The following is a 55,416-nucleotide window of genomic DNA, read 5'->3' on the forward strand; positions in this document are numbered from 1 at the left end:
TGATGATGGTGGTGCCGTCCGCCAGCAAATAAGCCGCGCCACGCAGGGCGGTATAGGTACCCAGCGTAACGATAAACGGCGGCAAACCGGCGTAGGCCACCAGAAATCCATTGAACAGCCCCATCCCCAACCCGGCCAGCAGCGCCAGCGGGATCGACAGCCCGGCCATACCCGGCATCAGCGAAACCGCCATCGCCACCACCGCCGTGGTGCCCAGCATCGAACCGACCGAAAGATCGATGCCGCCGGTAAGAATGATGAAGGTCATACCCGCGGCCAGCACGATGTTGATCGACGCCTGACGGGCGATATTCAGCAGGTTGGCATCGGTAAAGAAATTCGGCGCGACAAAGCCGAAAACCGCGACGATCAGGATCAGGATCGGCAGAATGCCGACGGTTTGCATCATATCGCCCAAGATCGCCCGTTTCAGCGTGGGATTTTTTGCGCCAGGCGGCAGCGGATTCGAAGTCATGGCAGGCTCCTTGAGCGTACGGATTGAATTATTCATGGTCGGCGATTTCCACGGCGGTTTCGACGCCGGTAGCCAGCGTCATGATGTTTTCCTGAGTAATGTCGCTGCCGCTCAGTTCACCGGCAATACTGCCTTCGTGCATGACGTAAACCCGATCGCTCATGCCGACCACCTCAGGCAGTTCGCTGGAGATCATCAGGATCGCCACCCCCTGCTGCGCCATCTGGCTCATGATGCGGTAAATTTCGCTCTTGGCGCCGACGTCGACGCCGCGCGTGGGTTCATCGAGGATCAAAATGCGCGGGCCGATCGCTACCCAACGTGAAATCAGCAGCTTTTGCTGGTTGCCGCCGGACAGGCCGCCGGCGCGGACCTGAGCATGCGGCACACGGATATTCAGCAGGCCGATAGCGTCGCTGGAAATGCTCTGCGCCTTGCGGCGATTCAGCAGGCCGTAGCGGCCATCGCGCTCCAGCGTTGCCATAACGATATTTTCATGCGCCGCCAGATCGAGAAACAGACCCTGCTCCTTGCGGTTTTCGGTGAGAAAACCGATGCCCAGAGCGATGGCGTCGCGCGGTGAATGGATATTGGCCGTTTTGCCGTCAATCTCCACAGTGCCGCCGCTCGCCTTGCGCACGCCGAAAATCAGCTGCGCCAGTTCAGAGCGCCCGGCGCCCACCAGCCCGGAAAGGCCGACAATCTCGCCGGCGCGCACCTGCAGACTGACCGGCTTCACTTTTTTGCCGTCGGTCAGCCCCTGCAACGTCAGACGCGGTTCGCCCACCGCAATCCCCTGTTCCTTATTGAACAGATCGCTCAGCGGGCGACCCACCATCATGCGCACCAGCTCGCTGGCGGACAGCTTGTCGCGCGTCAGGCTACCGACGTACTGGCCGTCACGCAGCACGCTGACGCGATCCGACAGTTCGTACACTTCCGCCATGCGGTGGCTGATGTAAATGATCGCCATCCCCTCATCGCGCAGGCGCTTGATCAGCTCGAACAGCCGATGCGTTTCACGCGAAGAGAGCGCCGCCGTAGGCTCGTCCATCACCAGAATGCGGCTGTTGCGATGCAACGCGCGGGCGATTTCCACCTGCTGCTGCTCGGCGATGGTTAATTTCATGACCCGATCGCCAGCGCTGAACTGCGCGCCCAGCCTGTCGATCACCTTCTGCGCTTCCAGCAACATCTGCTGGCGTTTCACCAGGCCACCGCGCTGGATCTCGCTGCCCAGAAAAATGTTCTCCGCCACCGTCAGATTCGGTGCCAGATTCATTTCCTGGTAAATCAGCGTGATACCTGCCGCCAGGGCGTCTTTTGGCCCTTTGATGGCGAACGGCTGCCCATCGATAAAAATTTCCCCGCTGCTGGCGATATACGCGCCGGCCAATATTTTCATTAACGTGCTTTTACCCGCGCCGTTTTCACCCATCAGCGCGTGGATCTCACCGCGATATACCGTCAGGTCGACGCCTTTCAGCGCATAAAACTGACCAAAACTCTTGGCGATGTTGTGCATTTCCAAAATCGGGGTCACGCTCATCGTCATACCTCAGGCTGCGGTTCGGATTACATGCAGTTAACCACGCATAAATAAATGCAAAATGTCAGCGCCCGTTCATGTTTGTCATATTGTTAATGGAACGGGGATTTATACTGCGAACAGTCAGTTACGGGAGATACGATGCGCAGACTGCCTTTCCTTGCCGGTGCGCGTGGGCGCCTGCTGATGTTCAACCTGCTGGTGGTGGCGGTGACGCTGATGGTCAGCGGCGTGGCGATCGTCGGCTTTAAACATGCGGGCAAGCTGCAGGAACAGGTGCAGGCGCAAACGCTGAAAGAGATGAACGGCAGTATGGCGCTGAGCCGGGATACGTCGAACGTCGCCACCGCCGCCATTCGGCTTTCGCAGGTGGTTGGCGCGCTGGAGTACCAGAGCGAATCCGCCCGGTTGAAACAGACCCAGTTGGCGCTGCAGGCGTCCCTCAACCGGTTGGCGGACGCCCCGCTGGCCCACAGCGAGCCGGCGCTGGTCAACCGCATCATCAGCCGCAGCAACGCCCTGGAAACCAGCGTCACCCGCATGCTGGAACTCGGCCACGCGCGGCACCTGCAACGCAACATTCTGCTCAGCGGGCTGTACCAGGCGCAGAGCACGCTGCGGCATATCGCCAGCCTGAGCCAACGCGATAATCTGGACCAGCCTTCGCAGCCGCTGCTCGGCCAGATCGACCGGCTGCTGGCCATCGCCATTCAGACCCCAACGCCCAAGGCGGCCGCCCAGCAACTCGACAGCGTAATGGTCTACTGGCCGCAGCGCAGCCCGGATGCGCTGGTGGACGAGAAAATGCGGCAGTTTCGCGCCAGCGAACAACGCCTGTTGCCCGAAACGCTGGAACTGGAGCAAAGCGACCTCGCCCTGGCCTATTATACCTATCATATCAAAGCGTTAGTCGCGATGCTCAACGACGACATCAATCTGTACGTGCAAAAAGTGGCGAAAGAGTCGGAGCTGCGCACCCACCAAACGCACCACGAGCTTAGCTCCATCAGCGTATTTATCGGCCTGTTCGCTCTGCTGGCGTTGGTGATTACCGGCTTCGCCGGGCTGTATATCTACCGCAACCTCGGTTCTAACCTGACGGCGATCGCCAATGCCATGACGCGGCTGGCGCGCGGTGAGCGTGACGTCAGCGTGCCGGCGCTGCAACGCCGCGATGAACTGGGCGAACTGGCGCGGGCTTTCAACGTGTTTGCTCGCAATACCGCCTCACTGGAACAAACCTCTCGCCTGTTGAAAGAAAAAAGCACCCAGTTGGAAACCACCTTTCTGGCGATGCGCGACGGTTTTGCCCTGTTTGATAACGACGGACAACTGGTGGTGTGGAACCCGCAATACCCGCTGCTGCTGGGGCTGGACGAACACCAGTTGCACCGCGGCCAGCACTACCGCGAGTTACTGCTGCACGTAACGCCGCCACGGGGCCAGCGCTGGGAGGCGGTGCTGGCCAATCTGTCCAGCGAACTGCCGCAGCCGCAGGAACTGCGTCTGGATGACGGCCGCACCGTCGAACTGCGTTTCAGCCCGGTGCCCAACCGCGGGGTGGTGAACGTGGTGCTCGAACGCACCGAGCGCAAGGCGCTGGAAGAGGCGCTGCTGCACAGCCAGAAAATGAAGGCGGTCGGCCAACTGACCGGCGGCCTGGCGCACGATTTTAACAACCTGCTGGCGGTGATTATCGGCAGCCTGGAACTGACTACCGGGCAAACGCAGGATGCGCAAACCGCACAACGCATCGCCCGCGCATTGAAAGCCGCCGAACGCGGCGCGCAACTCACTCAGCGCCTGCTGGCATTCTCACGCAAACAGGCGCTGCACCCGCAGGCCATCGCGCTGCGCACGCTGGTGGAAAACCTGCAAGAACTGCTGCGCCATTCGCTGCCCGCCACGCTGTCGCTGACCATCGAGGCGCAACAGCCCGGCTGGCCGGCGTGGATCGATGCCAATCAGTTGGAAAATGCGCTGATCAACCTGGTGGTCAACGCGCGGGATGCGATGGAAGGCCGCAGCGGGGTGGTGAAGATCCGCATTTATAACCAGCGGGTGGTGCGCAGCAGCGGCAAAAAACAGGACATGGTGGCGCTGGAAGTGATCGACACCGGCTGCGGGATGTCGGAGGAGGTCAAGGCGCAGGTGTTCGAGCCCTTCTTCACCACCAAGGCGGTCGGTAGCGGCAGCGGGCTTGGCCTGTCGATGGTTTACGGTTTTGTCCGCCAGTCCGGCGGGCGAGTACAGATTGAAACCGCGCCGGGCAAAGGCACGCTGGTGCGCCTGCAATTGCCCCGAGCCCCCATGCAGGCGGTAACGGAAACGCCGCTGTTGCCGCTCGACGACAGTGACGGCACCGACAATCTGGTGCTGGTACTGGAAGATGAGAACGACGTGCGCCACACGCTGTGCGAACACCTGCACCAGCTCGGCTACCTGACGCTGGACAGCGCAGACAGCCAGGAAGCGCTGGCGCTGCTGCGCCAGACGCCGGATATCGCGCTGCTGATAAGCGATCTGATGCTGCCGGGCGAACTGAACGGCGCGCAGGTGATTGAGCAGGCGCGGGAGATCAATCCCCACCTCTGCGCTCTGCTGATCAGCGGCCAGGACATGCGCCGCCACTCTCAGGGAGATCTGCCTGAGCTTGAGCTGCTGCGCAAGCCTTTCAGCCAGCGGCAACTGGCGCTGGCGCTGCAACGGGCGCGGAGAAGAAACGCGGTCGGCGACGCAATTCAGAGGGAATGAGGCGATTTTTCGCCTCTGATTCGTTATCATGCCGCCCTGCTTTTGATGAACAAGCGTGCCGACTGCACGCCCAGCCAGGGACAACATTATGCTGTGGTTTAAGAATTTGATGGTTTACCGTTTGAGCCGCGAAGTTGCGCTAAACGCGGATGAAATGGAAAAACAGCTCAGCGCTTTTGCTTTCACCCCTTGCGGCAGCCAGGACATGGCGAAAACCGGCTGGGTCTCCCCAATGGGTTCCCACAGCGACGCCTTGACGCACGCGGTTAACGGCCAGATCGTCATCTGTGCGCGCAAAGAAGAAAAAATCCTGCCTTCGCCGGTCATCAAGCAAGAGTTGCAGGCCAAGATTGAACGCCTGGAAGGCGAACAGCACCGCAAACTGAAAAAAACCGAGAAGGACGCGCTGAAAGATGAGGTGCTGCACAGCCTGCTGCCGCGCGCCTTCAGCCGTTTCAACCAGACCTTTATGTGGATCGACACCGTCAATGACCTGATCATGGTTGACGCCGCCAGCGCCAAACGCGCGGAAGATACCCTGGCGCTGCTGCGTAAAAGTCTGGGTTCGCTGCCGGTAGTGCCGCTGACCATGGAAAGCCCGATCGAGCTGACGCTGACCGAGTGGGTGCGCTCCGGCGAGTTGCCGGCCGGTTTTATCATTCAGGACGAAGCGGAACTGAAGGCGATTCTGGAAGACGGTGGCGTGATCCGCTGCAAGAAGCAGAACCTGATCAGCGACGAAATTGCGGTGCATATCGAAGCCGGCAAGCTGGTGACCAAACTGGCGGTGGACTGGCAGGAACGCATTCAACTGGTGCTGGCGGATGACGGCTCGCTCAAGCGCCTGAAGTTTGCCGACGCGCTGCGTGAGCAGAATGACGATATCGATCGCGACGACTTCGCCCAACGTTTTGACGCCGATTTTATCCTGATGACCAGCGAACTGGCAGCGTTAATCAAGAACACCATCGAAGCCCTTGGCGGCGAAGCCCAGCGTTAACTCAGCCTGAAAATACCAAGGGCTCTGCATGCAGAGCCCTTGGACTGCTGCAACGTCCTTTACCAAGAACACATCCGAATACTCCAGTAGCCGATAAAAATTAAGCTAACTCTCTCATTTTTATAACTGCCAATTTGTTGCGTATACAATCACCGAACAAATATGTGACCATATACCAATCAGTGCCCCCATTCACCTTCCCACGTTATTTTTAGGCGAATCAATAGCTACCTTTTATTATGCTTTTACCTCTCTGCATTGATCTTGTCGAAAAAATAATCTATTTATAAATGGCTTCACACACTAATATATATTCACATCAATTACATAATGAAAGGGAATTATTTATGAAAATTATTGATTCATCGATGCTCGATCATATTTCTGGTGGTCGCGGTAATAATGGCGGTGACCGGATTGACAATGGTGGCCGGGCTAATAGCGCAGGCAAAACTGCAGCTGCAGGGGCGGGAGCTATAGCGGGAGGGTATATCGGAGCTCTCGTTACCGGGCCAGGAGCACCTCTGGGGGCAGCTATTGGGGGCTGGATCGGTGGTGTTATCGGCGAAGCTGGTTATAATGCAGCGGTAGATGCAGTAAATGACCCTCGAAATAATGGCGGTAACGGACGTGGCGCTTTTGGCGGAGACAGCAATAAGAATAGTGTAAACGGTCAATGTCATTGGTAAGTCGTTACATGAGGAGAGATTACAACCTCTCCTTTTTAAGTAAAAGGAGTGTGTCGTGAAAAAAGAAAGAATAAGAAGATTGGTATTCATATCAGGAATTTCTTTTTCTACTTATTTGATCGTAAACATCAGAGCACTTGCTTTCCCGGCTTCATTAATCAAAGCGTTTTTTGCGTCTATTATCTTCACATTAATTTATGCATTTCTTTCCAGCCGTCTCTGGAAAAAATATGTTTTAAAAATAAAAGATGATGAATAACCGCACCTTCTACCGCCACACTCTCACTAATATCTCACTTTGCATGGCGCCTTAGGGCTCTGCATGCAGAGCCCTGATTTCCCGCCAAAAGAGGAAACTACTAACTTAAATAACGGCACAGATAGGCGGTTGCATCAGCAACCTGCAGGTTGAACTCACTGTGAGCCGGTACGAAGAACTTCTCACCCGGCATAAACACCTGCCAATCCGGCGAGCCCGGCAGCAACACTTTCAACGCGCCGGTAATCACGGTCATCTCTTCCGGCTGGGCGGTGCTGAAGGTGTACTCACCCTCTTCCATCACACCGACGCTGGCAAGGCCGATGCTGCTACTATCGAAACCGATAGACTTCACTTTTCCGGCAAAATACTCGTTCACTTTCAGCATAGACTGGCACCCGCATAATCAACTTTATGAGAAATCCATATTGGGGGATTGCGCTTGATCTGTCACTGGTTTTTCACGCGAAATGCGATCGTGGCGCAGAGTAAAATTCTGCCCGGCGATCGGTCGTCGGCCTTCCGTTCCGAATCCGCAACAAAAATAGCGCCAGGCCACCGCCGAACAGCCAGCGTCATGGCATTTTATTCGTATTCGAATCAGATAATTAACTCAGCGGCCGGCAAGATCAATGCGCACGAAGTGGCCTTCAGCAAAAGGCAAAAAAGAAACCGGCATCTCGCCGGCTTCCGTAGGGTACAGGTTAATCTTCCAGCGCCGGATCCTCGTAGCGATGCTTGGCGTCGAGCGCTTCCTGCTCGGTCGAATGCTCACTGAGCAGCGTATTCGGCTCAATGTCGTCGGTGCGCACCTCAAAACGATGGATATGCAAGCTGGGGTCGCCCCGGTCAACTTCGACCACCCAAGCGGTTCTCGGATAGCCTGGTCGGTTATTTTCGCGCATGCTGTTCTCCCGTGTGAATCACACAGAGTTAAGTATAGCAGCCGAGTTTATGCCGACACGCGCGATCCCAGATCGCGATCGCCATGTTCGCCTTCCAGCAGTTGCGTCAGCTCATCGCAGGCACAGATCTTGCCGTCGCGTACGGTGAAATGCGCCAGCACCTTGACCAGGCTGCGGCCACCGTCGCGCTTTTCCACCCGCACCTGATGGTGCGTCAGTACCGCCTCCCCCTGTCCGGCGACGGCGATAATTTCCAACGCCATGCTGCGGGTGAGCTGCTTCAACAGGGCCATATGCTGCATAAATTGCGCATAATCGAGTACTTTGCCGTCCACCTGCTGGCGGTAATCTTCGCTGAACAGTTCAGCTATCAGCGCCGGCTGGTGTTGCGAGCAGGCAACCACCCGCTGCAAGGCGTCGAGTACCACGGCTATTGAGGGATTTTCGTTCATAGAGGATCTCCAAAAATGGAATGAGACGGGGATCATAGCGAAGGCAGAGGGTGGCATAATAACCGTACCTGGACTTTTTATACCGGTAATCGGCCAACATGATGATCCTGCGCAGCGAACGGCTTTTGCATGAGAAAAAACACCTCACGCCCTGGCACCACCATGCCGACGGGCAGATCTATCTGTTAACGCACGGCATGATGGCGCTGGAAACCGTAGGGAGGCAATGGGCAATGACCGCAGGCAGTATCGGCTGGTTGCCGCCACACTGCGCACACCAGGCGTTGGCCTGCGGTAACGTGGCGGGCTGGATCCTGTATCTGGGAGAACAACGCGGTGCGGCACTGCCGGAGCACCCCCGGCTGAGCGTCGCCTCAACGCTGATTCAGGCGCTGGTCGAGCGTATCGCGCAGTTTGCCGGGCAGCCGCTGAGTGCATCGCAACAGCGGATGTTGCAGGTATTGCTGGATGAAATGCACGTTCAGGAAAGCCCCCCGCTGCAACTGCCGCTGCCGCAAGATGCGCGGCTGCTGAAAATCGCCCGCGCACTGCTGAACGAACCTGCCGGCGAGCGCACTCAGCGTGAATGGGCCGACTGGGCCGGGTTGAGCGTCCGTACCCTGAGCCGCCGTTTTATCGGCGAAACGGGCGTGACTTTTTCGCGCTGGCGCCAGCAAGCCAGGGTGCTCCGCTCGCTGGAACCGCTGTCACGGGGGGAACCCGTCGGCCAGATTGCCGCTGGCTGCGGTTACGACAATGTCAGTGCCTATATCGCCGCCTTCCGCGAGCGTTTCGGCACCACGCCGGGGCGGTATTTTACTCAGCGTCCGCCGGCAACAGCGCCTGACGCGCCGCGTTGAGAAACTGTTCCGACAACTCGTCGCCGCGAGTCGCCCGCGCCAGCGTCAGTGCCCCCACCAGCATCGCCATCTGCGCCAAAGCCTGCTGGTGCCGCTGCTGTTCATCTGCCGATGGCGACAGCGACTCCAGCCGCACCAGCATCGATTTTGCGCCGCTCAGGTAGGCCTGGTGTACGGGTTTATCGGCCCCTTCCCGCGCCACGTCGGCGGCCAGCGCGGTGACCACGCAACCCTCGGCGGGACAGTCACGGTGTTTCACGCTCAGATAGCCGTCAATCAGGGTTTGCAAAGTGTGTTTGCCGGGCTGGCTGCTCAACGCTTCCCAACGCTGGTCCGACTCCTCCGCCGCTCTGCGGCTGGCTACCGCCACCAGTTCATCCTTGGAGGCAAAATGACCATAGAAACCGCCGTGGGTCAGCCCCACCGCCGCCATCAGATCGTTAACGCTGACGCCGTTCAGGCCACGTTCACGAAACAGTTGTGAAGACACCTGTTCAATCGCCTCGCGATTGCGTTCCATTTGTTGCTTTGATACCCGCGCCATGGTGTTTTCTCCTTATCAATCCGGCATCATCTTAGGCCATCCGCTGACCGTACTCAATGATGATGCCTCTCATGAAAAGACTCAGGCACGCGGGGGGCGCGGTGCGGCAAAACGGCCGCTGTCACCGCCCTGCGCTCGCGCCAGCGTGTCGGCAATCTGCCGGTGAGGCGTACCGGGCTCGATAGCGCTTACCCGATCAAGACGCGCCACTTGCTCTTCGCTCAGCGTCAGACTGAGCGCCGACAACGTATCGTCCAGTTGCGCTAAGGTGCGCGGCCCCAGAATGGGGATCAGGCTGGTGCTGGAGTGCGCGGCCCGGTTGCGCAGCCAGGCGATGGCGACGTGGGTCGGCTGGGCACCGTGCTCCTGCGCTATTGCCAGCACTTCATCCAGCAGCGCGGTATCTTTCTCGCGATGCACCAGGCGCCCCAGCTCGGTCAGACGCCCGGCATTGCTGTGGCGATATTTCCCGGTCAACAGACCGCCGCCCAGCGGCGACCACAGCGTAGCGGCCATCCCCAAGGCTTCGGCCATCGGCAGCAGTTCGCGCTCGGCGGTGCGTTCCACCAGGCTGTATTCCACCTGAATACCGGCAATGCGCGCCCAGCCGCGTAGCTCGGCCAGAGTATCCGCCCGGGCAATGCGCCAGGCCGGAAAGTTGGACAGCCCGGCATACTGGATCTTGCCGGCGCGAATCAGATCGTCAAACGCGCGTACGATCTCCTCAAGCGGGGTCAGATTGTCGGAGAAATGCGCCCACAGCAGGTCGATACGATCGGTTTTCAGGCGTTTCAGGCTAGCCTCCACCGAAGCAATCATGTTTTTACGGCTGTTGCCGGTGTTCGCAACACTTGCCTCCGGCGCGGCGCCCAGCGTGTACTTGGTGGCGACGACGAAGCGATCGCGCTCGGCGGCGATAAATTCCCCCACCAGCTGTTCTGACTGACCAAACTGATAGGCGTCAGCCGTGTCGATGAAGTTGCCGCCGGCGTCGACGTAGCGATCGAATACCCGTCTGGCCTCTTCCTTCTCCGAGCCGTAGCCCCAGCCCGTGCCAAAGTTGCCGGTGCCCAGAGCCAATTCGGCAACGCGCAGGCCGGTGTTGCGACCAAAGGGAGTGTATTTCATACAGATGCCTCGCAATAAGCTTGAGTTAAACATCATAAATGATGATTGTCATTTATTTATATATGTCACTCGTCATTTATAAAGGCAAGCGCGATTTGTCGTCAGACCGGCAAAATCAGGGGAGAAAAACAGAGTATTGGGCACAACGCACTGTGCCCAAAGGAAAATTCGCGGTGGATTATTTTACCGTTTCGCGCTGCAGCGCCGAGAGGATTTGCTCGACCACCTGCTGCGGGCTGCCGGTACCATCCATGACGAAATGCGCGGCCTCCTGATACAGCGCTTCGCGCGCCGCCAGCACTTCAAGCATCTCTTCGGCAATTGGGCGGCCGGTGAGCGTTGGGCGCTGCGCGTCCTGCGGATACTCTTCCAACCGCTGCGCCAACACGTCCGCAGGCGAACGCAGGTAAATCACGGTGCCGTGCTGGCGCATGAAGCGACGATTCTCTTCCGCCAGGATCATGCCACCGCCGGTGGCAACTACAGTTGACGGCTGCGTCACGGTTTGCAGGGCAATGCTTTCACGGCGGCGAAAGCCCAGCCAGCCTTCATGGGCGACCATTTCCGCCACGCTCATTTGCGTGGTCTGCTGCATAAACAGATCGGTATCGGTGAAGTGATAGCCCATTGTCTGCGCCAGTGCGCTGCCCACCGTGGTTTTACCGGCTCCGCGAGCGCCTACCATGAAAATGGTTTGTGTCATTACGGGTTGTCCCTTATACGGTGACTTGATTGCATTTGTACGCCTGAAGATCGGCGCGCAGATCCTGCGATGGCGTGGTTGCTTGCATCATACCGCCATCAGCCTGTATTTCAATATTTACGATAGTGTAAATTCCATTGCACAGCGGCTACCGACAACAAATCCCTGCGCCGCCTCTTCAGCAAGCCGTTGCCGCAGCGGCAAGTTGAGCCGAACGGCTGCGATCGGCTGGAACCCTAACCGCCGGTAGTAAGGCGCATTCCAGGGCACATCGATAAAGGTGGTCAGCGTCAGGCGCTGCGCGCCCTGCGATTTTGCCTGCATGGCAACCTCAGCGATCAAACGCCGGCCAATACCGCGCCGCTGCCAGTCGGCGGCTACCGACAGCTCGGCGATGTGCCAATCCTGCTGCTGCGGCAATACGGCGATAAACCCGGCCACCTCACCCGACGCGCTTTCAGCCACCCACTCCTGCTGTTGCTGAATAAAATCAGCATGCTGCTGACGGCTCATCACCGGGCCATCAGCCAGAAAACGCCACGCCGGTTGCTGAAGAAACAGCTGCGCCGCCGAGCGTTCAATGGCGATCAGTTGGGGGATATCCTGCAGTTGCGCTAAACGAACAAGCGGGCTCATCGGGTTCTCCTTAACGACCGGGCGGCTCTGTAACCCAAACGCAAGCCGCCAGGGGCTGTGCTCCCAGCAGCCACGTTTGGCGTTATTGGTTATTCAATTGGCTCCAGTAGGTGCCTGAAAAAGGTAACGGCAAAAATTGCTGGTATAGCTGCTTAAAGGTCTGCTGCGGATTGATGTCTGCAAACAAATCCGGATAGAAAGCTTTGGCGAGCATCTCGACCGCCACGACGTGATACGGGCTGAGATAGAAATTGTGCCAAATGCTCCAGGCCTGGCGGTTCTTGATCGCTTTCAGGTTGGCGAGCATCGGCTGTTTTTGCATGATCATGCGGAAGCTTTCATCGGCCTCCTGCTGGGTAACCCGTGGTCCAAGGCGCAGATCGGAAAAACGCTTGCCCTCCGACCCGGCCATGCCGGTAGCGATGTAGATGTCAGGGTTGGCGGTCAGGATGGTTTCCGGGTTTAGATCGCCGAAGACGCCCTTGATGCTGGCGTTGGCGATATTGTCGCCGCCGGCAAAGGCCACCAGATCGCCAAGATTGCCGTGCGCCGCGGTGGTACAACAAGTTTCGCGCCGTCCGAGGTGCAGATGCAGCATCACCTTGGGTTTTGGCCCCCGGTAGCCGGCCAGCCGCTGCTGAATCACCGCCATATGCTGCTGATAGAAACTGATGAACTGCTCCGCCCGCTGCTGACGATTGAGCACTTCGCCCAGCAGACGCACGCTCGGCACGGTATTGTTCAGCAGATCAACCCGTAAATCGACGTAGATTACCGCAATACCGGCCTTGTTCAGCGCCGTTAGCAGAAAATCGCTGTCGCCCTCTTCACGCGCGTACCGGGCGAGAATCACCAGATCCGGCTTCAATTGGATCAGGTTTTCGACGTTAACCTGGCGGAAATTACCCTTGCTGATGGAAGGGATCGCTTTGATCTGCGGGAATTTTTGCGTATAGAGCTGCCAGCTTTGCGCATCATAACGCGCCATATCTTCCGGCCAGCCGACGACGCGCTGAGCAGGATTGCCCGGCTCCAGCAGCGCCAGGGTATACAGCATGCGGCTTTCGCCCACCACGATGCGCTGCGGGTTATCCGGCACGTCGACCTGTCGGCCGGTAATGTCGGTGACCATTTTCGCCTGAGCGCTAAAAACGCCGAACAACAGGGAAAGCAGCAGTAAAACGAAAGGATTGCGCATGAGTAGGCCGGGGGCAGCTAAAAGATGGGTGCATGATAATTACTCTCATTAACAGTTTCAATTGATAACGCGCGCAGGACAAGACAAATCCGCTGAATCACGGTGTTTCGGCACCGATAAATGCAAAACCGCCGTAAATGTGATTGTCTACAGTAAAAATCAGCCGATAAATCGATAAAAATGGCGAGATGGGAAAAACCAAAGGAGCACAGATGAACCAACGTATTGTTTCGCTAACGGAATGCCCGCAGTACAGCGATGTTTGCGCCGCATGGGCCTTTGGCCAGTGGGGGTCACAGCGCGGCGGCTCGCTGGAGCGCACGCGCCAGCGTTTTGCCCTGTGCACTCAACCGAGTGAAGACTATGTCACCCTGTTGATACTCGATGGCGAACGCCCGCTGGGCATGGCCAGCCTGTGGCCGAGCGACGATCATCAGCGAAAGGATCTGTCTCCCTGGCTGGCGGGGGTTTTTGTTCATCCCGATCACCGGCGCCAGGGGATTGCGCAGCGTCTGGAAGACGCTATCGTGCAGTTGGCTCGCCAACGTAACCACCCCGTATTGCACCTGATCACCGACAAATCAGAGGCTTTGTATGCGGGCTGGGGTTGGCACACTATCGAACGCCGCCGGCAATATGATGGCGAAGTGGTGGTGATGGAGAAAAAACTGTAGCTAACGCGGCGTGCAGATATACACCAATGCCGGCGGGAAGTTACGCACCACCCGCACCCGCTTCCAATGAAAGTAGCGAGACAGCAGCTTTTCCGACAGGTGGCTGTACTGGAACAAGACCAGAGTGCCGCCCCGTGCCCGCAACCGCTGCTGGGCTTGCTGCAGAATACGGATGCTGACTTTAACCGGGATAGACAACAACGGCAGGCAGGAGAACACCACGTCATAGTCGCGGGCCATCTCTTCTGCGGAACGGTCCATAACCTGCAGGCGGCGATCGTCAATCTTGCGCAGCTGATGCACAAAATTAGGCTGGATCTCAAACGCTTCGAGCGAAGCATCGGCGCGCATGCGTCCCAATATGCGTTTGGTCAGCACACCATCCGCGGCCCCCAACTCGGCAATCGACAAGGCGCCAGTCCATTCGATCTGATTCAACATCGCCTGACACAGCCAGGGGGAAGAAGGCGCCAGGGTGCCAATGGTGCGCGGTGAAGCCATAAACTGCTGGAGATAGGAAAAGTGGTTCTTCAGTTGCAGCCGTGTCGCATTTAACATTGGGGCCTCCGTTGGGTTGAGTAGCCACCAATCTGCCCTCAATTTCTTAAGTATTCATTAACATGAATCCGAAAGCCATCGAAACAGTTGTAATAAAATGCGACCGGCGGGCGCCAAAAACGCGAAACGGTTGCGGTAATAATCTTAGGGTAATCAAACGACAGCATTACCGGTCAGATTATCTTCCGCAACCGCTTATTTTACCGGCCACCTGTCGGCGGCCAGGCAATTATTTTCAGCCCGTGTCTAACGGTAGATTTCTGCATTACCGCGCCAGTTGCTGGAATCTCCTGGGGTGTCCAGAGCAATAATACGGTAATGGCTTGCGCCATCCGCCGCGGCTTTTTCTTTCAGCGCATGAACCGCGTCGCCCGGTGAACCGCTGATGCCGGAAACCGACACCACGCCGATGCTCTGCAGGTTGCTTGCCTGCTCGCTGTCAATTTGTTTTACCGCTGACAGTGGCGCTGCGAGAGAGGAAAAAGAAGCGGTTGCGATCAGGACTGCTGCGATGCCAGGTAATAGTTTCATGATTAACTCCAGATGTTTTTGTTTATTTTCTCTATCAGTGGAATTAATTATCCGCCTGGCAGTGCAAAGCGACGTCATTCAATGTAAAGAACATCAATCATTGTGAGATAAATAAGGAGGAAGTGCGTACATCGATGTCATGACAGGATAATTCTGCAGCTGCTGAGAAAACTTTACCCCTGTCCGAAGCCAATTAAAAGCCCGGTGCTCCCTGTAATATAAAAACTTTCGTTTTTAAGAAATTTCCACCCTCTGTTACCCCCTGAACTACGCTGTTTTCTGAAGGTTATCACTTTAGAAGGACTCTCTATGTCGCAAACCTTACTGCGCGTGCGCGATGGTCGAGGCGCTTCGGTTTCGTTCTCGGAACTGTTATTCGATCTGATCTACGTTTTCGCCGTTACTCAACTTTCCCACTACCTGCTGCACCATCTGACGCTGACCGGCGCGCTGGAAACCCTGTTGCTGTGGTTTGCCGTCTGGCTGGCGTGGCAATACACCGCCTGGGTGACCAACTGGTTCAATCCGGATACCCGCCCCATTCGTATCCTGCTGTTCGCCATCATGCTGCTGGGGCTGTTCGCCGCCTCCGCGCTGCCGCAGGCGTTTGGCGAACGCGGGTTAATTTTCGCGCTGTTCTATGTGGCGATCCAGGTGGGTCGCTCCTGGGTGGTCCTGAACCTGCTGGAAGCCAATCACCCCCTGAAGCAAAACTTCCGCCGTATCCTGGGCTGGTTGTGCATTTCGGCGATATTTTGGATCCTGGGCGGACTGGCGCAAGGCAATAGTCGGCTGCTGCTGTGGGCGCTGGCGGTGTTGTGCGAATACGTTTCACCGATGTTCGGTTTCCGCCTGCCGGTGCTGGGCCGCTCCGACAGCAGCAGTGAATGGACCATAGAAGGCCATCACCTGGCAGAGCGCTGCCAGCTGTTCGTGATCGTGGCGTTGGGTGAAACCATTCTGATTACCGGCTCGACCCTCAGCGAAATGGAAACCTGGACAGCGCCGGTGCTGATCGCCTCGCTGGTGGCCTTTATCGGGAGTCTGGCGATGTGGTGGGTCTATTTCGATACCAGCAGCAAAGCCGGAAGCCACGCCATCAGCCAGGCGGAAAACCCCGGCCAGTTGGGTGCCAACTTCCACTATGTGCACGTGGTGCTGGTCGGGGCAATTATCGTCTGCGCCGTCGCCAACGAACTGGTGATCGCCCATCCCGACGGCCCTATCGGCAACGTGACGGCGGCGGTGTTGCTCCTCGGTCCGGCCATTTACCTGCTCGCCAACGCCTTGTACAAACGGCTGGTGTATCGCCGCTTCCCATTATCGCACCTGGTGGGCCTGATCGCGCTGGCCGTGCTGACGCCGATAGCTTACCTGACCGATTTGCTGATGGTAAACGGACTGACCACGCTGATTATGGTGGTGGTTGCGGTGTGGGAAAGCATCTCGCGGGGCAGAACGCCGCAGCAACAGAACGGCGCGGCAACATAAGAAGGTGGACAGGGGGCACGCTATGCCCCCTGTCACGGCAGTTATTTCAGCGGTTGCGGCAGTTTCAGCACCCACAGTTCGCTCAGTGATTCCGGCTTATCCAGCGGCCGCAGTTCGATGCTCGTCGGCACGGCTTTACCGTCAAGGGTCAAGCTGCCCTGCTTATCCAACTGGTAATCGCCGATTTTCTTGCCCTTAGGCTCGGCGTTCACCAGCTTGGCCTGCAGACCAAAATCGTTATCGTTAATCACCGCAAGCGTGCGATCGTCGATCAGCGTCAGGCCTTCCACTTTTTCCTGCTGCCAGCCCAATTTGCGCAGATCCACCACTTCGCGCTTTTGCGCCAGCTTCACGCCGCGCTTGGCGAGATCCTTGGCATCGTCAAACTCCAGCGCTTTGTCCTTGCCGTCGAAGGTCGTCAGATCGGTCGCCTGGCTGAGATCGACCAGGTAGATTTTGTTAATCATCTGCTTGTCTTTATCGCTGCCCTGTTCAATCAGCAAGATATGCTGGTTGTCCACCGCCACGATGTCGCCGACTTTGGCATCCTTGGCCTTGTTATAGCTGTCGATATCAATCGGGTAGCCGTACATCGCCGTTTTGCCGCTGGCCGGATCAAAACTGACCAGGCGAGTGAATTGCGCCTTGTTCTTGCTCTTGCCGTCAACGTCCAGCGTGCTCTGCACCGCCGCCAAAATGCGGCCATCCGGCAGGCGGGTGATGCCCTCGAAACCCCGGTTAGGCTGGCGCCACTTGATAATATTCGGCAAGCCGCCGGCCACCGCCTGCTCCCCTTTCTGCGGCGCAGGGCCATATTTGGCGAGGATCTTGCCTTTATTGTCGATATGGATCAGGAACGGGCCGTATTCATCGCACAACCAGTAGCCGCCGTTACCGTCGGCCGTAATGCCTTCTGTATCCAGCCCGCGTCGATCACTCGGCAAGGTTTTGAGCGTATCGCTCAGCGCCACTTCGTTGGTGGCCCCAATCAGCCCGCCCGGCAGCGGCAGTCCGCTGACAGGCCCCTGTTCGTCATGCAATGGGCGCTGATTGCCGGCAACGGCTTTCCCGCTGCCAACGCGAATATCCATCAGCAAGGGAACGAACTTCGGGTTGGCAAAGATTTTGGCCTCCTGTTCACCGACCGCAGGCGCATCGGCGTTAGGACCGCGATCGGTGACGGTGGTCAGCAGCAGATCATTGCCCTCACGGCCATTGAACACCAGGCCGGAGCCGATACCTACCGGTAATCCCTGCGGAAAATGCTTGGCGAAAGCGCCCTGATAGCTTACGTGCTCACCGCTGGGGAAGCTGACGACATAGCGCTCTACCTCAACGTCGGCGGCATAAGAGATCAGAGGAAACAACGAGGTAATTAACAGCGAAACCGGTTTTATTTTCATGGTTATGGCTCAGAGTTAAGGGAGTGAAGTTTGCAGCTTGCTAAGGTATTAACCTAGCGTGACATTCTGATGACAGCCCCGCTAATGTCATGAATCATAGTGCTAATTAAACATGGCAAATAGAAATTAACAATTAACATCGGCGAATTGAATGGAAAAAGCAGATGGAAAATTAAATTTCCCAAGGGTCGGATTAGGCTAACAACAGCCCTAACATTTAAGCTTAGGGTAAATTCTCATAAGAAAGATAAAAAAATAAACAAACGCGCGAAAATTCGGAAAAATATAGCCGAAGTCGCATAGACAAAACTAATTTACGGGGATTTAATACCCGCCGTCATTAAGGTGCATTAAGAAAATGCTGATAGAAACCTGCATTAATTGAGAAAGGTGTTCTATAGTTTTTAGTGCTAACGATCGTTAGTATTTTCCGTAGGATGGAGTTTATGTCAAAGCGACTATTTGCTGAATTTTTTGGCACATTTTGGTTGGTGTTTGGTGGTTGTGGCAGTGCGGTATTAGCTGCAGCATTTCCACAACTGGGTATTGGTTTTGCCGGTGTGGCACTCGCTTTTGGTCTTACCGTAGTCACAATGGCCTATGCCGTTGGGCATATTTCTGGCGGGCACTTTAACCCGGCCGTTACCGTGGGATTATTTGCCGGCGGCCGTTTCCCGGCCAAAGACGTCATCCCCTATGTGATCGCTCAGGTCATCGGCGGTATCGCTGCAGCGGCCGTGCTGTATTTGGTTGCCAGCGGCAAAGCGGGCTTTGATCCAACCGGCGGCGGCTTTGCTTCCAACGGCTACGGCGAACATTCACCGGGCGGCTATTCTCTGCAATCCGCCATCGTTATTGAATTGGTCCTGACCGCATTCTTCCTGATTGTTATTCACGGCGTGACAGATAAGCGTGCGCCGGCAGGGTTTGCCCCTTTGGCTATCGGTCTGGCATTAACGCTGATTCACTTAATCAGTATTCCGGTAACCAATACCTCCGTTAACCCGGCGCGCAGTACCGGCGTGGCAATATTCCAGGGCACCTGGGCATTGCAACAACTTTGGGTATTCTGGCTGGTGCCGTTAATCGGCGGTGTCATCGGTGGCCTGATTTATCGCTGCCTGCTGGAAGACAAGAAGTAATTAAGCGGTATTTGATTGCGTTTAACAGGGCAGCCCTTATCGGCTGCCCTGCTGTTTTTTAAGCTTTCGCCGCTTCAAACATCATAATGTCGCTGGTGAAGGATCCGTCCGGTTGAATGGCGAAGTGCTGAAGCACGTCTTCAGAAACGCCCTGCTGCAACGCGCGAATGGCGGTAACGAAATGCTCCGGCGTACGCATGCGCGCCACCCAACTGCCGAACTCCAGATACAACCGATCCGAAGTGACCTCCCGCACCACCAGCCCAGCCTCAGTCAGCAGGCTAAGCCATTCACCCGGCGAATAATTTCGCACATGCGAAGTGTCGCGCAGCACTTCAACGGTTTGCAGATAAATATCCAACAGCGGGTGCCCCGGCGACACCACATCCATAAAGATCGCCATGCCGCCCGGTTTCAGCACGCGTTTAACTTCACGCAGCGCCTGGCCCACGTCATGCCAGTGGTGCGCCGAGTAACGGCTGATCACCAGATCAAAGCCGGCATCGTCAAACGGCAGCGATTCCGCCACGCCCTGCTGTACCTGAATATTGCTCAACCCTTTATCCACTGCCGCCTGGCTAACCACTTCAAGCATCTGTGCGGACAAATCATAGGCCACGACCTGAGCCACTTTCGCCGCCGCGGTAAAGCTGGCGTGCCCGGCCCCACAGCCCAGATCGAGCAGCCTGGCATCGGCATGGGGTTCCAGCAATGTTGCCAGGCGTTGCAAATCTTTGCCCTGCGCGTGCACCGCGCTGGTCAGGTAGGCGCTGGCCTGCTCGCCGAACTGACGATCGACCGCATTTTTATGGCTGTTGCTGATGCTCATGTTTGCTCCTGTTATTGTCGGGCTTGCGCCCGTGCCGGATGGCTTTCTATTAAGGTGTTTCCGTCATTGCACCTGAGCGCCGCTGGCGGTCACAAACAATTACGGGATACAACCCACTATAATCAGGCTGATATACGGGTACAATATAAGCAGTTATCCTAGTATGAGCAGGTACCCCCCTATGCAATCCGAAGCCTTATCCGGCCCCAAAGCCCTCGGCGCCTTTCTGCGCGCCCACCGCGAGCGCATCACGCCAGACATGTTGGGGCTGCCCAGCGCACCGCGCCGCCGCACCAGCGGCCTGCGGCGTGAGGAGTTGGCGCAAATCAGCGGCATCAGCGCCACCTGGTATACCTGGATAGAGCAGGGGCGCGAGGTGTCCATCTCTCCGCATACGCTGGCGCGCATTGCCAAAGCGTTACGACTGGGGCATGCCGAACGTCACTACCTGTTTACCCTGGCACGGGTGGCCGATCCCGAGCAGGAACAGCATCAGGACATCGCCAACAGCGCCGTTTTGCAAAGCGTTTACCAGGTGGCAGTCCCCTGTTATCTGCTGGATCTCACCTGGAATATCCTTGCCTGGAATCCGCAAGCGGAAACCCTGTTCAGCGGCTGGCTGGGCCAGGCCAAGACGCCCAATCTGCTGCACTTTATGTTTTTCCACCCGCTGGCGAAGACCCTGGTCTGCGACTGGGACGATCGCGCTCGGCGCGTGGTGGCCGAGTTTCGCGCGGAAACCAGCCATCACCAGAATACCGAAGCGATGCGCGCCTTCGTGCGCAACATGACGCACAACAGCGAAGCCTTTAATCACTGGTGGAAGCAACATGACGTGATGGCGCGCGAGGGCGGCGAACGGGGGTTCACTCATCCGCAGCAGGGGGCGCTGCACTATCGGCAACTGACCTTTCATCCGGCGGAAAACAGCGCGCTGAAGCTGGTCATGCTAATCCCTTTGGCGTAACTGGTAACAAATTCATAAACAGGTTTACTCACCATTTATTTATTGGTTAACACAAACGCGCTAGGGTGATAGCTACCGATGATAATCATCATCAAGCTTTGTTATTTATCTCCTGAGGTAACCCTATGCAATCTGAAGAACAACGCCTTATCGATGGTTTGTTTGGCCGCTTGAAAGAAGCCGAGACCAAGACGGGCCAGAGGGATCTCCAGGCAGAGCAGCTCATCAACCAGCACATCCGTGAACAACCTTCTGCGCCTTATTATATGGCGCAGGCGATGATCATTCAGGAAGCGGCGCTGAAGCAACTGGACCAGCGGGTAAAAGATCTGGAGAACCAGATCGCTCAGCAGCAGCAAAATAGCGCCAGCCAACAGAGCAGCGGCGGCTTCCTGGCCGGGTTGTTCGGCGGTGGCAGCCGCAATACGCCAAGCCCGCGCGATCAGTACCAGGCGCAACAGCAGAATAATGCAGCCTGGAATAATCAGCCGCAGGCGGGTTATGCCCCGCAGCAGCAGCCACAACAAGCGCCACAGCAGGCGGCTGCGCCTTCTCGGGCCGGCGGGTTCCTCGGCGGCGCATTGCAAACTGCGGCAGGTGTGGCGGGTGGCGTGGTGTTGGCCGACATGCTGACCGGCATGTTCCGCCATTCGCAGCCGCAAGAGATTGTGAACATTATCGACGAAACACCGGTACAGCCGGTGGACGACAGCGCAATGAGGGAGTTTGACGCGTCCAACAACCTCGACACCTTTAACAACGGCGACAGCCGCTTCCTGAATCAGGACAACGGTTTCCAGAACGCAGGTTATCAAACCGACGACAGCGCCGATTTCGCGGATGACGACTACAGCGACGACGATTCATTTATCTGATTCTGCCCCCCTCTCCGCCCGGAGAGGGGGTTTATGTTTTCTCCCCCGCGCAGTTGGTCTACAGTTAAACCTGCCCAATCACAGCAGGTTACGAGAATCCATGCCGAAGATGTCCCCTACCAATCCCTATATCAGCACCCGCTTGGTGATGCGCCCACCGGTGGCCGACGATCTGGCCAGGTTTTACGCCATTTTCGGCGATCCTGAAACCCAGCGCTTCAACCCTGCCGGGCCCGTTGTCAGCGAAGAGCAGGCTAAGCAGGTGCTTACTGAACGCATAGATACATGGCGGCAACGCGGTTATGGCTCTTGGGCGATTGCGCTACGTGAACGGCCGGAGTGGATCATCGGCTTCGGCGGGCTATCGTGGCATCCGCTCGGCGCGCAACGCACGGTGAATCTGGGTTACCGCTTCGATACGCAGGTCTGGGGAATGGGATTGGCCACGGAAATGGCGCTGGCTGCGCTCGAATATGGCTTCGAACTCCTGGGGTTGGATGAGATTTCCGCCACCGTTCGTGCAAACCATCAGGCCTCACGTCACGTGTTGGAAAAAGCGGGACTGCGCTTGGTGGATACGCTAAACGACGTGCCTGGCGCCGAGCCAAGCCTGATTTATACCCTGATGCGCAGCGACTATCAGGGCGGTTAAACGGAGGTGTCGTCGTTGATTTCCGCCAGCACCCGACGATAGGATTTCACTTTCTTGCGCTTCTTCAACCAGATGGCGGTGGAAACGATAAAGATCACCCCGGACATGGCCATCACACCAATCGGGTGGCCGTAAAACACCATCAGAGCAAAATAAATGGCTGAAACTATCGCTACCCATTTCGCCGAATTCCCCACAGCGTTCTTTTCGTGGGTTAAACGGCGGAGATGCTCTTCTTCACTGATTCCCATACGCACTCCTTTTTTGGCTGAACGTTCCATTATATGGAGCCAGCATGCTGATATTTCAAGCAATTAAAGGGTAAAGAAGCGTAAAGCTCATCGGGAGCCGGAATGCAGATAGCGCCCCGACGAAGCACACGGCAAGAACTGAGCCCCCGAATATGAAAAAAGGAGCTTCGGCTCTTTTTTCTTGGAGAAACGTAATGGAGAGCGAGGACGACAGCTTCCGCAGAACGTTTTCAATCAGAGGCTTCGAGAGATTAAAACTGCGGTGAGTTATCGACTTGCACCATCACTGCATTGATTTTTGGCACAACGCCAACGGTCACAGTTTCTGCGGGATCATTTCCGCGCCAACACTCACCCTCGATTAAACAGGTGTTTTGCTTAATGTAGCCAAGAGAAGTTAGGTAAGCGCCAACCTTGCTGGTCTCAGTTGTACCGTAAAACGTTACCGAATATACCAGTGATCCTGGTCCCGCCACGTTATAAAAATCGAACTCATACCGATCAGATATTCTCGGAATTCTCTTCAGAATGTCAGGCGTATAATAGTCATACTCCTTTTTATCCTGCTCGGTATAGTGCGCGCTACCAGCCAGTTCCATTTGTATCGTTGACCAGAAGTAGGCAAACATGGCCGTGATAATAACAACGACGGCAAGGGCGATTTTAAATGGCTTTCTCATACAATCAGATCTCTCTTCTTCCCGTTTTGTATGAAAGAGCCGTCCACTGTCGCAATAGCAACGTTTCCGGACTTCCAATCGTTGTAGGGTTGAAGGGTCTTCATAAAGTTAGGCAGTTGGCCTAAGCGGGGTCTGGCGTTGGGAAATCGCTCCGGGTCCGGAAACAACAGTGGCTGGAAGGTTTCATTTTTCCAGGAGCCAATTTTTCCGTAGTAATCCCAGCGCTTGAGTGCTTCTTCTTTGCTAACCGGTCTCAGCCTAGAAAACGGATTCTGAATTGACATCACGCGGTAAAAACCCAATAGGTCGGATACCAGGTCCTCGCCACTGAATCCACTGTCAGTCACCATGTTGTTAGGAAATGTGGCTTGAAACGTTTCAAAGCGCCTGGCTAACGTCATCATCATTGCCAGAGCAATGCTTTTACGTTCGTGATACGGGCGGCCCTTACGGATGCGCCACGTGATGAACTTGCCCACTCGAAGGATCTGTTTTGGGGAAACCATAGACTGGGCATAAGTGACATCGTAGCGTTCAGCCTTCATGGCCTCACCGCGATCGATTTTGTTCATCAGTATCCTGACGTCATCCCCTCTCGCATGGCCGAGATCAACCCAACCCAGCACTTCCGTATAGATCAATCCACCTCTGGCCGTTGCCGCTTGTGAACCGTCGATAATTTCATTCCGTTTACTCATCCTTAAGCTCCCTTCCTTTTAAAGAACATGTAATCACATGATTACATCATTACAGGTATCCGCGGGAATTAGCCCAAATGTTGTGATTCCCGCTTGCTTTTCCTTACCGTGTGTCAGCCCCCCTGGGTAAGGGCACCAAAAATAATTCAGCCGAGGTACCTTCCTAACTCAGGAAAATCTCCTTAATGGAATGGCGTTTTTTCACGATGTACATTATCACTAACCTCGTGAATCTCTTGATACCTATATTGTGATCCAGTTCTTATTTTTAAGACTATATTTTTTAATGAGTTATCAATCATAAATTAATAATCAGCAGCGTTACTCATCACACTAAAAAGAAGGAGCCAATGACACATCTATTTAATGAACTTATATCGTGATACCACTCATTACCAAATTATATAATAGAGATGCAAGCGCCCGCAGACTGATGCGGTCTTTAAGGGGCCGGCGGTGCTGGCGGCGTATCCGGCAATGCCACGACCGAAATTCGTACCTCATAATGCTTGGCGCTGCCAGCCGGGATCACCGAGGTCAGCTTATTGATGGTTTCGGTCGGGTTGTCGCTGGCAGAGGTGGCGCAGAACAACTCCCCACCGTGACAGAAACCAGGTTTGGGCATATGCCCCTCCGGGAAAGGCGGCAAGCGGAAGTCTTGTCCTGCCGGCGGCGCATTTTTATCTGTCGGAGCCGGAGCGGAAAGCGCACTGACGCTGAACAGCGTCGCGGCGGCCAGGAAAGGCAGTGCCAGTACTTTGCGTGCATTTTTCATGATATTGACCTCATTTGCCGGGATTAGGTTTAACCTACCCCGCCCCCGGCAGATGAGAAAGCCGCTTTTCACGACCTTTTCACACCGATGATCTTTGCTTACATCCTGACGCCAACGTGATCAAAGCTTAAGGATCTTGTAAAGATCATGGGAAATTTATTTGATCATTCCTTATTGCAAACACTAGAAAAAGGGTTCGTCAGTTAAACCGGATTTATAAAGCACCTACCACTCATATGCACAGGCTGAGACCGCTTGTTATTAACGGATAAATCTAGCCTAACGGGTTATTACTACTGTGATTTTTTCTTCTGCCGGAAGTTTTCATCGTCAATACAATAATGATAAGAATCGATGATCAACCCCGTCAGTCGCAAAATATTCTCTGGCCTATCAATGATGATATGTCCCCCAGCAGCGAGTTCTAAACCGGCGCGGATGATTTCAGCATGCCTCTCTTCATTGATCTCCAAAGGGAGTAAAATGGTAGGCCTTTGTTTATTATCAAAATAACGTAGAATCCATCGCGTAGTCTTGCCCTGGAACAAGATACTGTAATAACTCTCAGTGTCTTTTGCTGTCAGATCTGCGCTCTCTCCGAGAATCATCGCCACATTGTCGAATAAAGCTCTTTCAGCATGGGTAGTAACAATCTTGCTGTTTTCTGGATCAATAATCGGCGCCAGTGGGTCAGTGTTGTTCTTTTCCTCACCTTTCGGGCCGCTTTCAGAGAGGGCTGCACTTTCAGAAGTTACAGACAGACCGGAAACAACCATTGCACTCACCGCCTTCTCAACCGCCAAACGAACTAAAGGCGTTATAGTTTCAAGAAAACGCTGGTTAAGTTGACGCTGAACATTAGATCGATTTGCCACATACCTGACAAAATCCATGTCCACATCCCTTAAGCTTGCACTGATTGTTTTTGTGAATGATGTTAAGTAAATGCTCTCCTCAGCCAACGTTCTGAGAGCCTCAGGCTGGAATTGATCATGCCTAAACCTATAAAGCTGTTCAATATCAGAATCATTCAAATCATTAAAATCTATCTTCAGAAATGGCGCGTCATCCATGATATTTTTATCTTTAAGATCGGTGAAAAAACGCCACTCTTTTCCGTTGGTGATCGCAGACACGGTGACTTCTGGGGTAGCATTAAAGTAACGTGAAAGCTGTGGGCTATGGTTTGTTAGGTTTTGATTGAAGGATTTAGCTTCAATAAACATAACAGGCACCGCATGACAGAAAAGAGAGTAATCAACCCGCTCACCCACCTTTACTCCTGGGAAATCAGCACCATACTCTGCCTTCACTTTCGTTGGGTCATAAGGATGAAAACCAAGAATTTCTAATAGTGGCAAAATCAGTGCCTGCTTTGTCGTTTCTTCCGTATTGCAATGTTGGCCGACCGTAGCCACATGATTCACATGTGCTTTGAGTTTATCTCTGAATGCATTCATCAACCATCCCTCTTGCTGTGTGAAAAGTCCGTCATTTCTTAAAATGACATCTGCAGAAAAATTTACTACTTTCACATGAACCGCCTAATAGGCTGCCCACTCATTTTTATTTCTGAAATAAAATCACATTAATCTTTAAACATTAAATATATAGCAGAAGGGCCAGACTTTGAGCAAAGCCATTTTGGAAAAATTGATGCACGAACAGAAATAATCGGCTATGTATTTTAACCAAATAAATCTATAGCAAATTAATAATTCCAAAGACAATTAAATGCCGTTTTTTTACGCGTTTTTGTCAAATTTCATCGGTATCAGGAAGGAGATAAGCTAAAGGGGAAGGGATAACAGACAGATTTATTTAATAAAATATTTCAATAACTCAACATCACAAAGTTTATTTCCTGCGTGGAGCGCAGCTTACAGCTGCGCTCCATCAGATCTTATTTACCGCGAGTCAGCGTGCTGTAACTGGTCATCAGGTTACGGTAGTCCGGGATATGATTGGAGAACAGCGCGCCCAGCCCTTCCACATCGTTGCGCCAGTCGCGGTGCAGCTCGCAGGCCACGCCGAACCAGGTCATCAGTTGCGCGCCTTCGGCTTCCATTCGGCTCCAGGCCGACTGACGCGTCAGCTCGTTGAAGGTGCCGGAGGCGTCGGTGACCACAAACACCTCAAAGCCTTCGCTGAGGGCGGACAGCGCCGGGAACGCCACGCATACCTCGGTGACCACGCCGGCGATAATCAACTGTTTACGACCGGTGGCTTTTACCGCTTTTACGAAGTCGTCGTTATCCCAGGCGTTAATCTGCCCCGGGCGAGGAATGAAAGGTGCGTCAGGGAATTGTGCCTTCAGTTCCGGCACCAGCGGGCCGTTCGGTCCCTCTTCGAAACTGGTAGTCAGGATGGTTGGCAGGTTGAAATACTTCGCTAAATCACCCAGCGCCAGTACGTTGTTTTTAAAACGATCGGGATCGATATCACGTACCAGCGAAAGCAGCCCTGCCTGATGATCCACCAGCAATACGGCGGCCTGATCCTTGTCGAGGCGTTTGTAATTTGCAGCCATGGTTTACTCCTGTTGGGTTTTTGATTATTGCGGATATAGCGCCCCGGCCACAACGCCGGGAGCGCAGAGGTTTAAGTGTAGTGTCTGACCCGGAGAACTTGCTCCGGGCCAGCAGGGATGGTTTAACTCGCCCCGTACTCAGCCGCCATAGTGCCGAACTTGCCGCCGTTAAAATCGCTGAAAGCCTGCTGGATTTCAGCATCGCTGTTCATCACGAACGGGCCGTAGCCGACGATAGGCTCATCGATCGGTTCGCCGCTCAGTACCAGCAAGGCGACATCGTTGTTGGCTTCGATAGTGATCGAATCGCCCGCACGGTCAAACCTGACCATTTGGGTTTCGCGCACCACTTCCTCGCCGTTAACATGAATGGCACCGTGCAGCATCACCAACGCCAGGGTATGGCCTTCTTCCACGGTCAACGTGGTGGTGTGGCCGGCGTTCAGCTTCATGTCCCACACATTGAGCGGGCTGAAGGTGCGTGCCGGGCCGGCGTGGCCGCCAAAGTTACCGGCAATCACCCGCACCTGCCCTGCGCCGTCCGCCAGCGGAACCACCGGAATATCCGCATTCAGCAGCGTCTGGTAACCCGGCTCGGCCATTTTGTCCTTGGCCGGCAGGTTGACCCACAGTTGCACCATTTCCATGGTGCCGCCGTTGCGCGAGAAATCCCGTGAATGGAACTCTTCGTGCAAAATACCCGAGGCGGCGGTCATCCATTGCACGTCGCCGGGGCCAATCACCCCGCCGCTGCCGGTGGAATCGCGGTGCTCCACTTCCCCCTGATACACGATGGTCACCGTTTCAAACCCGCGATGCGGGTGCTGACCAACGCCGCGGGTGCCGGAGGCGGAACGGAATTTGGTTGGTGCGGCATGATCCAACAGCAGGAACGGGCTCATTTCCGCCCCCAAATCGTTGTAGGAGAACAGCGAATTCACCAGGAAACCGTTGCCGACCCAATGGGCTTCAGGGCTGTCGTAAATACCGAGGATCTTTTTCATCTTGAACTCCCGTTTCAGGTCTCGCGACCTTAGGTTGATGCCAGAAGTCTAATTGAACGCCATTTGCCGCAGTAGTAGGCAAGATGTACACTCAGCGTTCTACACATAGAACGATAAGGACGGGTGATGTTCACCGATTTGAACGATCTGTTTTATTTCGCCAGCGTGGTCGATCATCAGGGATTTGCACCGGCCGGCCGGGCATTGGGCATTCCGAAGTCCAAGCTCAGCCGCCGCGTGGCGCTGCTGGAAGAGCGCCTGGGCGTACGCCTGATCCAGCGTTCAACCCGGCGTTTCTCCGTCACCGAAGTCGGTCAGAACTACTACGTTCACTGCAAGGCGATGCTGGTGGAGGCCGACGCCGCGCAGCAGGCCATTGAGCAAACCCGCGCGGAGCCCTGCGGAACGGTGCGCATGTCTTGCCCGGTGGCGCTCCTGCATACCCGCGTCGGCAGTATGGTGGCGGCCTTTATGGCCGATTACCCCAAAGTGACGGTCCATCTGGAAGCCACCAATCGCCGGGTGGATGTCGTGGGCGAAGGCCTGGATCTGGCGATCCGCGTGCGGCCGCCGCCGCTGGAAGACAGCGATCTGGTGTTGAAGATCCTGGCTCAACGCATCTGGTACATCGCCGCCAGCCCCGCGCTGGTTCGGACCCTTGGCCCGGTGCAACGGCCTGACGAATTGGATAAATACCCGACGCTCGATCTTGGGCCGGCGCGGGCACAGCACCAATGGCAACTGACCGGGCCGGCCGGTGAGAAAGTGGAATGGGAGCACAGGCCGCGGCTGGTTACCGACGATATGCTGATGCTGCGTACCGCGGCGATTGCCGGCGTCGGCATTGTGCAGTTGCCGTCGATGATGATGCGCGACAACATGCTGCGCGGCGAGCTGGTGCCATTGCTGCCCGGTTGGCAACCGCAGGGCGGCGTTGTGCATGCGGTCTATCCGTCACGCCGTGGGCTGCTGCCGGCGGTGCGGTTGCTGCTCGACTATTTGTCCCGGCAGTTCGCGATCCTCGAGGAAGAGTGATCAGGCGGTAATTTCGATGGCGTTACCGTCGGGATCGCGGATGATCGCCTCATAAAAACCATCGCCGGTCCAGCGCGGTGGCGCCTGCAGGATACCCTCCTGCCGGGCGCGCTGCGCCAACATATCGACCTGGCCCTCGTCACCGACCGACAGCGCGATATGCGCCCAGCCCACGCGCTCGTTGGCCTGTTCCGCCGGCAGCAGATCCGGCAGGCGCATAATTTCCAACTGCGGACCGCCAGCCAGGCTGACAAAGCGGGAAACAAAACCCGGGCGGTTGCGGCTAACGTATTCCTCGCCGGCAACGCCGTTGAAATAGCGCTGCCAGAACGCCATCTGGGCATCGATATTGCGGGTCCACAGTGCAACATGGGCTATTTTCATCTCAGTCTCCGTTAGGTGAATCGCCATACAACACCTTGCCGCCTCCCTGGATCACCTGCTGTTCGAGTTGCGGATGCCCGCCGCTCAGGGTAACCAGATAATCGACTCGCCCGGCGGGCAGAAAGGTGTAAGGGGCGAAGGTGTTGAGTTTGTCGCGGGTGCACAGCACCGCGACGTTGCCCGAGCGCGTCAGCAGGCGCTGTTTGAACTGGGCATCCTGGTAATTGAGCGCCGAAAAGCCACTGACCGGGTCGTAGGCACAGATGCCGATAAAGGCCATATCAAAATGAAAACCGTCAATTTCCTGCGCAGCTTTCGTATCCACGCAGCCGCCCACCTCGGCATCCAGTTCGCCACCGATTAAAATCGTGCGGATCCCCGGCCGCTCCAACATTTTACTGGCGATGGAAAGCGCGTTAGTGACGACGGTCAGCCGCTGGTCGCGCGGCAGCAGGTCGGCCAGATACAGATGAGTGCTGCCGGCATCAAGGAAAATGATCTGCCCCTGCGTCACCAACTCCCGCGCGGCCAGCGCCAGCGCCTGCTTCTCGTCGCCGCTTAAATGCAGCCGTTCACTCATCGGCCCGGATGCCGGCGTGGGCGCCAGCGCGCCGCCATAAATGCGCTTGCACAGGTTTTGCGCCGCCAGTTGGCGCAGATCGCGCCGAATGGTAGCTTCGGTGGTATTCAGGCGTTCCGCCATTTCAGCCGCCAACACCCGTCCCTGGCGCTGCAAGGTGGCGAGGATCGCGTCATGACGTTCATTGGGTAACAGTTTGGACATTTTCAGGCTCAAGGTGCATAACCGATCACAAATGTACACAAACGAACAAAATCGTACAACAATCAGGAGAAAGAAAAATGCCGGGGAGGGATTTTCGTCGGCAAGATGTTGGCTATACTGAGGCAAGCATCGTTACCGCAGAACGTAACGGCTTGGGCGCTAAGGGAAAAAGATGCTGTTGAAAATCGCGAAGTGGCTATTTCAATTACCGGTCAGGCTGTTCGGATCCATCTTCAGGAATCGCCTGACGATATTTATCTTCTTTATGCTGATTGCCGCTGGGGTATTCAGCGCCAAACGTTATCTGCGCGCACATCAACATGACGATGAATTTGTGACGACCACCCCCATCGATTACAACCGGGCAAGCCTGCGTGAAATGCCGCTGCGCGAAGCGCGTGAACAGTGCGGCGGGCCGTTGCACGACAATGCCGGGCAAGCCTGGCCAGCCTCGGCAGGCTATCTGCATCAGCCGGAACGCCGGGCCGATACCGGCCTGCATCGTCTGACGCTGGACAATCAAGGCAATGATTTTGCGGTGTTGGTCAGGCTGGAAACGCCCGCAGCGCCGCAACAGCTGGCGGAGGTGTTTATTCCCGCCGCCGGCAACTTCGATGTCAAAATCGATTCAACAGCGGAACACGTGATGAAAATCAAGAACATCAAGAGCGGCTGCAACTTCCGCTCCAAAGCGTTCACCCTGGGCAAAGACAGCGATTGGCGGATGCCGCTGAAGATGGGCTCGAACAGCGGCATCGAGTTCCAATCCATCAGCGATCGCGAGTTCTGATACGGCACCAGATGAAGGCTCCGATGCCGTCAGGCTTACTTGTTCACCGGGTGATCGCGCCGGAACAATTCCCAGCTCTCGATTTCCTGGCCGCTCGGCAAAGTGCAAGTGGAATACTGGCCGTCGGCGTTGTGCCTGGCGTTCAGCTTGCCGCCGATCTCGGTGCAATAAACGTCTGCCGGGTTTGCCATCCCGACCGCTTTCACCTGCGGCGGTGGCGGCGCCTCCGGCGTTTTTACCGCACAACCTTGTAGCAGCGTCACCCCTGCCAACAGGGAGGCCATTAGAGTTTTTTTCATTTTTGCTCTTATCGCCCCCATGAATTTCACGTTGCAGCTTGAAATACGACGGGGAAATAAAAACGGCGGGTGGCCGCAGCCCCCGCCGTTCAGGCTATCAGGAAATAAAGGACGCGCCCTGCTTGAGCACCAGATCGCAGGCTTTTTGCTTCACTTTCTCGGTGATTTGCGAAACGCCCAGGTTGTTCAGATCCAGGCTTTTGCCTTCGCCGGTTTTCAACAGACCGCCCAGCCCTTGCTGGTAGTCCTGGCTCTTGGCGTTTTCCGTGCTGCTGATGCCTAACTTACTCAGCAATTGGTCTTTCACCGCTTCGGTGCCATTGGCCGACAACACATTGTTTTTCACGCAATATTGCAGGATGCCGGCAGCGTTGGTCATGCTGCCGGAACTCAGCGCTTTATCGCCGCCATTCAGCAGGCCGGTCAGGGAAGACAGCGAGGTGCCGCCAGTGCTGCCCCCTGACTTGGTCAGTTCACCGGCGGCGCTGCTGATGGAATCCATCAGTCCGGCAGCCTGCGCTGCCCCGCAGGTCATAGCCGTGGTCAAGGTCAGCGCCAACAGTAAACGATGTTTGGTATTCATGGGGGTAAAGCTCCTGTTATTTCCCGAAAACGGCGCGCTCTACGCAATGCGCCGGGTCACCTCTTCCGACGCCACCGTTGCCGACAAGTTCCTTTTATCTGTTGCAGCAGCCGTTTTTCAGAATTCAGGTAATTTTTTGGGGGGGGGAGCAGCGGACCCAACGGCCCGCTGGAAATCAGAACTGCCAGCGCAGCCAGGCGAAGAACACGTTGCCGTTGTTATAAGTGCCGGGAATGTAGGTCGCCTGGAAGGTCAGCTGTTTATAGCCGATCGACGCCAGCGGCAACGGCGCCGGGATAGGAATGTAGTTCCAGTTATCCCGCGCGGTAATGCTGGCGGTAAAGCCCAATCCCAGGCGGAAATCCTTGTCATCCAGCGGCCGCCAGATTTTCTCGTAAGCGTAACCGCCGATCGGTTCCCACTTGTTGAACGAATCCTTGAACGCCATCAGATAGATGCCGTGCCAGTCACCGTCGCTATCGTAGCGCGAGATGCCATAACCGGCGCCCCAGGGCCGCTCATTGTACTTGTCGATGTGCTCGTCATCGTAAGTCCAGCGGTTATGCCAGGTGATGGCCGGCAGATAGATGTCTTTATTCGGCGAATTATTCCAGGTTTCCGATACGTTATCGGTGAAACGTTGCCACAGCCCCGGTTTTTCAGCCTGTACGGAATTGCTATTTCCTGCACCAACCTCTGCGTAAGAAGGTAGTGCAGGAAACATCAACGCCATCGAGCAAGCCATAATTGTCCGTTTAAAAAACATCATAAAGCTCCTGTAAAATTAAGGCCGGGGATTCTTACCGATCGCATTAGCAAGATCAAGCTGTATCTTATTTATCCAAGATTTTTTTCCCACTTCATTGCAACTCGGTTAAGTTTAACCGTCGGCAAGGAATATCATTCCGTGAGTCCTGTTACGGGCGCTCAGCCTACTGCTCCCCCAATACCCCGTCTGTCGGAAAACTCCGCAATAATGGCGGTCTCCCCCGCGTTGGCCGATCTTCGTCTTTAAGCAAAGTGTAGCGAAATCGTTACTGTCGCCCGGAATAGGAATGTGATGGCCACCCCGTTTGCAACCGCGGCTGAAAGCCCGCTGGGCGGGCTATCCCCAGCAAACAGACGGCTCGCCAGAATATAGCCCCCCTGTAAAGGAGCCATTACATCAAAGCACTATTGAAGATACTCTTTCATCGCCTGCGGATAACAACCTGCAATTTAATGAGCTCCCCACCGGAGATACTTAAAAAGAGTTATTTATTGCGGCAAACAAAACGAGAAAAGCAAAAAAGTCGCGGTAATAAAAAAAAGGGATTACCCCTGCCGGCAAAAGTACCGAGAGATTGCCGAACGCCCCATTATCTGCGCGCCCTATCCCGATTTTACTGTTCAATCAGATTCAATGAAAAATGCCACCGCCCAATAACCTTATTTTTAATATTGATTACTGGCAACGTAAACCCCCGAATACAATCCCGCCGTTCACCCCACCGCAACCCTAACTTGAACAAGTGGGGTGTTTAAATAATGGTTAAAGCCAGCGAGAAAAAACCGTTTGTACCAGAGCGGACTATTTACTCATTCGCCACACAACATCGCCGGCAATGTATTTTGCTGATTTCTGCCTGATAAAAGAAAAGAGATAAAATCCGGAGAAACACATGAAGATCACTATTGGAGCCTTTATTCTGCAACAGCTCAGTACCCTGAGCATCGATCGTATTTATGGCGTGCCCGGCGATTATAACCTGGCGCTGCTGGAACTGATTGAACAGCAAGGCGAACTTGAATTTATCGGTAATTGTAACGAACTGAACGCCTCTTATGCCGCCGATGGCTATGCGCGCCTTAAAGGTGCCGGAGCGCTAATCACTACCTACGGCGTTGGCGACCTGGCCGCGCTGTCCGGCATTGCCGGCGCCTATGCCGAATCCGCACCGGTGATCTGCCTGTCCGGCACCCCGCCGCTGCATGCGATGAAAAATCATGAACTGCTGCACCACACGCTGGCGGACGGTAACTTTGATAACGTCATGAACTGCTTTAAACAGTTCACCGTCGCCCAAGCGTTAATCACACCGGAAAATGCGGCGGTGGAAATTCCGCGCGTTATTTCCCGCGCCTGGACGGAAAAGAAACCGGTTTATTTACAGTTGCCTTCCGATATTTGCGATGTAGAAATTGAAATAGCCCAGACGAGCACTCCACCACAATTACCGCAAAGCGACCAATATAATGTCCAACTGGCGGCGATGGCATTGCTGGCACGCATCAAACAGGCGAAAAAACCGATTATTCTGGTCGACCAAATGGTGGATCGCTTTCAGCTTCAGCAATTAGTGATCGAGGTTGCCCATAAATTTGCGATCCCACTCACCAACATGCCGACGGCAAAATGCATTATCCCGGAAACCACCGCGGGCTGGATGGGTGGCTACAGCGGCGACCTGTCGCGCCCCGAGTTGTACGAGCACATGGCGAACACCGACTGCGTGCTGACCTTCGGCGTACGCCTGGTCGATTCCACCACCGGTTATTTCTCGCATCAAATCCCTGCCGGCGCGCAGATTGATATTCAGCCTTTCTCGCTGAAACTGGGCAATACCTCCTACCCGGCGGTAGCGGCGGCGGACCTGCTGCAAGCGCTGCTGGCGCTGGATAAAGGCATGGCGGCCCCGCCGCTGGCACCGCTTCCCGAACAAAAATACCGGCTGGCGACGCCGGGCGAAGCGGCTCTCGATCAGGCCTATTTCTGGCAGCGGATGCAGCGCTTTATTCAGGCGGATGACGTGCTGGTGGTGGAGAACGGCACCTCAGGGGCGGCGATTGGCGGCATGCGCATGCCGGACCGCGTGAAAGTGGTTAATCAGCCGATCTGGGGGTCGATTGGTTATACTCTGCCGGCGCTGCTCGGCACCCTGATGGCCGCGCCACATCGTCGGCATCTGCTGTTTATTGGCGATGGCTCCTTCCAGCTCACCGCCCAGGAGGTCTCCACCCTGCTGCGCTATGAGCAAAAGCCCATCATTTTCCTGATTAATAACGACGGCTACACCATAGAGCGCTACATTCTCGGGGAGAATTCGTCTTACAACGACATTGGCCCCTGGGATTACGCCAAACTGCCGGCGGTGCTCAACACCCAGGCTACGCCGTTCAGCGTGGCGGTCGAAACCACTCAACAACTGGAGCTGGCGCTGGAACAGGCTTCACGCCAGGATCGGCTGGCCTTTATCGAAGTCAAGGTACCGATGATGGATACCCCGCCGGTGATGAAAGAGTTCTGCAACCGCTGCAATAACTTCAACTTCGGCCTGACCAACCCGCGCCGCGCCTAACCGCGCCGTTATCCGCCGCTTCTCAGGAAGCGGCCGTTTTCCCCAGCGCCTGTACGATCCGTTGTTGCAGCCTTTGCAGCAGCGGATGATGCCGTTTGGCCCCCAGGCGCAGCGCATTCACCACTTCGGGCAGCGGCATGCTGCGTTCAAACCCGGCATCGACCTGCACCCGGCGATCGAGACATTGCTGGCTGAGCAGGCCAATCCCCATGCCCGCAGAAATGGCCACCAGCATGCCGGCTATCGAGGGGCACTCAACGCAGACCCGGTAATCGATGCCCGCCGCGCTCAGGCGCTCCTCCGCCAGGCCGCGGTAAAAACAGTCCGGCCCGTAGCTCACCAGCTTCACCCTCTCGCCCGGCTGGTAATGCCACCCAGGCGGGACGCACCAATGAATGCGTTCGCTTTCCAGCGCCACATCCTCGGTGCTCAGGGCATCGCGGAACTGCTGATGCAGCACCAGGTCGAGATCCCCTTTCGCGAGAGCAGCACGCAATACCTGGCTTTGTTCAATCACCAACTGCACGTCAACCTGCGGATGCTGATGGGTAAATGCCGTCAGCAAAGCGGCCAATTGGGCCAACGGCATCTGTTCCGTGGCGCCAAAACGCACCACGCCCTGCAATGACGAGGGCGAAAAGTGGGCCAGCGCCCGATCGTGAGCCTGCAGGATGCGCCGTCCGTGCAGCAGCAGCGCCTCGCCGTCGGCGGTGGCGGTCAACATGCCGCCCTGACGATCGATCAGAATGCGCCCCAGCTGTTCCTCCAGCCGTTTGATTTTCCAGCTCACCGCCGACTGACTGAGATTGAGCTGTTGCGCGGCGCGCGTCATGCTGCCGGTATCAATGACGCTTTGCAGCGCCCGTAATGCATCGATGGATAAACGCGGGGTCATCAGCACGCCATGACAAAAATGGGATTTACCAACCATAACTTGTCATTGGCGTCATGAAAAGAGAATGAGTAGGTTGGGTACAGCCAACCCCATGGAGAGATCATGATGAACGACTTCCCTACCCTGCTCGATCGGCACATTATCGTCGGTGGCCATCGCATTGCCGCCGGCGTACACGGTGCAGGCGCTCCGCTGGTGTTGGTGCACGGTACGCCCGCCCACTCGATAATCTGGCGTAATCTGCTGCCCAGGTTGACGTCTGCGGGCTTTCAGGTCCACCTCTACGATTTACTGGGTTTTGGCGCGTCAGAGCGCCCGCTGTCAGCAGACACATCGATTGCCGCACAGGCGGAGTTGCTGATTGGCCTGCTGGATCACTGGCAACTGGATACCGCCCACGTCTTCGGTCACGATATTGGCGGTGCGCTGTCATTACGTGCGGCGTTTAACCATGCGGAGCGCTTTCGCTCGCTGACCATCGCAGATATTTGCAGCTACGATTCCTGGCCTTCACCCACCTGGCGCGGTATTCGCGATAACTATCGTCAGTACGCCGTGATGGACGAGCGGCAGCATGAGCAAATCCTGGTGCGGCAACTGAAAATGGCGGTGTTCGACAAATCGCTGATGGAAGGCGAATTATTGCAGCGCTATCTGTCGCCGATCGTCGGCGTGGTCGGCCAACCGGCGTTCTATCAGCAGCAAATCGCCCATTACAACGCCCGTTATACTGAGGATTTCGCACAGCGCCTGCCCGAACTGCGCCTGCCGGTGCAGATCCTGTGGGGCGAAAACGATGAATGGCAACCGGTCAGTTACGCTTACCCTTTGCAGGCCGACATTCCCGATGCCAGGCTACAGGTGATCCCCCGCGCGGGGCATTTTCTCATGGAAGACGCGCCGGAGACGGTGGCGCAACTGTTGGCGGCATTTATACATTCACTTTAAACGGGCAATATGCCCAGGAGAAAACCTGATGGAATTGATTGGCATGCTGGATTCACCCTATGTGCGCCGGGTGGCTATTTGCCTGAAATTATTGGGCGTCGAATTTGAACACCGCGCAGTGTCGGTATTTCGCGATTTTGAACGGTTCAAAACCCTCAATCCGGTGGTGAAAGCCCCGACGCTGGTGCTGGCCGACGATCAAATCCTGATGGATTCGTCGCTAATTCTGGAGTACGCCGCCGGGCTGGTTCCCGCCGGCCAGGCCTTGTTGCCGGCGCACGGACCCGCACGGCTGCGCGCTTTGCAACTGACCGGGCTGGCGCTGGCCGCCTGCGAAAAAACGGTGCAAATCGTTTATGAACAGCAGCAGCGCCCGCAGGAGAAACAGCATCAGCCGTGGCTGGATCGCGTTCAGGGCCAATTGCTGGCGGCTTACGCCGAACTGGAAAAACTGCTGGCGCAAACCGCCGCCATACCGCAGGTTATGGGCAGCGCGGAGGTCAGCATGGCGGTGGCCTGGAGCTTTACTCAACTGATGCTGCCCGAACGGATCACCGCGCAGGCGCACCCGGTGCTGGCGGCGTTTTCCGCCCAGGCCGAGCGACACCCCGCGTTTATCAGCACCCCGCAGGTTTAACCCGCCGATGCGCGCGCCAGGCAACGCTGGCGCCGCTCATCCACCCGCTTGGCAAACCAGGCGGTGGTGAGTTTACGGGTAATTTTCGGGCTTTCCAGTTGGATGCCCGGCAGCATTTCGCGCGGCAGTTTCTTGCCGGCCGTTTTTTCCGCCAGCGCATAGACCCGCCCATAAAGACGGGTGTCGGCAAACTCGAACAGATCCCCTTTCTCCAGCGCCCCGCGGATCGCCGAATCGCTCATATCCAACCGCTTGCCGAGCGTGCGCACCGCCAACTCGGTGGAGCCGGGCTTATCGGTGCCGTAGTTAATCAAGTCACCGTCCAGCGCCAGCGGAATGCCGCTCGCCCGGCTGACCGCACTCTGGAACGCCGCATTGCGGCTGGCGTACCAGCCGGCATTGAAATCGGCAAAGCGGTAGATCGGCTGGCTGTAGTCGGCCGGGTAGCCCAACAGGTGCGCGATACCAAAGTACATACCCCCACGGCGACTGAACACTTCACGGCGGATCGAACCGTCGATCGGGTACGGATACCCTTTGGCGTGCGCCTCGGCAAAGGCGATGCTCACCTGCATCGGCCCGGCGGTATGCACCGGGTTCAGGCTGCCGAACAGCTTTTGCCCCATCGGCACCGTATCGATCATGTCATCAAAGATGTCGCTCAGATCCTTCTCGGTGCGCACCTTATCCAGCCGTTCGCTGTAACTTTTGCCGTTCGGCGATTTGATCAGCAGGGCGGTATGCACCAGGAAGTTCGGGATATGCAACTGGTCGGCACGGCGGTCGATCTCTTTCCAGGCGATGCTGGGCAACCCCGCGACTGGCGGATTGGCCTGGAAGGTCGACTCTTGCTCGGTCACCGCCAGTACCGAACACAGGTTTTCAGTGTTCGGTTCTATGCCCTGTGCGGCAAAGGCGGCGGTGATGTCGGTGGCCCAACCCTGGCGATCGGCCGCGTTGGCCGGCATCAGCCGCACCAGTTGCGCCTTGACGTCGGCGGGGCGATGCTCCGGCGCTGTCGTGGTTTTCGTAGTACAACCGGCCAGCACCAGCAGCGCGGCCAGGCTCAACGGACGTAAGGTCATCGAGTTGATATAACGGCGAATTGACATCTTTTCCCTGATCGTTTGGCATAATCTGCACTGACGTTAGCCCAGCCGGAGAACACGATCCAGTTAAAAATAGGCGGATCAGATCGCCTGGGCTAAGCTCTGACGGCGAAATAAACATCAAGGGATAATCCAATGATTGAACTCAGGGACATGAGCCCGCAAGAATTTGAGCGCTATCGCACCCACGGCATCGAAGAATACGCTAAGGATCTGGCGCGCGTGCTGCTGTTGAACCGGGAGCAGGCGCTGGTTGAAGCTACCGCCTCCTTCAACGACTCACTGCCCAACGGGGCGGCAACGTCGGGCCATCGGCTGGTTTGCGCTCGGCTGGCAGGCTCGGCAGAAAATATCGCCATCGTTTGGTACGCCATCAAACAACGAACTTACGGCAAGCAGCTGTTTATTTATGATTTTGAAGTAGTAACCACCTGGCGCGGCAAAGGTTACGGCGAGCAAATTCTGAACGCGGTGCTGGACGCCGGCCGGGCCGACGGCGCGGAATATGCCGAGCTGGCGGTCTTCAACGACAACCCGACTGCGGCGCGGCTGTACGCCCGGCTGGGCTTCAAGGCGGTCAACACCCGCATGCATCGCAGGCTGTAAACCGCGCCTTTCCTCCTTGCAGGCATTTTCAAAGGGCCAATAAACATGTATTTTACATGCAACATATAAAAATCATTTTGTTCGCCCGCCACGCGCCGGCAACGCCCTGCCTCAGGAGAGACGCATGAACGATCTGCTTTGTTATAAAACGCTGCCGCAATGGAACAGCGCAACGCTGCCGGCCGCCTTCCAGCAAAAACACAACACCCAGACCGGCACCTGGGCCAGGCTTACCCTGCTGAGCGGCACCCTGACTTTCGCGCTGATGACGCAAGAAGGTGAAACCACCGAAACCTGGCAGTTCAACCCCGAGAGCCAACCGCCGTTTATCGAGCCGCAGCAATGGCACCGCATCGTTTCCTTCTCGGATGACATGATCTGCCAGTTGGCTTTCTACTGTTCGCCGGAAGATTACTACGCTAAAAAGTATGAGCTGACGCGCACCCATTCGGAAGTGATCGAAGCCGCGCGGCAAATCGCCCCCGGCAAAACGCTGGATCTGGGCTGCGGCGGCGGACGCAATTCGCTTTACCTCAACCTGAAAGGCTTTGACGTCACCGCCTGGGACAAACACTCGCCGTCGATTGACAAGCTCAACGGCATCATCGACAGCGAAGCCCTGTCACACATCCGCGCCGGCACGCTGGACCTCAACACCCACTCTTTCAGCGGCGAATACGACTTTATTCTCTCCACCGTGGTGTTCATGTTCCTGAACCGGGAGCGGATCCCCTCGCTGGTGCAGGAAATGCAAAATGGCACCCTCAGCGGCGGCCATAACCTGATCGTCGCGGCGATGGATACCCCGGATTATCCGTGCAACCTGCCCTTTCCGTTCACCTTTAAGCCAGGCGAGTTGAAAGACCATTACCGGGGCTGGGAAATTCTCAAGTACAACGAAGACGTTGGCCAACTGCACCGAACCGACACCGCCGGCAACCGCATCTCCCTGCGTTTCGCCACGCTGCTGGCACGAAAGCCCTAATCCTGAGCAAAAGATTGGCGTCAGCGCCGCGGATGTCGACTGACGCCATTTTCGGCAAACAACATGAAGTTTATTACGTTGCCAACCCACCTCTGCGGCGTTAGGATCGCGCACGGCTACGGGCGTAGCCAGTTTTTTTGCCTGTCAGTTCCGCGCATGGAGAGGTTATTGTGTTAGAAAGTTTTGGCGTCCTGAATCTTTGGACCTATCTGGCCGGGGTGATTTTCATCATCATCCTGCCGGGCCCGAATACGCTGTACGTACTGAAAACCGGGGTTTCACGCGGCGTACGCGCCGGCTATACCGCTGCGCTGGGCGTGTTTATCGGCGATGCGATCCTGATCTTCTGCGCCTATATCGGCGTGGCCTCGTTGATCCGCACTACGCCGTTCCTGTTTACCCTGGTGCGTTTTCTCGGTGCGATTTACCTGCTGTTCCTGGGCGCAAAAATCCTCTACGCCACCTTTATCCAGAAAAAAGCGGCGCAGCAACAGCAGGTTGAAGGCGGCCACAGCATCCTGCGCAAATCGCTGACACTGAGCCTGACCAACCCGAAGGCGATTTTGTTTTACGTGTCGTTCTTCGTGCAGTTTATCGATTTCAACTATGCCCACACCGGCCTGTCGTTCACTATCCTGGCCGTGATCCTCGAGTCGGTCAGTTTTATCTACATGACTACGCTGATCTTCTCCGGCGCGATGCTGGCGCACTTCTTTAACCATAAGAAAGGGCTGGCAAAACTGGGCAACGGCCTGATTGGCCTGCTGTTCCTCGGCTTCGCCACCCGCCTGGCGACGCTCAGTTCGTAATCTGGTTTAGCAACGGCTGAGCGCCTCAGCCGTTGCCCCCTCACAGACTGTCACGCAGCACAAACCGAATGTCAGGCAGACAAAAGGCGATCCCGGCCGCCTGTTGTAGGCTTTGAAGGTTAACGATAACGACCTTTTTTGTCTGACAGGAGGGCGTATGCCTGACAATACCCAAGCAGTGATGGACAGCGTTTCGCGTTTTCTCGATCGTCAACACGGGCTGTATATCGACGGTCAATGGTGCGAGTCCAGCGCCGATGACCGGTTGGCGGTGTATAACCCCGCCGACGGGCAACAAATCTCCTCCACCGCCGATGCCAACGCGCAGGACGTAGCCCGTGCGGTGCAATCGGCCCATAAAGCCTTCACAACCGGAGCTTGGGCACAGCGCTTGCCGGCCGAACGCGAGCGTATTTTGCTGCGTTATGCCGATCTGGTTGAACAACACGCCGAAGAGCTGGCCCAGTTGGAAACGCTGGAACAGGGCAAATCGATCAATATCGCCCGCGCCTTTGAAGTGGGCTGCACGCTGAACTGGATGCGCTATACCGCCGGGCTGGCCACCAAGATTGTCGGCCAGACCCTGGATGTGTCGATCCCGATGCCGCCGGGCGCGAAATATCAGGTTTATACCCGTAAAGAGCCGATTGGCGTGGTAGCCGGCATCGTGCCCTGGAACTTCCCGCTGATGATCGGCATGTGGAAGGTGATGCCAGCGCTGGCGGCGGGCTGTTCGATCGTGATCAAGCCGTCTGAAACCACCCCGCTGACGCTGCTGCGCATGGCCGAGCTGGCCACCGAGGCCGGCGTCCCGCCGGGCGTATTCAACGTGGTGACTGGCCGTGGCACCGGTTGCGGCAAGGCGCTGACCGAACACCCGCTGATCGCCAAAGTGAGCTTTACCGGCTCTACCCCGGTCGGTAAAAGCATCGCACGCAGCGCGGCGGATCGTCTGACGCGCGTCACGCTGGAGCTGGGCGGTAAAAACCCGGCCATCGTGCTGAAAGACGCGGACCCGCAGCAGGTGATCGAAGGTCTGATGATGGGCAGTTTCCTCAACCAGGGCCAGGTGTGCGCCGCCAGTTCGCGGATTTACATCGAAGCGCCGATTTACGACAGGCTGGTGGCCGGGTTCGAACAGGCGGTGAAATCGCTGTCGGTCGGGCCGGGCATGGACGCCACGGCACAGATAAACCCGCTGGTCTCACGCGATCACCGCAATAAAGTGGCGGCCTATCTGGATGATGCCAGATCCAAGCACGCAGAGTTGATCAGCGGCGCTGCCGGGCCGGATGCGCAAGGATTTTACATCCCGCCGACGCTGGTGATTAATCCGGACGACAAGCTGAACCTGACGCGTGAAGAAGTGTTTGGCCCGGTGGTCAATTTGATCCGGGTAGCGGACGCCGAAGAGGCGCTGAGCAAGGCCAACGACACCGACTACGGCCTGACCGCCAGCCTGTGGACCACCAGCCTGCAACAGGTGATGGCTTTAACGCCGCGCATTCAGGCCGGCACGGTGTGGGTCAATACGCATACGTTGATCGACGCCAACATGCCGTTCGGCGGCTTCAAACAGTCCGGCAGCGGCCGCGATTTCGGCCCCGACTGGCTGGACGCCTATACCGAAACCAAATCGGTGTGCATTCGCTATTGAGAATCGGCTAAATCATCAGGGCGCCGCCTGCGGCGCTACTGATACTGCTTGCGGTACTCGCTCGGCGAGACGCCAAAGCGGGCTTTGAAGGCGGTAGAAAAGTGGCTGTGATCGGTAAAGCCCCAGTCATAGCCGACCGTGGCCAGTTTTTGCCGCCCCGGCGCGCTGCGCAAGGCTTGCGCGCACAGGTCCAGGCGGCGGTTCTTGATGTATTGGGCCACCACCAACCCCTGACGGGCGAACATCCGGTACAGGCTGCGTACCGAAACGCCAAGCTCCCCGGCAATCCACTCGGGCCGCAACTGCTCCGACTGAATATGCGTATCAATAAACGCCAGCGAACGGGCGAAGAGCTGCGGCTGCGCTTCGGAAACCGCATCACGGCCGATAAGCGCCGGGCGCAGCAACGTCGCCACCGCGTTCAGGATCGCCTCGCTCTCTGCGGCGCTCATCTGCGGGTTCTGCATGCTGCCCAATACCAACTGCCGGCTGAGCCGTACCACGCTGTTTTCCGCCTCAATCCGCCGTGCACACGGCAAGTCGGCAACGCCCAGAGGCTGTTCGATATAGCTGCGCGGCATCAGTAAGGAAATTTGGCGGGAGTCTTGTTGAAAGGTAAAGCTGCTGGGCCGTGCAGCGTCTATTAACGTGATGTCACCGGTGGACAACACGGCCTGCCGGTCGCCTTGCTCCATCAATGCGCTGCCACGCAGTTGAAAAACGGTAAAAAAGTGCGAGCCGTCGCTGCGGGCAATCTCCTGCGGCGTGCGATACAGCCGGGTTTGGGCGGCATCCACTACGCTCAGGCGCAGCGCGTGCGCGCGAAACTCCTGTATCGCGCCGCTAAACCCCGGCCCCAGCGTCTTGGCGCAGAACCGGCCGCAGGCGGAATTGATTTTCCCCAACCACGCCTCAAATCCGGCGTCTCTGACCTGTGCGGAAATTGCCATGATTTTCCCCTTCAAACACCTGCGATGAAACCGCGAGCGTTGCTGAACAGAAAATAAACATAACAATCCGATAACACACAATCAACGCCGGGACGGCGATCTGGCGCAGGGATCACAGATTGCCCATTTCGCCATGCATAAATGAAAAACCCGGCCGCAGCCGGGTCGGTCAAAGTAAAGTTACCGGCGCACCGTTATGGCTGCGTATCCAACAAATACCGGACCACGGCCGCGAACTCCTGCGCGTAGCCGTCGATGCTGGTACTCGCCATACCGGCGTTATCGATCTTGTATTTGCCGGAAACATAAAACGACGGCGTCGCACGCACGTCCAGCGCCTTCACCGCCTCATTTTGCTTGGCGATCAGGCCTTTCACCAACAGGCTGTGGCGCGCATTTTCATAAGCGGCCGCATCCACGCCGGCGGCGCTGAACACCCGCTGGATATCCTCAACGCTGTTGATGGCGCGCTTCTTTTGCAGCTCGTCAAACAACGGCCCTTCAATTTTATCCTCAATCCCCAGCACCATCGCCACCGACCAGGCCTCGGTCAGTTCGTTACCCAGCTTGCCCATCAGGCCAACGTGATACTTGGTCAGTTTACTGCCGGCAGGCAGCGCCTGGCTGACGGTGCTGCCAACATGGTAGGTGTCGGCAAACTGGTAACAGGGGCCGCAGTAGAAGGAGAAGAATTCCACCACCGCAGGGGCGGAGGCCACCGGTTTATCCAGGCGGGTATATTGATCGCCTTCGCGATAATCTGCCGCAGTGGCGGCAGGAAGCAATAACATCAGTAGCACAGCGGTGATCAATCGATTCATTTTAGCCAACATAAATACTCCCGTTTCAGATTCGACTATTGTCCCTAACGACGGTGTTTATAATAAAATTATCGGTTCAAGGCCAGTTTTTATTACCTTCTGTATAGGGAGTTGACACACATCAAAATCAAAGCCTGAAAACCCGCGTTTCATTGGTATTCTCCACCTCAATCACTATCCTTGAAAAAGGAGAGTGGAATGCAAAGAATCCCGCGACTGGAGCCGGCGATATAGAGGTAAAAATGACACTGATTAATAAAAACGTGGGTGAATATGACTTCACTGCGGAAAAGAAAGGAGGGATGATCACCGGAACTATCAGCGGCGAGTTTCCGGACAGCGACGCCAACCTTCCTCTTCTGCCCTTCTCCGGCACCTTTTCAGCGCCTTCTGTCGCGGGAGCGATTGCGGACATTACGCGACAGTTCCCTGACATAGAACCCGCGATCGTCGATTTACTGCAAGAAGAGATGCTCAAGGCTGGGTTTTAGCCCGTATTATCTCAGTCAGCCGACACCCCCCGATTAGAATAATCTTACTTACGGAATCTTTTCGGTTTGCCTACTCTTTCCATATTGCTAACCTCCGCGTCGGAAGATAATACTAGCCACCTCGATTTAGTGACAAAGGTTATATTATGCGTCGTATTCTGATGTTCATCAGCGCAGTGACTATTAGCGCAATGCTGGCCGGCTGTTTATTCCCACCTCCTGGTGGCGGTGGTGGCGGCGGCGGGCGCGGTGGCCCAGGCGGGCCCGGTTATCACTTTAACGCACCGCGCTAAATAACAGCCCCTTTAATAAGGGGCTTAATAAAAATATATTTATCAGAACTCAGGATGTAATAATGAAAAAACTGATGCTTATCCTCACCGCCGTGATGGCGTTAAATAGCGTACAGGTCTTCGCGGCGCCGCCGGTAAATGAATCTAATGAAAAACCGATAATTCATCAGAATAATAAAAAACCGCATGACAATAAAATGCCGCCAAAGCCGCATCACAATAAAAAACCGCTCAGGAAAACGTACAAACCAGCGCCGGAAAAACGCGCGCCAGAGGTTCGCCCCGAGCGCAGCCATGGTGCCGGTTATTGAATCTGCAGTCACCCAAACAGCGGACAAAAAACACCGCAAGGTGATCAGGTGGGCGTAGCATGCAGCGCCCCGACGAAGGGAACAAAGCCTACCAGGGCTGGACAGGCGAAAAGGCTGCGTCAGCGGTGGCTGACGCAGCGCGGTAACCTTAGTTTTTGTGCAGTTGAATGCGCACTACGCTTTCCGGTTTGCCGGCCTTGGTGCTCGCACCGTCATTTTTCACCGTCACGAACAGCACATTATTGCGCATATCCAACGCCAGGCTGTTAGGGTGCGGTGGCAGCGCCACGGTTTGCAAGCGCTTGAGGGTGTTCGAATCAAACACCGTCAAGGTGCCCGCTCCCTGCTCGACGCGGATCCCATTACGGTTGGCAACGTACAGACGTTGGTTGCCGTCGTCCAACAGCAGGCCGATCGGCACTTCATCCGTCAGTTCGCTGGCCAGCACCTTTCCGCTGTCCGCATCCAGAGCAAATACCCGGTGCCCGCTGCTGCGCTTGGCATAGTCGTGCCCCAGATGAGTGTTGCGGTAGTCGTCACGATCGATCCCCTGATCCACCCCTAACAAACGGTTATTCTTGCCGTCATACACCAGGTTCAGCAATTGATCCGCCTGGATCTCTTTCGTCGAGGTGATTGCCAGCGTATCGGCATTCAGGGTGATCAACTGCCCCTGCATGTTGGAGACAAATACCCGTCGTCCTTTCTCGTCAAGCGTGATGCCCACCGCGTTATAGCCAAAACCGGGAATGATTTTTTCCAGCTTGTTATTGCGGGTGTCGACCACAAACAGCACGCTATCCACGCCAAACCCCAGCCCCGGCAGGAACAGGCGACCGGTCTGCGCGTCATATTTCACCTCGCGGATCCGGTACTGGTAATCCTCGGTGATCTTGAAGCGCTTAAGCTCCTTGAGCAGGAACTCCAGCCGTTTGCCGCTGATGCCCGCCTGTTTGTAAGTCTGCTCAAGCATCGTCTTTTCGGTCACCGGGATGCTGCTCAGCGCACGGTTGGTCTGAGTATCCACTACGCCGACCGAACCGTTGAAGCCCTGCGTCAGATACAACCGTTTACCGGCATCATCCAGCGCCACGCCAAACCCCTTAACCTGCAGAGGGATCTCCGCCTGCACCGCCAGCGTTGCCGGATCCAGGCGCAGCACGCGAGAACGCGCCTCTTCCTTCCAGTCCGGCGCGCTGACGAACAGCGACTGCTGGCTCGGGCTGTAGGCCATCTCCACCAGCGCAGACGACAACGCCTGACGCTGGATATCCTCTGGTTTGATCCCGGCATCGCGGGCCTGTGCCGCACCGGCCACCACCAACGAGGTTGCAATCAACAGCGACAGTAAGGCGCGGGGTGTTCCTATTGTTCCAGACATCCGTTTATCTCCTTGAAATAATAAAGCCCGTTAGGGTGAACAACGTCATTCCTGCGGCGCCGGCGACAGGGCCGACAGCGGGATGTCCCCGCCAGCGTGCTGCGCAAAATGTGAGAACACGTGCTGAATGGTGCCGGCGATCAACCCCGCTTGCTGAGCGGTGTAGTGATCGGTGCGGTAGGTCATCATCACGCGCAGGGATTTCACGCCGTCGAGGTTTTCCTCCATCACCTCAAACTGCAGGCCAAGTAGCGATTCGGTTTTTTCCGGCTCTACCTGGCGGTACGCCACCGTACTGCCGTCTTGCAGAGTGAATTCCCCGTTCAGCTTGATGCGGCTGTGGATCTGAATGAACACTTCGAACATGTGATTCTTGCGATCGGCGTGCGCGCCAAACAGCCCCTCTTCCACCAGATCGATCGGGATATCGGTGTAAGGCATCGAGCCGTTGATGGTGTTTTTGACCTGGTCGATCAGCCCCGCCAGCGTCAGCGAATCAGCGAAACGCACCCGGTGCACGACCACGGTGGTGAAGTAGCCGACGGTGTCGAAGAATTCGGCGTCGTTACGGCCGGAGGTCGAGGTGCCCACCAGCAGGTCCGCTGGGCCGCCAAGCAGGCGCAGGGCGGTGGTAATGCCGGCGTAGACCACGTTGAACAGCGAAGCGTTGTTCTTTCTGGCCTGCGCGTACAGCCCATCCGCCACCGCCGGATCGACGTCGAACTCCAGCCACCCGCCGTTGACGTCGGCCTCTGCCGGTACCGCAGGATGGTGTGAAGGCGCCTGCTGGAACAAAGGTTGGCCGACCGGTGCATCGCGCAGGTTATCGAGCCAGTAATCCAGGTGTTTTTGCCTGACGCCGCTCGCCTGCTGCTGCCGGGCGAAGGCATAAAATTGCGGCACCTCGGTTTTCCACGTCGGCGGCAGCCCCGCCACACGATAGCGGTAGGCTATGCCCAGCTCTTCCATCATCAGGTTCAGCGACCACTCGTCCAGCACCACATGGTGGAACAGCAGCGAGAGCAACTGCCGGCCCGTTGCCGCGTCGCGCAGGAAGGTGGCGCGCAGTGGCAGCTCGGTGGCCAGGTTAAAGCGGTGTTCACCGGCTTTGGCCAGCATTTCGCTCGCGTCACCGGCCGGGGTTTCATGGGAGAAACGGAACCAGGCATAGTCCGGCAGCTCAACGGCCGGCACCACCTGCTGACGCACCTCGCCTTGCTGCTCGATAAACAGCGAACGCAGTACGCTGTGGCGCACCATCACGTCAATAAACGCCTGGCGCAACGCCCCTTCATCCACAGGATCGAGGAAACTGATGGCGAACGGCAGGTTGAAGATTTCATCATGACCAAAAGCTTCGTAAACCTTCCACAAAGAGTGCTGCGCCAGTGACAGCGGCGCCTGTACCGCTTCGCCCTGATCCTGAGTGACCCGCTCCGCCACCGGGGCCGCAGCCGCCTGCCGTTTCGCGTAAACCGACAAGCCGCGAGCGGTGGCGTGGCTGAACAGATCGTTAATGTTAAGCTCGATGCGGTGCAGGCTAAGCAGCCGACCGATGACGCGGGTCGCCACCAGCGAATGCCCGCCGCGATCGAAGAAATCTTCATCGAGGGTCATCTCCGGCGCGGCCAGCGCGTCGCGGAACTCCGCCAGAATCAGCTGAGCGATCTCTTCATTTACCCTGTCGTCCACCACAGTGCCGCCGTTGTCCGGCGACATAGACCGTTCACTGGCAGGAAGCAGCGCCGCCGTTATCCTCTGCCCGGCAAGAGAAGCGACAAACTGCTCCAGCAGGAAAGGGGCGGCATGCGGGGTTAACCTTGGGTCCGCAACCAACTCCAGCAGCACCGAGTCGGGATCCGGCAGGCTGAGGGCCAGCACCAGTTCAAAGGGGGTATGCAGCGGCGGCAGCAGCAGGCGCTCGGCACTCACGCCATCGAGCTGCAAAGCCACCGACGGATCCGCCAGCCAGGTCACCAGCAGTTGGGCCAGGTCTGGGTTCGGCTCTTCCGCCGTTTGTTGCGCCAACAGCCTGTTCAATGGCTCAGGGTCATGGTGTTGTAAAGTCAGGCGCTTCAAGCGGGCGGTGTCCGTCCAGCTCTCCAGGCCGATAGCCTCTTGCGCATCCCCTTGTGGCACGCACAGTTGCAGCGGCTGCCCGCCGGCCTGAGCGGAGATAAAGCCGGCGAAGCGAACGGCAACCGCCGCCAACAGCTGCGCCGGGTTTTCGGCGGCGGGTAACATCCTGCGCGCAACGCGGGTCACGATGCGTACACCGGCCTGCGCCAGAATGCCATCTTGCCGCACGGCCGGACGATAATCCCGCAGCGCAGCCGCATGGCGCGGCCACGGCAGCGCCAGAGCGGTACTTTCCGGCAATCGCGCATTTACCCCCTGCGGCGGCAGGGCAGCATACATCGGTGCCGGCTCCTGCCCGTTGTACAGTGCCGACAACCGGGTCAATAAGTGCCGGCATGACAGCGTTTCGGCCAAAATATCGTGCGCAATCACGCCCAACACGGCGTTTGCGCCCGTGAACACCAAAAAGCGCAACGGCGCTTCCCGTGCCAGTTCGAGCGGTGTGGCCTGCGCCTGCAACAAACGGCTGACCACCTGTTCCTCGCTCGTCACCGGCTGAATCTCCACCGGGTTCAGCCGCGCATTGCCGCGCAGCTTGCGCAAACCTAGCTCATCATCGAAATCATAGCGGACGTCCAGCTCCGGCATCTGCCGCGTAAGGGCCTCCAGCGCGCTGGCCAACCTGCCGATATCCGGCTCACCGCCCAACCGCCACGCCATCGCCTGTTGGCTGCCGCCGTCTCCCCGCTGCTGGTGGGTGAACCACGCCAGCTCTTCCGCCTCGCTCAAAGGCTGCGAGGCATCCGCCGCCTGCTCGCCCAGCGTCTTGAACGCCAGATCCAGACGCTGGGCCTCGTCGTCGCTCAGAATATTGTCAAAATAACCGCTCACTGCTCTATCTCCTTGTGTCCGGTCGCACCGGAACGTCGGGGAACGCTTGTCACGAAAAGGGGCGTGCACGCCCACTGGCATCTGACAAAGCCCGTTATTAGGGAGAGCGTGCCGAAGGGGTCGTAGCAGCTTTAGCTGCCGGAGCGCCCCTCGGTGCGCTAGGCCCGGGTATCTCGGACTCGAAAACCACTCTGCCATCAATCTCAGGGGCGTTTGCACGCCCCGCAGACAATTGACAAAGTCCGTTATCAGAATGTCAGTTCCAGTGCGGCCCCGATCATGCGCGGACGCTGCTGGGTCGCGGTATAAACGTCGTTGCCGCTGACCATCACGCGACGTTCCGAGTCAAACAGGTTCTGCGCATACAGGGTGGCGCGGCCATAGGCGAAGGTGTACGCCAGTTGGGTATTCGCCGACCAGTAAGAGCCGATACGCCCGCGTGAATCGTTGTCGTACTGCGAGTAGTAGGAATCCGAGAACGCCACGTTGCCGCTCAGTTCCAGCCCGGCCATCAACTGGTACTTGGCGCCCATGTTGGCGGTATAGGCCGGCGCACGCGCCAGTTCGTGCCCATCTACGCCGCTGCCCGAGAACTTCTTGATCTTGGTCTTCAGCAGGCCGACGTTACCGAACAGCTCGAAGTCCCAACGCGGCTGCCAGGTCGCCCCCATTTCCGCACCGTAGGTTTCCACCTTGTCGGCATTGCGGATCACGCTGGAGTTCTCACTCAACGAATAAGGCAGCTGCATGTCCTTGTAGTCGTTATAGAAAACGTTGCTGGTCAGGATGACGTTGGCGTCTTTCAGGTGGTGGCGGGAATACAGCTCATAGTTCCAGACATATTCGGAGCCGTAGGTGTAGCTGACCACCGGCGTGCCGATAGTGATGCCGGCGCCGCCGGCGTTATAGCCGCGCGCCACTTTGGCGCCGTAGGTCTGCGTGTCCGTCGGTTTCCAGGCCAGATCCAGCTTCGGCAGGAACACATCGTAGGTTTCGTCGAAATCGATACGCACGGCATTGCTGCCACCGGTGCGCCGGCGATGTTCACGTTCCACGCGGCTGGCGGCGGTGATATCCACCTTCGGCGTGATCGCGTAGGTCAGTTCGGCAAAGGCCGAGTTGGTGTCGGTTTTATCCTTGAAGCTGGAACCGCCGAAAATATTAACGAACTCATCCTGCTTGGCGTGGAAATAGCGCAACCCCGCCAGCCCTCGCAGGCGGCTGTCAGGCCCGCCAAAGCGCGCCACCGGCTCCACATGCACCTCTTTACCGTCGATTTCTGCATACTGAATGTTGTAGGCCGTAGGACGGTTAATGTTGAAGTCGGTGTAAATAACGCGGTTTTCCAACGTCAGACTGTCGGATTGCTCCCAGGCCAGATCCCAGACACTGCTGTTGGTGTTGCTTTTAAACACGGCACGACGCGGATCGTGACGCGGGTTGGTCGGGTGAACCAGCGGGTTAAGGCTCTCGTTTTGCGGTGAAGTGCTGCCAAAATGGTTAAAGGTCAGCTTGGTGGTCAACTCGCGCATACCTGCCGGGTTAAACAACAGTTTGGCGCGAGCGGTAGTGGCTTCAACCTCACGAGGATCGCCTACCGGTTCATAGGCGGGAAGGTCGACATCGCTGCGGCGACGCTGGCGATCGACGCTGACTCGGAACGCCAGTTGGTCCTCCACCAGCGGGCCGGAAGCCATGGCGGACAGCTGTGAAGAATGCTGGTTGCCGGCTCCGCCCTTGAAGGCGCTTTCCCAGTCGAAAGTCGGATCCTTACTGGTCATCACGATGGCACCGGCAATGGCGTTGCGCCCCTGAATGTAGCTCTGCGGGCCGAGGAACACTTCAACGCGATCCAGATCCCACAGCGACTGCGGACCATATGCCTGCTCGTTATAGGTCAGAGAGCGGCCGTCCATTGACAGATTGAGGCGCGGGCGGGTGCCGCTGAGGAAAGCATTGGCGCCGACGTTCGGGCCGGAGCCGTCGATGCCGCGCACGGTCGGCAAATTGTTGCCAATGCCCAAATCGACCACGTTGGGGGTCATGCGCAGCAAATCGGTGACCTGCAACGCATTCGGCATGGAAGAAATCCGTTCGCTGTCGAACACTTGCACGCTGGAGCCGGTATCGAAAATGGTGCGTTTAATTTTTTCGCCGGTGACCAGCAGGCTCTCCGAGTCCTGCCAATTGCCCTGGCGTTTGCTGTCGGCGGCTTCCTGCACCTTATCGTCCGGCGCTGCTGCGTTAACGCTCCCCACAGACACAGAGCAAAGTCCCAAAAAGAGTGAGGAAAATGCCCCGATGGCCTGTAAGCCCGTTTTTTCCTTGTTTCCTACGATTTTATGCCTTTGAGCCGCTGAATGCTTGCTCATAGATGTATTCTCCTTTCATCCCAGATGCACAAAAATTTGATTGTTTTCACATAGGTAACGACGCTGACACTCACACTAACACTGGCATTGCGGCCTTCCTGACCTTGCTATTGCCTATCCCTGCAGCAGACGGCTTCCCCCCCAGACGCACAGCGGGCGGATGCAGTATTTTTGTCTGGAAACGTAAAGAAATGTTAATAATGATAATATTTTACATATTTTAATGCAAATCATTATCAATAAGGAGAATGGACAGGCTCACAAAGAAACAGCATAAAGACCAAAAAACCGGTTTCCTTCATCATTTAAAATCGCAATAATTTCTTTAAAAATTAATATAAAACATAATAATATCAAAAATAGCCATTTACCCTGGGGTGACAATACTCATCCTGCCCCTTATGACAACTTCGTTTTACAATAACAAATAAAAATAGTAATAATTTTCATTCCCATTAACATTGAAATATATTCTTCCCGTCTCTCAATACTGATGGAAACCCAATGAAAGCGTTGACCACGATGCAGGCCGCCTACTGGGTGGGCCGGCAATCCGAAGCGCCGCTGGGGGGCGTCTCCGCCCACCTGTATGCGGAATTTAACGGCTGCGACCTGGACGTCGAACGACTGAGACAGGCCGTGACTGCCCTTTATTTGCACCACCCGATGCTGCGCCTGCGCATCACGGCGGACGGTCAACAGACCATTGATGCCTGCGGTCCGCGCCATTGCCTGCATATCGACGATTTCCGCCACACCGACGCCCCCGAGGCAGCCAACGCGCTGAGCGCCAAACGCCGGCAAAAAAGCAGCCAAAAATTGCCGCTGGAACAGGGCATTCCCTGTGATATCAGCCTCAGTCTGTTGCCAAACGGCCACAGCCGGCTGCATGTGGATTTGGACATGATCGCCGGCGATGCCATGGGATTTCGCGTGTTGATGGAGGATCTGGCGCGGTTTTATCACCACTGCCCGGCCGCCCCCGACAACAACGGCGTGCCCTATTTTGACTATCTGGATCGGCACCATGCCGACACCGAGCTGCAGCAGCGACGAGCCCGCGCTCAGACCTGGTGGCGCGAACGCCTGGCGCAACTGCCGCCCGCGCCCCACCTGCTGCGCGCACCGGAACGCTGTCAGAGCGATCGGCTGGCGCTTCAACTGAACGCCACAGAGGCTCGGGCGCTGGCCGATGCCGCCAAAGCGCACCGCGTCACGCTTTCCTCCCTGTTTCTGGCACTGTTTGCCATTACCGTCGGCCACGGCTGGAACCTGCGACGTTTCCGGCTCAACGTACCCTTGTTCCACCGCGATGCAGAGGGCCTGGAGGGCATCATTGGCGACTTCTCGAATTTGGTGCTGCTCGGTGTAGAGCTCAATCCGGCGGAAAACTTGCCCGCCTTCTGCCGCCGCCTGATGGATCAGCTGGCGGAATTGCTCACTCATGCCGACTACCCGGGCGTGAGCGTGATGCGCGACCTGTCGCGCCTGCACGGCAGCATGCAACCTTCGCCGGTGGTGTTCACCGCCGGTTTCGGCATTCGCGGCAAAGCGCTATTTTCCGACCAGGTCACCCGCACCTTCGGCCCGCTGGACTGGGTGATTTCCCAGGGCCCGCAGGTGGCGCTGGACGCCCAGGTGGCGCACGCCAACGGCGGTATCTTGATCAACTGGGATCTGCGGATGGATGCCTTCCCGGACCGGTTGCCGCAGCAGCTGTTTGCCACCTACAGCACCCTGTTACAGCAGGCGGCACGCCACCCCGACAGTTTCAGGCGGCCATTGGCGCAGTTGCTGTCACAGTGCTTACCGGAAACTCAGGCCCCGGTACGCCAGTTGCTGCACCGTTTGTTGGCGCGCGTAGCGCCGGGCGTCATGCTGCGCGACGATGACGACATCACCGCCCTGCCGCTGCCGGAGGCCGCGTTGCTCGCCCTGCTCGGGGTACTCAATAAATACCTGCCGGTAGCCTTAACCCCGCAAGATCTGGCGGCGCACCCCACTCCGGCAACGCTGGCCGCTTTGATCTGCGAGCGTGACCCCAAGGCCGCCGAAGGCGCGAAAATGCTGCTGAACGTGCTGGCGCCTCAGGTCTGATATCGATTTTTGGCGCGTAGCCCCACGCGCCCTGCGTTCTTTTTCATCGGTTAGCGACAATAGGGAAATACCATGGAGACACCATTAACCGCGCTGCAACAGGCTTACCTCCTCGGCCGCAGCGAACAGTGGCCGCTCGGCGGCGTGGCGATGCACGATTTCCGCGAATACCGCGGCCAGCGGCTGGATCTGGCGCGGCTGGAAACCCGGCTGGCCGAACTGGTGCGGCACTATCCCGCGCTGCGTACCTGCCTCGACCCCCAGCGTTTCACCCAGCGCGTACGGCCGGAAACCACGCTGAATCTGGACAGGCACGATCTGCGCTCACTGGAGCACGATGCTGCGCAGCAACGGCTGGCCGCCCTGCGCGAGCAGTATTCGCACCAGCGCCACGATCCCGCGCAGCCGTTGTGGCGTATTGCCGCCATTCAGTTGCCGGAGACGCAGGACGCCACCGGGCGCTACGACACCCTGATTTTCACCAGCTTCGACGCGCTGATCCTCGATGGCCAGGGCATCGCCACCCTGATTGCCCGGCTGTTCGATGACGCTCCGTTGCCGCCAATCGCACCGGCTACCCCGCCGGCTGCCGCCCCGGCAGGACAACGCCAGGCCGACGCCGCCTATTGGCAGACCAAACTGCAGGACGTCACCACGCC

The 55,416-nt window shown here is 56.8% G+C and carries 58 protein-coding genes (2 of these 58 cut by a window edge); 25 read left to right on the forward strand and 33 right to left on the reverse strand.

What is annotated here, in order from left to right; genetic code table 11:
- Both SPL01S_RS05785 and SPL01S_RS05790 read right to left on the reverse strand, forming a co-directional pair.
- Window positions 1-475, reverse strand: the 5' portion of a protein-coding gene (locus SPL01S_RS05785) for an ABC transporter permease subunit (protein WP_004949199.1). 515 nt of this gene lie to the left of the window's left edge; only the first 475 of its 990 coding nucleotides appear in the window; it begins with the start codon at window positions 473-475; the stop codon falls past the left edge of the window.
- 28 nt (window positions 476-503) lie between these two features.
- Window positions 504-2,024, reverse strand: a complete 1,521-nt coding sequence (locus SPL01S_RS05790) for a sugar ABC transporter ATP-binding protein (protein ID WP_063198116.1) — start codon at window positions 2,022-2,024, stop codon at window positions 504-506.
- Between the two features lie 141 nt (window positions 2,025-2,165).
- On the opposite strand from SPL01S_RS05790, the gene SPL01S_RS05795 reads away from it, so the two are divergent.
- From SPL01S_RS05795 to SPL01S_RS24405, 4 genes are all read left to right on the forward strand, one after another.
- Window positions 2,166-4,778: an ATP-binding protein gene (locus tag SPL01S_RS05795; RefSeq protein WP_063198118.1), complete on the forward strand. Its 2,613-nt coding sequence runs from the start codon at window positions 2,166-2,168 to the stop codon at window positions 4,776-4,778.
- 88 nt (window positions 4,779-4,866) lie between these two features.
- Window positions 4,867-5,778, forward strand: coding sequence for a recombination-associated protein RdgC (gene rdgC / locus SPL01S_RS05800; RefSeq protein ID WP_006321205.1), 912 nt, complete (start codon window positions 4,867-4,869; stop codon window positions 5,776-5,778).
- A 347-nt stretch (window positions 5,779-6,125) separates the two neighbouring features.
- Window positions 6,126-6,467 (forward strand): hypothetical protein, encoded by a 342-nt coding sequence (locus tag SPL01S_RS24400; protein ID WP_073972024.1) that lies wholly within the window; start codon window positions 6,126-6,128, stop codon window positions 6,465-6,467.
- 55 nt (window positions 6,468-6,522) lie between these two features.
- Window positions 6,523-6,726, forward strand: a complete 204-nt coding sequence (locus SPL01S_RS24405) for a hypothetical protein (RefSeq protein WP_071990223.1) — start codon at window positions 6,523-6,525, stop codon at window positions 6,724-6,726.
- Window positions 6,727-6,826: 100 nt separating this feature from the next.
- Here the strand turns inward: SPL01S_RS24405 and ppnP are convergent, their stop codons facing one another.
- From ppnP to SPL01S_RS05815, 3 genes are all read right to left on the reverse strand, one after another.
- Complete coding sequence (gene ppnP, locus SPL01S_RS05805; protein WP_004949189.1) at window positions 6,827-7,114, reverse strand: pyrimidine/purine nucleoside phosphorylase; 288 nt, start codon at window positions 7,112-7,114, stop codon at window positions 6,827-6,829.
- Window positions 7,115-7,430: 316 nt separating this feature from the next.
- Window positions 7,431-7,631 (reverse strand): YaiA family protein, encoded by a 201-nt coding sequence (locus SPL01S_RS05810; RefSeq protein ID WP_063198120.1) that lies wholly within the window; start codon window positions 7,629-7,631, stop codon window positions 7,431-7,433.
- A gap of 47 nt (window positions 7,632-7,678) precedes the next feature.
- Window positions 7,679-8,083 (reverse strand): nuclear transport factor 2 family protein, encoded by a 405-nt coding sequence (locus tag SPL01S_RS05815; RefSeq protein ID WP_062869816.1) that lies wholly within the window; start codon window positions 8,081-8,083, stop codon window positions 7,679-7,681.
- A gap of 98 nt (window positions 8,084-8,181) precedes the next feature.
- Between SPL01S_RS05815 and SPL01S_RS05820 the strand changes: the two genes are divergently transcribed.
- Window positions 8,182-8,943 carry a helix-turn-helix domain-containing protein gene (locus SPL01S_RS05820; RefSeq protein ID WP_063198122.1) on the forward strand — a complete coding sequence of 254 codons (762 nt, stop codon included), beginning with the start codon at window positions 8,182-8,184 and terminating at the stop codon, window positions 8,941-8,943.
- Here SPL01S_RS05820 and SPL01S_RS05825 read toward each other — a convergent pair.
- From SPL01S_RS05825 to SPL01S_RS05845, 5 genes are all read right to left on the reverse strand, one after another.
- Window positions 8,900-9,487, reverse strand: coding sequence for a TetR/AcrR family transcriptional regulator (locus tag SPL01S_RS05825; RefSeq protein ID WP_063198125.1), 588 nt, complete (start codon window positions 9,485-9,487; stop codon window positions 8,900-8,902). The genes SPL01S_RS05820 and SPL01S_RS05825 overlap by 44 nt on opposite strands.
- 81 nt (window positions 9,488-9,568) lie before the next feature.
- On the reverse strand, window positions 9,569-10,615 hold the full coding sequence (locus SPL01S_RS05830; RefSeq protein ID WP_063198127.1) for an aldo/keto reductase: 1,047 nt from the start codon (window positions 10,613-10,615) through the stop codon (window positions 9,569-9,571).
- A 178-nt stretch (window positions 10,616-10,793) separates the two neighbouring features.
- Window positions 10,794-11,318, reverse strand: coding sequence for a shikimate kinase AroL (gene aroL, locus SPL01S_RS05835; protein WP_004949177.1), 525 nt, complete (start codon window positions 11,316-11,318; stop codon window positions 10,794-10,796).
- Between the two features lie 117 nt (window positions 11,319-11,435).
- Complete coding sequence (locus SPL01S_RS05840) at window positions 11,436-11,954, reverse strand: GNAT family N-acetyltransferase (RefSeq protein ID WP_063198130.1); 519 nt, start codon at window positions 11,952-11,954, stop codon at window positions 11,436-11,438.
- 82 nt (window positions 11,955-12,036) lie between these two features.
- Complete coding sequence (locus tag SPL01S_RS05845) at window positions 12,037-13,152, reverse strand: ABC transporter substrate-binding protein (protein WP_063198132.1); 1,116 nt, start codon at window positions 13,150-13,152, stop codon at window positions 12,037-12,039.
- Window positions 13,153-13,364: 212 nt separating this feature from the next.
- On the opposite strand from SPL01S_RS05845, the gene SPL01S_RS05850 reads away from it, so the two are divergent.
- Window positions 13,365-13,826: a GNAT family N-acetyltransferase gene (locus SPL01S_RS05850; RefSeq protein ID WP_063198134.1), complete on the forward strand. Its 462-nt coding sequence runs from the start codon at window positions 13,365-13,367 to the stop codon at window positions 13,824-13,826.
- On the opposite strand, the gene SPL01S_RS05855 is transcribed toward SPL01S_RS05850, so the two are convergent.
- A complete protein-coding gene (locus tag SPL01S_RS05855) occupies window positions 13,827-14,384 on the reverse strand; it encodes a class I SAM-dependent methyltransferase (RefSeq protein WP_063198136.1) in 558 nt (185 codons plus the stop codon).
- Window positions 14,385-14,630: 246 nt separating this feature from the next.
- A complete protein-coding gene (locus SPL01S_RS05860) occupies window positions 14,631-14,915 on the reverse strand; it encodes a YdgH/BhsA/McbA-like domain containing protein (protein WP_063198139.1) in 285 nt (94 codons plus the stop codon).
- Window positions 14,916-15,224: 309 nt separating this feature from the next.
- Between SPL01S_RS05860 and SPL01S_RS05865 the strand changes: the two genes are divergently transcribed.
- The gene (locus SPL01S_RS05865; RefSeq protein ID WP_062869808.1) at window positions 15,225-16,406 is read left to right on the forward strand and encodes a low temperature requirement protein A; all 1,182 of its coding nucleotides are present in this window, start codon (window positions 15,225-15,227) and stop codon (window positions 16,404-16,406) included.
- 41 nt (window positions 16,407-16,447) lie between these two features.
- Here the strand turns inward: SPL01S_RS05865 and SPL01S_RS05870 are convergent, their stop codons facing one another.
- Window positions 16,448-17,809, reverse strand: a complete 1,362-nt coding sequence (locus tag SPL01S_RS05870; protein WP_063198141.1) for an esterase-like activity of phytase family protein — start codon at window positions 17,807-17,809, stop codon at window positions 16,448-16,450.
- 446 nt (window positions 17,810-18,255) lie between these two features.
- Here SPL01S_RS05870 and aqpZ point away from each other — a divergent pair, with 446 nt between their 5' ends.
- Entirely contained in the window at window positions 18,256-18,951 is a 696-nt protein-coding gene (gene aqpZ, locus SPL01S_RS05875) for an aquaporin Z (RefSeq protein WP_013811685.1), read from the forward strand.
- Between the two features lie 58 nt (window positions 18,952-19,009).
- On the opposite strand, the gene SPL01S_RS05880 is transcribed toward aqpZ, so the two are convergent.
- The gene (locus SPL01S_RS05880; RefSeq protein ID WP_063198143.1) at window positions 19,010-19,780 is read right to left on the reverse strand and encodes a class I SAM-dependent methyltransferase; all 771 of its coding nucleotides are present in this window, start codon (window positions 19,778-19,780) and stop codon (window positions 19,010-19,012) included.
- A gap of 181 nt (window positions 19,781-19,961) precedes the next feature.
- Between SPL01S_RS05880 and SPL01S_RS05885 the strand changes: the two genes are divergently transcribed.
- The 3 genes from SPL01S_RS05885 to SPL01S_RS05895 all read left to right on the forward strand — a co-directional run bounded on the left by SPL01S_RS05885 (window position 19,962) and on the right by SPL01S_RS05895 (window position 22,274).
- A complete protein-coding gene (locus SPL01S_RS05885) occupies window positions 19,962-20,747 on the forward strand; it encodes a helix-turn-helix transcriptional regulator (protein ID WP_063198145.1) in 786 nt (261 codons plus the stop codon).
- A 125-nt stretch (window positions 20,748-20,872) separates the two neighbouring features.
- Window positions 20,873-21,622: a DUF2076 domain-containing protein gene (locus SPL01S_RS05890; protein WP_063198147.1), complete on the forward strand. Its 750-nt coding sequence runs from the start codon at window positions 20,873-20,875 to the stop codon at window positions 21,620-21,622.
- A 100-nt stretch (window positions 21,623-21,722) separates the two neighbouring features.
- Window positions 21,723-22,274, forward strand: a complete 552-nt coding sequence (locus SPL01S_RS05895) for a GNAT family N-acetyltransferase (protein WP_063198149.1) — start codon at window positions 21,723-21,725, stop codon at window positions 22,272-22,274.
- Here SPL01S_RS05895 and SPL01S_RS05900 read toward each other — a convergent pair.
- The 7 genes from SPL01S_RS05900 to SPL01S_RS05930 all read right to left on the reverse strand — a co-directional run bounded on the left by SPL01S_RS05900 (window position 22,271) and on the right by SPL01S_RS05930 (window position 28,212).
- Complete coding sequence (locus tag SPL01S_RS05900; RefSeq protein ID WP_063198151.1) at window positions 22,271-22,525, reverse strand: hypothetical protein; 255 nt, start codon at window positions 22,523-22,525, stop codon at window positions 22,271-22,273. The genes SPL01S_RS05895 and SPL01S_RS05900 overlap by 4 nt on opposite strands.
- Before the next feature lie 251 nt (window positions 22,526-22,776).
- A complete protein-coding gene (locus tag SPL01S_RS05905; RefSeq protein ID WP_063198154.1) occupies window positions 22,777-23,205 on the reverse strand; it encodes a hypothetical protein in 429 nt (142 codons plus the stop codon).
- Window positions 23,202-23,903, reverse strand: a complete 702-nt coding sequence (locus SPL01S_RS05910) for a hypothetical protein (protein ID WP_063198156.1) — start codon at window positions 23,901-23,903, stop codon at window positions 23,202-23,204. Before SPL01S_RS05910 ends, SPL01S_RS05905 begins: the two co-directional genes overlap by 4 nt.
- 442 nt (window positions 23,904-24,345) lie before the next feature.
- Complete coding sequence (locus tag SPL01S_RS05915; protein ID WP_063198158.1) at window positions 24,346-24,678, reverse strand: hypothetical protein; 333 nt, start codon at window positions 24,676-24,678, stop codon at window positions 24,346-24,348.
- Between the two features lie 293 nt (window positions 24,679-24,971).
- A complete protein-coding gene (locus tag SPL01S_RS05920) occupies window positions 24,972-26,138 on the reverse strand; it encodes a type I restriction endonuclease (RefSeq protein WP_063198160.1) in 1,167 nt (388 codons plus the stop codon).
- Window positions 26,139-26,581: 443 nt separating this feature from the next.
- Complete coding sequence (ycaC, locus tag SPL01S_RS05925; protein ID WP_004949145.1) at window positions 26,582-27,208, reverse strand: isochorismate family cysteine hydrolase YcaC; 627 nt, start codon at window positions 27,206-27,208, stop codon at window positions 26,582-26,584.
- Window positions 27,209-27,330: 122 nt separating this feature from the next.
- Window positions 27,331-28,212, reverse strand: a complete 882-nt coding sequence (locus SPL01S_RS05930; RefSeq protein WP_062869799.1) for a pirin family protein — start codon at window positions 28,210-28,212, stop codon at window positions 27,331-27,333.
- 126 nt (window positions 28,213-28,338) lie between these two features.
- On the opposite strand from SPL01S_RS05930, the gene SPL01S_RS05935 reads away from it, so the two are divergent.
- On the forward strand, window positions 28,339-29,247 hold the full coding sequence (locus tag SPL01S_RS05935) for a LysR family transcriptional regulator (protein WP_062869798.1): 909 nt from the start codon (window positions 28,339-28,341) through the stop codon (window positions 29,245-29,247).
- On the opposite strand, the gene SPL01S_RS05940 is transcribed toward SPL01S_RS05935, so the two are convergent.
- Window positions 29,248-29,631, reverse strand: a complete 384-nt coding sequence (locus tag SPL01S_RS05940; protein WP_063198163.1) for a VOC family protein — start codon at window positions 29,629-29,631, stop codon at window positions 29,248-29,250.
- A gap of 1 nt (window position 29,632) precedes the next feature.
- The gene (locus SPL01S_RS05945; RefSeq protein WP_063198165.1) at window positions 29,633-30,415 is read right to left on the reverse strand and encodes a DeoR/GlpR family DNA-binding transcription regulator; all 783 of its coding nucleotides are present in this window, start codon (window positions 30,413-30,415) and stop codon (window positions 29,633-29,635) included.
- A 172-nt stretch (window positions 30,416-30,587) separates the two neighbouring features.
- Between SPL01S_RS05945 and SPL01S_RS05950 the strand changes: the two genes are divergently transcribed.
- The gene (locus SPL01S_RS05950) at window positions 30,588-31,205 is read left to right on the forward strand and encodes a hypothetical protein (RefSeq protein ID WP_063198167.1); all 618 of its coding nucleotides are present in this window, start codon (window positions 30,588-30,590) and stop codon (window positions 31,203-31,205) included.
- Between the two features lie 35 nt (window positions 31,206-31,240).
- On the opposite strand, the gene SPL01S_RS05955 is transcribed toward SPL01S_RS05950, so the two are convergent.
- The 3 genes from SPL01S_RS05955 to pagP all read right to left on the reverse strand — a co-directional run bounded on the left by SPL01S_RS05955 (window position 31,241) and on the right by pagP (window position 32,856).
- Window positions 31,241-31,504: a putative hemolysin gene (locus SPL01S_RS05955; protein WP_063198170.1), complete on the reverse strand. Its 264-nt coding sequence runs from the start codon at window positions 31,502-31,504 to the stop codon at window positions 31,241-31,243.
- Between the two features lie 97 nt (window positions 31,505-31,601).
- Window positions 31,602-32,087 carry a YjjA family protein gene (locus SPL01S_RS05960; RefSeq protein ID WP_062869793.1) on the reverse strand — a complete coding sequence of 162 codons (486 nt, stop codon included), beginning with the start codon at window positions 32,085-32,087 and terminating at the stop codon, window positions 31,602-31,604.
- 175 nt (window positions 32,088-32,262) lie between these two features.
- Window positions 32,263-32,856 carry a lipid IV(A) palmitoyltransferase PagP gene (pagP, locus tag SPL01S_RS05965; protein WP_174523945.1) on the reverse strand — a complete coding sequence of 198 codons (594 nt, stop codon included), beginning with the start codon at window positions 32,854-32,856 and terminating at the stop codon, window positions 32,263-32,265.
- Window positions 32,857-33,748: 892 nt separating this feature from the next.
- On the opposite strand from pagP, the gene SPL01S_RS05970 reads away from it, so the two are divergent.
- On the forward strand, window positions 33,749-35,425 hold the full coding sequence (locus tag SPL01S_RS05970) for an alpha-keto acid decarboxylase family protein (RefSeq protein ID WP_063198174.1): 1,677 nt from the start codon (window positions 33,749-33,751) through the stop codon (window positions 35,423-35,425).
- Between the two features lie 22 nt (window positions 35,426-35,447).
- Here SPL01S_RS05970 and SPL01S_RS05975 read toward each other — a convergent pair whose 3' ends face one another.
- A complete protein-coding gene (locus SPL01S_RS05975) occupies window positions 35,448-36,356 on the reverse strand; it encodes a LysR family transcriptional regulator (RefSeq protein ID WP_063198176.1) in 909 nt (302 codons plus the stop codon).
- A gap of 66 nt (window positions 36,357-36,422) precedes the next feature.
- Here SPL01S_RS05975 and SPL01S_RS05980 point away from each other — a divergent pair, with 66 nt between their 5' ends.
- Together SPL01S_RS05980 and SPL01S_RS05985 are read left to right on the forward strand one after the other, a co-directional pair.
- Entirely contained in the window at window positions 36,423-37,268 is an 846-nt protein-coding gene (locus tag SPL01S_RS05980; RefSeq protein ID WP_063198179.1) for an alpha/beta fold hydrolase, read from the forward strand.
- 28 nt (window positions 37,269-37,296) lie between these two features.
- A complete protein-coding gene (locus tag SPL01S_RS05985) occupies window positions 37,297-37,905 on the forward strand; it encodes a glutathione S-transferase (RefSeq protein ID WP_063198182.1) in 609 nt (202 codons plus the stop codon).
- Here SPL01S_RS05985 and SPL01S_RS05990 read toward each other — a convergent pair.
- Window positions 37,902-39,017: a DUF1615 domain-containing protein gene (locus SPL01S_RS05990; RefSeq protein ID WP_062869787.1), complete on the reverse strand. Its 1,116-nt coding sequence runs from the start codon at window positions 39,015-39,017 to the stop codon at window positions 37,902-37,904. The two genes, SPL01S_RS05985 and SPL01S_RS05990, sit on opposite strands and share 4 nt — an antisense overlap.
- Window positions 39,018-39,149: 132 nt before the next feature.
- On the opposite strand from SPL01S_RS05990, the gene SPL01S_RS05995 reads away from it, so the two are divergent.
- The 4 genes from SPL01S_RS05995 (at window position 39,150) to SPL01S_RS06010 (ending at window position 43,071) form a co-directional block, all read left to right on the forward strand.
- A complete protein-coding gene (locus SPL01S_RS05995; protein WP_063198184.1) occupies window positions 39,150-39,620 on the forward strand; it encodes a GNAT family N-acetyltransferase in 471 nt (156 codons plus the stop codon).
- A gap of 124 nt (window positions 39,621-39,744) precedes the next feature.
- Window positions 39,745-40,605 carry an SAM-dependent methyltransferase TehB gene (tehB, locus tag SPL01S_RS06000; protein WP_063198187.1) on the forward strand — a complete coding sequence of 287 codons (861 nt, stop codon included), beginning with the start codon at window positions 39,745-39,747 and terminating at the stop codon, window positions 40,603-40,605.
- 170 nt (window positions 40,606-40,775) lie between these two features.
- Window positions 40,776-41,414: a leucine efflux protein LeuE gene (gene leuE / locus SPL01S_RS06005; protein WP_063198189.1), complete on the forward strand. Its 639-nt coding sequence runs from the start codon at window positions 40,776-40,778 to the stop codon at window positions 41,412-41,414.
- A gap of 157 nt (window positions 41,415-41,571) precedes the next feature.
- On the forward strand, window positions 41,572-43,071 hold the full coding sequence (locus tag SPL01S_RS06010; protein ID WP_063198191.1) for an aldehyde dehydrogenase family protein: 1,500 nt from the start codon (window positions 41,572-41,574) through the stop codon (window positions 43,069-43,071).
- Between the two features lie 35 nt (window positions 43,072-43,106).
- On the opposite strand, the gene feaR is transcribed toward SPL01S_RS06010, so the two are convergent.
- Entirely contained in the window at window positions 43,107-44,021 is a 915-nt protein-coding gene (feaR, locus tag SPL01S_RS06015) for a transcriptional regulator FeaR (protein ID WP_063198194.1), read from the reverse strand.
- A gap of 194 nt (window positions 44,022-44,215) precedes the next feature.
- Complete coding sequence (locus tag SPL01S_RS06020; protein ID WP_063198197.1) at window positions 44,216-44,854, reverse strand: DsbA family protein; 639 nt, start codon at window positions 44,852-44,854, stop codon at window positions 44,216-44,218.
- Window positions 44,855-45,084: 230 nt separating this feature from the next.
- Between SPL01S_RS06020 and SPL01S_RS06025 the strand changes: the two genes are divergently transcribed.
- The 3 genes from SPL01S_RS06025 to SPL01S_RS06030 all read left to right on the forward strand — a co-directional run bounded on the left by SPL01S_RS06025 (window position 45,085) and on the right by SPL01S_RS06030 (window position 45,937).
- Window positions 45,085-45,333 (forward strand): hypothetical protein, encoded by a 249-nt coding sequence (locus SPL01S_RS06025; RefSeq protein WP_063198199.1) that lies wholly within the window; start codon window positions 45,085-45,087, stop codon window positions 45,331-45,333.
- A gap of 146 nt (window positions 45,334-45,479) precedes the next feature.
- The gene (locus tag SPL01S_RS25450; RefSeq protein ID WP_169800855.1) at window positions 45,480-45,626 is read left to right on the forward strand and encodes a hypothetical protein; all 147 of its coding nucleotides are present in this window, start codon (window positions 45,480-45,482) and stop codon (window positions 45,624-45,626) included.
- Between the two features lie 62 nt (window positions 45,627-45,688).
- Window positions 45,689-45,937 carry a hypothetical protein gene (locus SPL01S_RS06030; protein ID WP_063198201.1) on the forward strand — a complete coding sequence of 83 codons (249 nt, stop codon included), beginning with the start codon at window positions 45,689-45,691 and terminating at the stop codon, window positions 45,935-45,937.
- 148 nt (window positions 45,938-46,085) lie between these two features.
- Here the strand turns inward: SPL01S_RS06030 and SPL01S_RS06035 are convergent, their stop codons facing one another.
- The 3 genes from SPL01S_RS06035 to SPL01S_RS06045 form a co-directional block, all read right to left on the reverse strand.
- A complete protein-coding gene (locus SPL01S_RS06035; protein WP_063198203.1) occupies window positions 46,086-47,318 on the reverse strand; it encodes a YncE family protein in 1,233 nt (410 codons plus the stop codon).
- 45 nt (window positions 47,319-47,363) lie between these two features.
- Complete coding sequence (locus tag SPL01S_RS06040) at window positions 47,364-50,288, reverse strand: condensation domain-containing protein (protein ID WP_063198206.1); 2,925 nt, start codon at window positions 50,286-50,288, stop codon at window positions 47,364-47,366.
- Window positions 50,289-50,536: 248 nt separating this feature from the next.
- A complete protein-coding gene (locus SPL01S_RS06045; RefSeq protein ID WP_063198208.1) occupies window positions 50,537-52,660 on the reverse strand; it encodes a TonB-dependent receptor in 2,124 nt (707 codons plus the stop codon).
- 504 nt (window positions 52,661-53,164) lie between these two features.
- Between SPL01S_RS06045 and SPL01S_RS06055 the strand changes: the two genes are divergently transcribed.
- Both SPL01S_RS06055 and SPL01S_RS06060 read left to right on the forward strand, forming a co-directional pair.
- Window positions 53,165-54,757 (forward strand): condensation domain-containing protein, encoded by a 1,593-nt coding sequence (locus SPL01S_RS06055; RefSeq protein WP_063198213.1) that lies wholly within the window; start codon window positions 53,165-53,167, stop codon window positions 54,755-54,757.
- A gap of 72 nt (window positions 54,758-54,829) precedes the next feature.
- Window positions 54,830-55,416 carry the 5' portion of an amino acid adenylation domain-containing protein gene (locus tag SPL01S_RS06060; RefSeq protein ID WP_063198216.1) on the forward strand. 2,506 nt of this gene lie beyond the right edge of the window, so only the first 587 of its 3,093 coding nucleotides appear in the window; it begins with the start codon at window positions 54,830-54,832; its stop codon lies off the right edge, out of view.

This window comes from Serratia plymuthica NBRC 102599 (assembly GCF_001590925.1).
Taxonomy (GTDB): Bacteria; Pseudomonadota; Gammaproteobacteria; order Enterobacterales; family Enterobacteriaceae; genus Serratia; species Serratia plymuthica.

Bases quoted from the DNA above. Each gene is read 5' to 3' on its own strand.
- SPL01S_RS05790 (WP_063198116.1), bottom strand. From the start codon at position 2,024: ATGAGCGTGACCCCGATTTTGGAAATGCACAACATCGCCAAGAGTTTT.
- SPL01S_RS05795 (WP_063198118.1), top strand. From the start codon at position 2,166: ATGCGCAGACTGCCTTTCCTTGCCGGTGCGCGTGGGCGCCTGCTGATG.
- rdgC (WP_006321205.1), top strand. From the start codon at position 4,867: ATGCTGTGGTTTAAGAATTTGATGGTTTACCGTTTGAGCCGCGAAGTT.
- SPL01S_RS24400 (WP_073972024.1), top strand. From the start codon at position 6,126: ATGAAAATTATTGATTCATCGATGCTCGATCATATTTCTGGTGGTCGC.
- ppnP (WP_004949189.1), bottom strand. From the start codon at position 7,114: ATGCTGAAAGTGAACGAGTATTTTGCCGGAAAAGTGAAGTCTATCGGT.
- SPL01S_RS05810 (WP_063198120.1), bottom strand. From the start codon at position 7,631: ATGCGCGAAAATAACCGACCAGGCTATCCGAGAACCGCTTGGGTGGTC.
- SPL01S_RS05815 (WP_062869816.1), bottom strand. From the start codon at position 8,083: ATGAACGAAAATCCCTCAATAGCCGTGGTACTCGACGCCTTGCAGCGG.
- SPL01S_RS05820 (WP_063198122.1), top strand. From the start codon at position 8,182: ATGATGATCCTGCGCAGCGAACGGCTTTTGCATGAGAAAAAACACCTC.
- SPL01S_RS05825 (WP_063198125.1), bottom strand. From the start codon at position 9,487: ATGGCGCGGGTATCAAAGCAACAAATGGAACGCAATCGCGAGGCGATT.
- SPL01S_RS05830 (WP_063198127.1), bottom strand. From the start codon at position 10,615: ATGAAATACACTCCCTTTGGTCGCAACACCGGCCTGCGCGTTGCCGAA.
- aroL (WP_004949177.1), bottom strand. From the start codon at position 11,318: ATGACACAAACCATTTTCATGGTAGGCGCTCGCGGAGCCGGTAAAACC.
- SPL01S_RS05840 (WP_063198130.1), bottom strand. From the start codon at position 11,954: ATGAGCCCGCTTGTTCGTTTAGCGCAACTGCAGGATATCCCCCAACTG.
- SPL01S_RS05845 (WP_063198132.1), bottom strand. From the start codon at position 13,152: ATGCGCAATCCTTTCGTTTTACTGCTGCTTTCCCTGTTGTTCGGCGTT.
- SPL01S_RS05850 (WP_063198134.1), top strand. From the start codon at position 13,365: ATGAACCAACGTATTGTTTCGCTAACGGAATGCCCGCAGTACAGCGAT.
- SPL01S_RS05855 (WP_063198136.1), bottom strand. From the start codon at position 14,384: ATGTTAAATGCGACACGGCTGCAACTGAAGAACCACTTTTCCTATCTC.
- SPL01S_RS05860 (WP_063198139.1), bottom strand. From the start codon at position 14,915: ATGAAACTATTACCTGGCATCGCAGCAGTCCTGATCGCAACCGCTTCT.
- SPL01S_RS05865 (WP_062869808.1), top strand. From the start codon at position 15,225: ATGTCGCAAACCTTACTGCGCGTGCGCGATGGTCGAGGCGCTTCGGTT.
- SPL01S_RS05870 (WP_063198141.1), bottom strand. From the start codon at position 17,809: ATGAAAATAAAACCGGTTTCGCTGTTAATTACCTCGTTGTTTCCTCTG.
- aqpZ (WP_013811685.1), top strand. From the start codon at position 18,256: ATGTCAAAGCGACTATTTGCTGAATTTTTTGGCACATTTTGGTTGGTG.
- SPL01S_RS05880 (WP_063198143.1), bottom strand. From the start codon at position 19,780: ATGAGCATCAGCAACAGCCATAAAAATGCGGTCGATCGTCAGTTCGGC.
- SPL01S_RS05885 (WP_063198145.1), top strand. From the start codon at position 19,962: ATGCAATCCGAAGCCTTATCCGGCCCCAAAGCCCTCGGCGCCTTTCTG.
- SPL01S_RS05890 (WP_063198147.1), top strand. From the start codon at position 20,873: ATGCAATCTGAAGAACAACGCCTTATCGATGGTTTGTTTGGCCGCTTG.
- SPL01S_RS05895 (WP_063198149.1), top strand. From the start codon at position 21,723: ATGCCGAAGATGTCCCCTACCAATCCCTATATCAGCACCCGCTTGGTG.
- SPL01S_RS05900 (WP_063198151.1), bottom strand. From the start codon at position 22,525: ATGGGAATCAGTGAAGAAGAGCATCTCCGCCGTTTAACCCACGAAAAG.
- SPL01S_RS05905 (WP_063198154.1), bottom strand. From the start codon at position 23,205: ATGAGAAAGCCATTTAAAATCGCCCTTGCCGTCGTTGTTATTATCACG.
- SPL01S_RS05910 (WP_063198156.1), bottom strand. From the start codon at position 23,903: ATGAGTAAACGGAATGAAATTATCGACGGTTCACAAGCGGCAACGGCC.
- SPL01S_RS05915 (WP_063198158.1), bottom strand. From the start codon at position 24,678: ATGAAAAATGCACGCAAAGTACTGGCACTGCCTTTCCTGGCCGCCGCG.
- SPL01S_RS05920 (WP_063198160.1), bottom strand. From the start codon at position 26,138: ATGAATGCATTCAGAGATAAACTCAAAGCACATGTGAATCATGTGGCT.
- ycaC (WP_004949145.1), bottom strand. From the start codon at position 27,208: ATGGCTGCAAATTACAAACGCCTCGACAAGGATCAGGCCGCCGTATTG.
- SPL01S_RS05930 (WP_062869799.1), bottom strand. From the start codon at position 28,212: ATGAAAAAGATCCTCGGTATTTACGACAGCCCTGAAGCCCATTGGGTC.
- SPL01S_RS05935 (WP_062869798.1), top strand. From the start codon at position 28,339: ATGTTCACCGATTTGAACGATCTGTTTTATTTCGCCAGCGTGGTCGAT.
- SPL01S_RS05940 (WP_063198163.1), bottom strand. From the start codon at position 29,631: ATGAAAATAGCCCATGTTGCACTGTGGACCCGCAATATCGATGCCCAG.
- SPL01S_RS05945 (WP_063198165.1), bottom strand. From the start codon at position 30,415: ATGTCCAAACTGTTACCCAATGAACGTCATGACGCGATCCTCGCCACC.
- SPL01S_RS05950 (WP_063198167.1), top strand. From the start codon at position 30,588: ATGCTGTTGAAAATCGCGAAGTGGCTATTTCAATTACCGGTCAGGCTG.
- SPL01S_RS05955 (WP_063198170.1), bottom strand. From the start codon at position 31,504: ATGAAAAAAACTCTAATGGCCTCCCTGTTGGCAGGGGTGACGCTGCTA.
- SPL01S_RS05960 (WP_062869793.1), bottom strand. From the start codon at position 32,087: ATGAATACCAAACATCGTTTACTGTTGGCGCTGACCTTGACCACGGCT.
- pagP (WP_174523945.1), bottom strand. From the start codon at position 32,856: ATGATGTTTTTTAAACGGACAATTATGGCTTGCTCGATGGCGTTGATG.
- SPL01S_RS05970 (WP_063198174.1), top strand. From the start codon at position 33,749: ATGAAGATCACTATTGGAGCCTTTATTCTGCAACAGCTCAGTACCCTG.
- SPL01S_RS05975 (WP_063198176.1), bottom strand. From the start codon at position 36,356: ATGGTTGGTAAATCCCATTTTTGTCATGGCGTGCTGATGACCCCGCGT.
- SPL01S_RS05980 (WP_063198179.1), top strand. From the start codon at position 36,423: ATGATGAACGACTTCCCTACCCTGCTCGATCGGCACATTATCGTCGGT.
- SPL01S_RS05985 (WP_063198182.1), top strand. From the start codon at position 37,297: ATGGAATTGATTGGCATGCTGGATTCACCCTATGTGCGCCGGGTGGCT.
- SPL01S_RS05990 (WP_062869787.1), bottom strand. From the start codon at position 39,017: ATGTCAATTCGCCGTTATATCAACTCGATGACCTTACGTCCGTTGAGC.
- SPL01S_RS05995 (WP_063198184.1), top strand. From the start codon at position 39,150: ATGATTGAACTCAGGGACATGAGCCCGCAAGAATTTGAGCGCTATCGC.
- tehB (WP_063198187.1), top strand. From the start codon at position 39,745: ATGAACGATCTGCTTTGTTATAAAACGCTGCCGCAATGGAACAGCGCA.
- SPL01S_RS06010 (WP_063198191.1), top strand. From the start codon at position 41,572: ATGCCTGACAATACCCAAGCAGTGATGGACAGCGTTTCGCGTTTTCTC.
- feaR (WP_063198194.1), bottom strand. From the start codon at position 44,021: ATGGCAATTTCCGCACAGGTCAGAGACGCCGGATTTGAGGCGTGGTTG.
- SPL01S_RS06020 (WP_063198197.1), bottom strand. From the start codon at position 44,854: ATGTTGGCTAAAATGAATCGATTGATCACCGCTGTGCTACTGATGTTA.
- SPL01S_RS06025 (WP_063198199.1), top strand. From the start codon at position 45,085: ATGACACTGATTAATAAAAACGTGGGTGAATATGACTTCACTGCGGAA.
- SPL01S_RS25450 (WP_169800855.1), top strand. From the start codon at position 45,480: ATGCGTCGTATTCTGATGTTCATCAGCGCAGTGACTATTAGCGCAATG.
- SPL01S_RS06030 (WP_063198201.1), top strand. From the start codon at position 45,689: ATGAAAAAACTGATGCTTATCCTCACCGCCGTGATGGCGTTAAATAGC.
- SPL01S_RS06035 (WP_063198203.1), bottom strand. From the start codon at position 47,318: ATGTCTGGAACAATAGGAACACCCCGCGCCTTACTGTCGCTGTTGATT.
- SPL01S_RS06045 (WP_063198208.1), bottom strand. From the start codon at position 52,660: ATGAGCAAGCATTCAGCGGCTCAAAGGCATAAAATCGTAGGAAACAAG.
- SPL01S_RS06055 (WP_063198213.1), top strand. From the start codon at position 53,165: ATGAAAGCGTTGACCACGATGCAGGCCGCCTACTGGGTGGGCCGGCAA.